Source organism: Thioalkalivibrio sp. ALE22 (assembly GCF_000381445.1).
In the GTDB taxonomy this organism is placed as follows: Bacteria; Pseudomonadota; Gammaproteobacteria; order Ectothiorhodospirales; family Ectothiorhodospiraceae; genus Thioalkalivibrio.
Genome location: NZ_KB906501.1, coordinates 1 through 56828, shown reverse-complemented (window position 1 = coordinate 56828; position 56828 = coordinate 1). Strand labels below are relative to the sequence as shown.

Here is a 56828-nt window from a genome sequence, read left to right as displayed (position 1 = left end):
CATTTCCTGCAGAGGGCGAATGTGCTGCCCCAGCAGGCATGGCTGGTTTCAGGCAACCCCTTCGACGTGATCGGTGCGCAGGCTGCGGCCATGCGTACGGTCTGGCTCGACCGGGCGCGGCAGCGGCTGTTCGACCCCTGGGGTGGGGAGCCCACGGCCACCATCGGCAGCCTGGACGAACTGGCCAGGGCACTGCGTTAGCCGGGGTCTTGCCGTCGGCAAATATTCCTGCTGGAGCGGGCTATTGGCGCCCGGTGGTTGCGCTACGATGGAGATCGGTCCGCCGCCGGGAGAGGAGCGTGAGCCAGCAGGTCAAGCAACGGGTCGCGCCCGCCGCAGAATCGCCCTTGATCCGTCCGGCCACGGTGGAGGATCTGGAGGCGCTAGTCGCGCTGGAAGATGCGGCGTTCGAGATCGATCGCATCTCGCGGCGGCAATTTCGCTACCTGCTCACGCGTGGGCATGCGGTCACGCTGGTGGCGGAGGATGCCGGCGGGGAGGGCTTGCTCGGCTACGTGATGCTGCTGTTCAGCCGCGGTACGTCGCTGGCGCGGCTGTACTCGATTGCGGTCAGCGCGCGGGCGCGCGGCCAGGGGCTGGGACGGCGTCTGGTGGAGGCGGCGGAAGACGCGGCGCGCCAGCACGGGCGGACCGATCTGCGCTTGGAGGTGCGGCGCGACAATGCGGCCAGCCTGGCCCTGTTCCGCGGGCTCGGCTATCGCGACTTCGGCACCATCGACGACTACTACGAGGACCACATGGATGCGCTGCGGCTGCAGAAGTCGCTGGCGATCGGCCCCGATCCGGCGCTGGTACGCGCGCCCTACTATGCGCAGACGCTGGAGTTCACCTGCGGCCCGGCCGCGCTGATGATGGCGATGCGCACGGTGGACCCGGCGCTGAAGCTGGACCGGCGCTTGGAGCTGCGCCTGTGGCGCGACGCCACCACGATTTTTATGACCTCGGGCCACGGCGGCTGCGGGCCGTACGGGCTCGCGCTGGCCGCGGCCCATCGCGGGTTCGAGGTGGAACTGCTGGTGCGCGATCGCGGCGTGGCGTTCGCGGATTCCGTGCGCAGCGCGGAGAAGAAGGAGGTGATGCAGCTGGTGCAGGAGGACATGGTCGAGGAGCTGGAACAGCTGGGGGTGCCGGTGGTGCACGGTCCGGTGAACGTATCCCAGCTGGAGGCGCGCTTTGCCGAGGGCGGGGTGCCGGTGGTGCTGATCAGCAGCGTGCGGCTGTATGCCGAGCGCTTCCCGCACTGGGTCACGGTGACGGGCTTCGACGAGCGCTTTGTCTACGTGCATGACCCGTTCGTGGACGTGGAGCAAGGGGGGCGCGCGGTGGACTCGGTGAACATGCCGATCGCGCGTGCGGACTTCGAGCGCATGGCGCGCTACGGCCGCGCGGGGCTGCAGGCGGCGGTGATCGTCGGCCCGCGCCGTACGGCGGAGGGCGCGCATGCCTGAGCACCGCATCCTGGTCGAGCGCCGGGCGGACTGGAAGTCGCACTTCCCCGACCTTCCGGTCATGGCTATTGACGACTACCTGCGTGGCCCCGCTGCCGACGACCCGGCCAACCTGCGTGTGATCAACCTGTGCCGCAGCCAGCGTTACCTGTCCGCCGGGTACTACGGCTCGCTGCTGGCGGAGGCGCGCGGGCACCGGGTGATCCCCAGCGTACGCACCCTGCAGGACCTGTCGCGCAAGTCCATCTACAGCCTGGATACCGAGGAACTGGACGAGCGCGTGGCACGCGTTCTGGGCCGCAGCCGCCAGGGCGCGCAGCCCGAGCGCCTGGAGCTGACCGTGCTGTTCGGCCAGTGCGACGAGCCGGCGCTGCAGGAGATCGCCGGCCAGCTGTTCGCCCTGTTCCCCGCGCCGATGTTCCGGGTGGAGTTCCGGCTGCAGGGACGCTGGCAGATCCACGCCCTTCGCTCGTTCGCGCTGAACGCGCTGGAACCCGAGCAGGAGCCGGCCTTCTTCGCCGCGCTGGAGCGCTACCTCTCCAAACCCTGGCGCCGCCGCCGCGGGGCACGCAGCGCGCGCTACGAGCTGGCCATCCTGCACAACCCGGACGAGGCGATGGCCCCGTCCACGCCGGCCACGCTCAAGCGCTTCGCCCGCGCCGGGCAGGAACAGGGGATGGATGTCGAGCTGATCCAGGCGCGCGATCTGCCACGACTGGCGGAGTTCGACGCCCTGTTCATCCGCGAGACCACCGCCATCGACCACTACACCTATCGCTTCGCGCGCAAGGCCGAGGCCGAGGGCATGGTGGTAATCGACGATGCCGACTCCATCCTGCGCTGCACCAACAAGGTCTATCTGGCTGAGCGCCTGGCCGCCCATCGCGTGCCGACGCCAAAGACCGTGATCCTCACCCGCGAGACCATCCTGCGCGCGGAGGAACAGATCGGCTATCCCGTGGTGCTCAAGATCCCGGACGGCAGCTTCTCGCGCGGGGTGTTCAAGGCGAACGACCGCGCCGAGCTGGAATCCATCGCCCGACGCCTCTTGAAGGAGAGCGATCTGATCCTCGCCCAGGAGTTTGTCTACACCGAGTTCGACTGGCGCATCGGCGTGCTCAACCGCCAGCCGCTGTATGCCTCGCAGTACCTGATGTCGCGCAAGCACTGGCAGATCGTCAATCACGACGCCAAGGGTGGCCCGCGCGAGGGCGGCTTCCGCACCCTGGCACTGGCGGACGTGCCCGCCGCCGTGGTCAAGACGGCCGTGAAGGCCGCCAACCTGATCGGCGACGGCCTCTACGGCGTCGATCTCAAGCAGACCCCGCGCGGCGTGATGGTCATCGAGGTCAACGACAACCCCAACCTCGACGCCGGCATCGAGGACAAGGTCCTCGGCGAGACCCTCTACACCACCCTGATGCAGGACTTCGTCCGCCGCCTCGACGCCGCCCGCCGCCACCGCGCAGCACCCTGATTGGAACGGGGTCTGCCCGTCGCCACGTCGCAGGATGCGATGAGCGAAGCGAATCGCATCGGGGGATGCACCGAGCGGGGAGTGGTGCGTTTCGCTGCGCTCAACGGCACCCTACGGTTGCAGGATGTTGCCTACCTGTGTCGGGCGGCGGTCAGGCTACGGCCTCGGGTGGTTCCTGCAGCGGGTCGTGGAGTTCGAGGTCGACCATCAACTCGTTGGCCAGGGCCTCCAGGTCGTCCTGCAGCGTGTGCAGGTCCAGGCCTTCCGGCACGCCCAGGCGGGCCTTTGCGCGGAACATCGGCTCGCCGGTCATCGAGCCCGGCTCGCAGGCCGTCTCCAGCGTCTCGACACTCACGCCGTGGCGCGAGAGCACGGCGGTAATGTCCTGCACGATTCCCGGCCGGTCGTGTCCGATCAGGTCCAGCACCACGGGATGCCGCGCCGCTGGCGGCAGCTCGCTGCCCCGCTGGACATGTAATTGCAGCCCGTCACCCTCCAGTTCGCGCAGCGCCGCCTCCAGCGCGTCCGCATTCTCGGTATCCACCTCCAGCAGTACCACCCCGGCAAACTGCCCGGCCAGTTGCGACATCCGGCTTTCCAGCCAGTTGCCGCCCGACGTTCGCGCCCGTGCTGCCACCGCGCTCACCAGCCCCGGCCGGTCCGGCCCGATCACCGTCAGAATCACCGAAGTCTTCATACGCACTTCCTCACACGAATCGCTATCGGACCAACCATCCTGCGCGCCCTTGCAGGCCATGACAATGCGCTGAATGTTGCTCACGGCGCCACCGCTCGACGATCGGCAGCATCGCTGCTCTCAGGCGTCGGCGGTTTCGGGGAGGTTGTAGAAGGCGCGGGCGGTGGCGGTGGTGTGGGTGGCGAGGTCTTCCGGGGTCTCGTCGCGCAGCTGGGCCACGTATTCGCCGATGTGGGGCAGGAAGGCGGGTTCGTTGCGCCGGCCGTTGCCGATCTTCTTGCCGGAGCCCTTGGGCAGGCTGCGCGGCAGGAGGTAGGGGGCGTCGGTCTCGATCATCAGGCGGCCGCGCGGGATGCGCGGGACCAGCGGGTGCAGGTGGGTGCCGCGGCGTTCGTCGCAGACCCAGCCGGTGATGCCGATGTGGCAGTCGAGGTCGAGGTATTCGGCCAGGGCGTCGGCCTCGCCGGTAAAGCAGTGCACCACAGCGGCCGGCAGCTTGTCGCGCCAGCGGCGCAGGATCTGAGCGAAGTCGTCGTGGGCGTCGCGCTCGTGCAGGAACACCGGCAGGCCGAGATCGGCGGCCAGCTCCAGCTGGGCCTCGAAGGCGATGCGCTGCTGCGGGCGCGGCGAGTGGTCGCGGTTGTAGTCCAGCCCCATCTCGCCCATGGCGACGACGTTGGCGTCCGCGCGGGCGAGGTCACTGAACCGCGCGGCGATCGCGTCGGTCCACTGTCTGGCCAGGTGCGGGTGTACGCCCAGGGTGGCGCGGCAGCAGTCCGGGTACTGGTCGGCGATCTCCAGGCACTTCTCGCTCTGGTGGGCGTCGGCGCCGGTGATCAGCATCCAGGAGACGCCGGCCTCGCGGGCGCGCTCGAGGACCTCGTCGCGTTCCTTGTTGAAGGATTCGTGGGTGAGGTTGAAGCAGATATCGATCCATTCCATGCGCGGTATGCTAACGGATTGGACGCGCAGCGCCAGATCCCCGGCGCCGTCATTGCGATGGGGCGAATCCCAAGAACGCGCAGTGCGCTGCGCGGCCGTGGGTTGTCACGGCGTGCGAGCCCATCGCTCTGCCAGCTTTGGGAGATTGCCGCGGCGCCTTCGGCGCCTCGCAATGACGGGAAACCAGTAGCGTCATCGCGAGGAGCATAGCGACGTGGCACAAAAGCGCGAAGCGCGTTGAACGGCCGCAGGCCGGCCCGGAGGGCGAGCGCAGCGAGTAATCTCTGTGAGGAACCCCGGCGTTGCAATAGCGGGGCTGTGGTCCGGGTTTGGGGCTGTGGCGGCGTGAGCGTGTTAAACCTTTCGTAGAGCTTTTGATCTGGAGTTTGGAATGCGTGATGCGAGTCCCCAGGCGGTTTATCTGAGTGATTACCAGCCGCCGGCGTTTGTGGTGGAGAACCTGGAGCTGGACTTTGATCTGGCGGCGGCGACCACCGAGGTGACAACGCGCATGGCGGTGCGCCGCAATCCGCAGGCGGTGGAGCCGGATGCGCCGCTCCGCCTGTATGGCGATGGCGTGGAGCTGGTGTCGCTGTCGGTGGATGGCGTCGCGCCCGCGGAAGGTCTGGTGGAGCACGACGCCGATGGGCTTCTGCTGCACGGACTGAAGGAGGCCGCGCGGCTGGAGATCGTCAGCCACTGCCACCCGGAGCAGAACACTGCGCTGGAAGGCCTGTACGCCTCCAGCGGGAACCTCTGCACCCAGTGCGAACCGGAGGGCTTTCGCCGTATCACATTCTTCCCCGATCGCCCGGATGTACTGACGACCTACCGCGTGCGGCTGGAGGCGGACCGGGCGCAGTACCCGGTGCTGCTGGCCAACGGCAACCGCGTGGAGGCCGGCGAACTGGACGGCGGGCGCCATTACGCGGTGTGGGAGGACCCCTTCCCCAAGCCGTCGTACCTGTTCGCACTGGTCGCGGGCGATCTGGCCTGCCAGCGCGACACCTTCGCCACCACGTCCGGGCGCGAGGTCGCGCTGGAGCTGTTTGTGGAGGCGCACAACGCCGATCGCTGCGACCACGCACTGGCCTCGCTGAAGCGCGCGATGCGCTATGACGAGGAGGCCTTCGGCCGCGAATACGATCTGGACGTGTACATGATCGTCGCGGTGGACGACTTCAACATGGGGGCGATGGAGAACAAGGGGCTGAACCTGTTCAACGCCAAGTACGTGCTGGCCAGCCCCGACACCGCCACCGACAGCGACTTTGTCGCCATCGAGTCGGTGATCGCCCACGAGTATTTCCACAACTGGTCCGGCAACCGCGTGACCTGCCGCGACTGGTTCCAGCTGTCGCTGAAAGAAGGGCTCACGGTCTTCCGCGACCAGGAGTTCACCACCGACTGCACCCTGTTCGGCGTCAAGCGCATCGACGATGTCGCCATGCTGCGCGCCTTCCAGTTCCCGGAGGACGCGGGCCCGCTGGCGCACCCGGTGCGCCCGGACCACTACGCCGAGATCAACAACTTCTACACCCTGACCGTCTACGAGAAGGGCGCGGAGCTGATCCGCATGCTGCGCACCCTGATCGGGCGCGAGACCTTCCGCCGCGGGTTGGATCTCTACTTCGAGCGCTTCGATGGGCAGGCAGTAACCACCGACGACTTCGTCGCGGTGATGGCCGAGGCCAGCGGGCGCGACCTCTCCCGCTTCAAGCGCTGGTACACCCAGGCCGGCACCCCGCACGTGACCGCAGGCACCGCGTTCGACGGTCCCGGTGGCCCGGCCCGTATCACGCTCGCGCAGGAGACCCCGACGACCCCGGGACAGCCGCACAAGGAGCCGTTGGTGGTCCCGATGGGCATGGCCTTTCTCGATGCGGACGGCCAGCGCATCCGCGCGCGCCGGGAAGGCGACGACGCCGCGCGCGACGAATGGGTGCTGGAGCTGGACGCCGCCGAGCACACCTTCTGTTTCGAGGACCTGTCCGCCGAGGTGGCCGCGATCTCCTGGCTGCGCGGCTTCTCCGCCCCGGTGATCCTGAACGCCAACCAGGGCGTGGACGAGCTGGCCCACCTGCTGGCGCATGACGACGATGCCTTCTCCCGCTGGGAGGCGGCGCAGACCCTGTTCCGTCGCGCGATCCGTGCGCGCATCGAGCACGACGCCGCCGACTCCGCGCTGGAGGCCGCCATCGAGCACGCCCTGCACGCCCTGATCGAGGACCCGGCGATCGAGCCGGTGCTGCTGGCGACCATCCTGCAGCTGCCGCCCACGCGCGAGCTGGCCGAGCTGTTCGAGCGTGTCGATCCGGTGCGCCTGCGCATGGAGCGCGACGACCTGGAGAAGCGGCTCTACGCCCCGTTGGCCGGTGCGATGCAGCAGATCCAGCCGAAGCTGGACGACGTCGACAACGGCGCCTTTACCGCCGAGGCGATGGGCCTCCGCCAGCTGCGCAACCGCCTGCTGGCGCTGCGCGTGGCGGCCCGCGACCAGGCCGCAGTGCCCGAGGCCCTGGCGCAATACCAGAAGGCGCGCAGCATGACCATGCGCATGGGTGCGCTGAATGCGGTCAACGAGCTGGATCACGAGGCCCGCGAGGTGCTCCTGACGGACTTCGAGCAGCGCTACCGCGACGACCCGCTGGTGCTGGACAAGTACTTCGGCCTGCAGGCCGGCAGCCAGGTCCCGGGCGGCTTCGAGCGCCTGGAGGCGCTGCTGGAGCATCCCGGGTTTCGCTGGACCAACCCGAACCGGGTGCGCGCGGTGCTGGGGCCGTTCATGGCGCGCAACGAGCGCCATTTCCACCAGGAAGACGGCGAGGGCTACCGCCGCATGGGCGGCTTCGTCGAGAAGCTGGACGCGATGAACCCGCAGACCGCCGCGCGCCTGGCCCAGCCGCTGACGCGCTGGCAGAAGGTGGACAGCGTTCGCGGCGGACAGATGCGTGCGGAACTCGAACGCCTCGCCGCGCTCGGATTGTCGCGCGATTTGCGCGATGTGATCGAGCGCGCGCTGGCGGAGTAGGCGGTGATTCTCTCGCCGCGGCGGTGACGGGAATGTGTGTGTGGGAGCGGGCTTGCCCGCGAAGCCCCCGCCAAAGCCGGATGCGGGCAGGGGCATTCGCGGGCAAGCCCGCTCCCACAGGGGTGCGCTGAGGTGTGCGGGCTGTGGTAGCGTATCGGCGGGTTATCGGGGTGATGCCTCTTGAGATGAGGGTTTGGCTGACGTGAAACGGGTCTTCCATCGACTGCTGTGCTGGATGCTGGTGCTGGCGATTGCCGGCCTGCCGGCGCTTGCGGCCGTCGCGAGCGAGGACGACGGTCACGCCGGGCATGCGATGCACGGGGCCCAGTCGCAGGGCGACAAGGCGGCGGATCACGCGGACCATGATCATTCGCATGATCACGCGCACGGCGACGACCATGATCACCATGCGCATGACGATCATGCCGATACCCGGCATGGCGGTGACCACGCCCATGAAACATCCGATTCCTCTGACGCCAGCGGAGTGATCGTGCACGCGGATTGCGTGGACGCGGCCTGCCTGGCGAGTTGCTCGGCCTGCAGCCACTGCCAGGGCATGCCGTCCATCACCGGTATGCATCTGCTGACCCCGGTCACGCAGGCCATGAGCCTGTATTCCTTCCAGAGTGGCCCGCCTGCGGCCGCGTTGTACCGACCCCCGATCCTCTCCTGATCTGACTACCGGCCCGAGCGCCGGGGCTGTCCGTATGCCCGGATTCCACCCGGGGTTGGCGGATGGCAAGGCCGTGTCGCGCGTTCGCGCGGGATGCGGAGTCGAAGTCCGATCAAGGAGATTTTCACGATGCGAGCAACCCGATTGCTGCTCCCCGTCGTTTCGGTGCTGTTCCTCGCCGGTTGCGCAGTCACCGCGCCCGAGCTGGACCGCTCCGAACTGGCGGAGGACATCTCGGTGCAGGGGATCGACCTGCCCGAGTCGGAGATGCCCCGGCCCTCTGGCGAGCTGACGCTCGAGGAGGTCATTCATCAGGCCCTGTGGCGCAACCCGCGCATGCAGCAGGCCTACACCAAGCTGGATCTGACGGCCGCCGACGTGGTCGAGGCCGCCCAGTTCTCCAACCCCTCCCTGTCGCTGTCGGTGATGCGCCCCGAGGGCGGTGGCGGCAACGAGGTCGGGGTTGGTCTGGCCTGGGGTATTTCCCGCCTGCTGATGCGCAGTGCGCGTCAGGACATTGCCGAATCCCACTGGGAGTCCACCCGCCTGCAGCTGGCCGAAGGCATGGTGGCCCTGGCCTCGGACACCGAGCGTGCCTGGTATGACGCGGTGGCTGCGCGCCAGCGGGTCCAGGTACAGGCGCTGGAGACCCGTGCCGCGGATCTCGGCTCGCTGCTGGGCGAGCGCTTCTATGACGCCGGCAATATCCCCGACCTGAAGCGGGCACAGCTGCGCATCCGCGCGGCCGAGGCCCGGCTGAAGCTTGAGGATGCACGTAAGCGCGAGCGCGAGACCCGTCTGCGCCTGGCCCACCTGATGGGGCTGCCCGGCCAGGTGGATGGCTGGGAGGTCCCCGGCAAGCTGCCGCTGCCGCTGGCCGGTGTGGAGGATCGCGATGCCCTGGTCGAGCAGGCGCTGGAGCAGCGTCTGGACCTGCGGGCCCTGGACCATGCCCTGGAGGGGCTCACCGAGGGGGTGGCCTTGGTGCGGCGCTATCGCTGGCTGGGTGACATCGAGCCCGGTATCGAGTTCGAGCGCGAGACGGACGGCACCCGCCTGTGGGGCGGTGGCATCTCCTTCACCCTGCCGATCTTCAACCAGAACCAGGCCGGCATCGCCCGCGCCGAGGCGCGGTTGGAGGACGGCGAGGCCCGACGGGCCCAGCTGGAGCAGGCGGTGACCGCCGATGTGCATCAGCACTTCGTCCGCCTGGCCCATCACCGCGACAAGTTCAGCACCAAGCGCTACGAACTGCTTCCGGCTCGCGAGATCGAGCTGGAGCGTATGCAGGAGCGCGTGAACTTCATGTTCGACGATGTGTTCGACCTGCTGGTGACCAAGCAGGAAGAACTGGCTGACTGGCAGCGAGCCGTGGCCGCGCTGGGTGACTACTGGCGGGCCTGGGTGGATCTGGCCTTTACGGTGGCCGGCGAGCTGCCGGGCGGGGCGCCGGGTGACGAGGGTTATCTCGAAACCGACGCGCTCGAACATGACCCGTCCGAGATGGATCACGGTGACCATGGCGGTCACGGCGGTCACGGCGGTCACGGCGGTCACGGGGATCACGGGGATCACGGGGATCACGGGGATCACGGAGATCACGGAGATCACGGAGATCACGGAGATCACGAGGATCACGAGGATCACGAGGATCATGACCATGGCGATCACGGTGACCACGGCGACGACGGTCACGGAGGGCATCACTGATGAAACGGCGTAACTTCCTGCTGGCCGCCGGCGCGGCAATGCTGCCGGCAACCACCCTGACCCGGGTAATGGCCGAAACGGGCCACGAGCACCACAACGAGGGTGACGCCACGCCCGGTGAACGCACCGAACAGGGCTACATGCCGGTGCACACGCCGAACGGCTGGACCCTGCCGTACGAGATGAACAACGGTGTGAAGGAGTTCCACCTGGTCGCCGAGGAGATCGAGCACGAGTTCGCGCCCGGTTCGGTGGCCAAGTGCTGGGGCTACAACGGCACTACGCCCGGCCCGACCATCGAAGCCGTCGAAGGGGACAAGGTCCGTATCTACGTGACCAACCGCCTGCCGGAATACACCTCGGTGCACTGGCACGGCATCCATCTGCCCTCGGGCATGGACGGGGTGAAGGGCGTGACCCAGCCGCCGATCCACCCGGGGGAGACCTTCGTCTACGAGTTCGAACTGAACCAGCACGGCACGCATATGTACCACCCGCATGCCGACGAGATGGTGCAGATGGCGATGGGGATGATGGGGATGTTCATCATCCATCCGAAGGACGGCGAGATCGAGCCGGTGGACCGCGACTACGCGATCCTGCTGCACAACTGGGGCCTGCACCCGGGCACGCGTACGCCGGACCCGTCGATCATGGTCGACTTCGACCTGTGGTCGATGAATTCGAAGGTGTTCCCGGCCATCGACTCGCTGGTGGCGAAGACCGGCGAGCGGGTGCGCATCCGCATGGGCAACCTGTCGATGTGGAACCACCCGATGCATGTGCACGGGGTGTCATTCGAGGTGACGGGCTCCGATGGCGGGCGCTGGCCGCGCAGCCAGTGGCGCAAGGAGACCACCGAGATCGTTGCGGTCGGCCAGACCCGCGATATCGAGTTCGTCGCCCCGCCGGGTGACTGGGCGTTCCACTGCCACATGACCCACCACACCATGAACCCGATGGGGCACGGCATCGCCAACACCCTGGGCGTGGACCAGTCCGGTCTGGAGGAGGAGATCCGCAGCCTGCTGCCGGGCTACATGGCGATGGGCGAGCACGGCATGGCGGATCACCAGGACCACACCGATGGCGGGCATATGCGCGGGCCGGAGAACACCCTGGCGATGGGCATGGGCCAGGGGCCGTTCGGCAACATCGGCATGGGCGGCATGTTCACCCTGATCAAGGTGCGCGACGACCTGGAGCCCGGGGATTTCCGTGATCCGGGCTGGTACTGGCACCCGGACGGGGAGGTGGCCCGCCGCGTGAGCAGTGATCCCGATTTCGGCAGTCCGGTGCGCCGCGGCAAGGTCGCGGGTGCGGATTCCGACGGGCTCCCGACCCCCAGCCGCGATGCCCACGGTGGGCATGGAGGTCTTGGGGGGCATGGAGGACACAACGGCCACGGCGGCCACAACCACTGAGGATCCACCGGCGCGGGCGCCGGGACTGCTGCAAGGCGGCCCCGGTGGCCTGCGGCCGGCGGACTCCGAGACGACACGACTGCACTTGAACGAGAAGAGGAACCGAAAAATGAAGATTCGTACTCGCAACACCCTCCGTGCGGCCCTGGCGGCCCTGCTGCTGGCCTTCGCCAGCCCCCTGCTGGCCCACGAAGGCGAGATGGGGAACGTCCCGGAGGACGGCTCCACGGTGCAGGGCACCCCGGAGGAGATCGGGATTCACTTCGATGGCGCGATGCGCATTACCCAGTTCGACGTGATCGGCCCGCGAGGCCGGGTGTCCCTGGCAGACCAGCCCGGCAATGACCCGACCGAGGAGTACCACGTGCGTCCGGCCGGTGATCTGGAACCGGGCCGCTACGAGGTGCGCTGGCGCGGTCTGGCCCGTGACGGCCACATGATGTCCGGGACCTTCCGCTTCACGGTGGAGAACTAGGCCGTGGCCTGGTTGTCCGCGCTTGCCGGTGTGGATGCCTGGACGGTCGCCATGATCCTGGTGGCGACCGGATTCTATGCAGGTGCCCTGCTGGCGGCCGGGGCGGTGCTGTTTCGCCTGGCGTTTCCGGATCTGCCCGATCCGGATCGTCGGGCGGCCAGCCGCATGGGTGCGATCGCGGCCTGGGTCGCGATCGTGCTGGCCCTGGTCCAGTGGCCGCTGCAGGCCGGATACCTCGGGGGTGGTAATGGTGCGGCCGCCTTCGACCCGATGCTGCTCGGCATGGTGTTCGAGGGGGCGCAGGGAACCCGGCTAATCCTGGCCGTGACCGGTTTGTTGCTGGTGCAGGCGATCCTGCTGGATGCCCGGCGGCTGCCGGGGCTGGGCTACGGTCTCAGCCTTGCCGGCGTATTGCTGGTGATGCTCGCCTTCGTGCAGGTCGGGCACACGGTCGACGAGCCGCGTGTCCTGCTGGGTGGTCTGCTGGTGCTTCATCTGCTGGCCGCGGCCTTCTGGATCGGTTCGTTGTGGCCGCTGTATCGCCTGGCGGGGCACCCGCCGGCGGGTCGCGATGCCGCGCGCATCCTGGCGCGCTTCGGCCAGGTGGCGGTGTTCGGGGTCGGGCTGCTGGTGCTGGCCGGTGTGGTGCTGGCGGCCTTGCTGCTGGGCGGTGTCACGCCATTGCTCACCACGGGCTATGGGCAGTTCCTGATCGGCAAGGTCCTGATCGTCGGATTGCTCCTGCTGCTGGCCGCCGCGAACAAGTGGCGGCTGGTGCCGGCGTTCGAGCGCGGCGAACCCGGGGCCCCCGGGCGGCTGCGCCGCAGTATCGCGCTGGAGGGCGGTCTGGTCGGGTCGATCCTGCTGCTGACCGCGGTACTGACCACGGTCAGTTCGCCGGCCGGTGGATAGGCGACGCGGGCGCTAGCGGTTCGGCGTCAGATGGGTCGCTGGGCGACCGTGGCGGCGAGTTCGACGTCCTCGCCCTCGCGCTGGACACGGATGTCCAGGGTCGCGCCGGGCGAGGTGCGGGCGATCACGTTGAGCGCTTCTCGCGGGGTGTTCACGCTGCTGCCGTCCAGGTGGGTGATGATGTCCCCCGGTCGGATTCCAGCTTCTTCCGCAGGCCCCTCGCGCAGGATGCCGGCGACCAGCACGCCGCGCGGCGTGTCCAGGCCGAAGGATTCGGCCAGTTCGCGGTTCATTGCCTGGACCTCGATCCCCAGCCAGCCGCGGGCGACATAGCCCTGTTCGATGATCTCGGTCATCACGCTGCGCGCCAGATCCACCGGGATCGCGAAGCCGATGCCGTGGGAGCCGCCGGAGCGCGAGAAGATCGCGGTGTTGATGCCGACGACCTCGCCGCGCGCATTGATCAGCGCGCCGCCGGAATTGCCCGGATTGATCGCCGCGTCGGTCTGGATGAAGTCCTCGAAGGTGTTGATCCCGAGCTGGTTGCGCCCGGTGGCGGAGACGATCCCCTGGGTCACCGTCTGGCCGACGCCGAAGGGGTTGCCGATGGCGAGCACGACGTCGCCCACCCGCAGGTCGCTGGAGTGCCCCACCGTGGCCACACCGAGCCCCGGCGCGCGCACGCGCAGCACGGCAAGGTCGGTATCCGGATCGATGCCGATGATCTCGGCGGGGTGGGCCTCGCCGCCGGGGAGCATGATGGCAATGGCATCAGCCTCCTCGATCACGTGGTGATTGGTGAGGATGTGCCCCTGTTCGGTCATGATGACCCCGGAACCGAGGCTGGACTGCTCCTGTTCACCCGGCGGAAGGGGCTGGCCGAAGAATTCATGCAGGCCGAGGCCGGAGGGCCGGTCGATGGTGCGCGAGGTCATGATGTTGACGACCGCGGGTGCGGCGCGGCGTACGCCGTCGGCGTAGCTGGCCGGCGCACCCGTGGCGCCCGGGGCCGGCACGGGTTCGGCGACCTGCAGATCGGCGCCGGATTCGTCGCGGCCGAGGATCTCGGGGAAGAACACCGCGATCACCACGGCCAGGGCAATGCCGGTCAGCGCGGCTTGCAGCAGAAAGCGAGAGAAATTCACCATATGTCGAATATACCGAATCAGCGTTCAACAGGGGATCCCGCCGTGGTCAATCGCGATGAACTGATGCAGGCACTGAATGCGGAGCTCGAGCCGGAGCGTTTCCGCGATTACTGCCCGAATGGTCTGCAGGTGGAGGGGCGCCGCGAGATCCGTCGGATCGTCAGCGGGGTGACCGCCTCCCTGGCGCTGGTGGAGGCGGCGGTGGAGGCCGGGGCCGACCTGATCCTGGTGCACCACGGGTACTTCTGGAAGGGCGAACCGCAGGAGGTGACCGGCATGAAGCGCGAGCGCATGCGCCTGCTGCTGGCGCATGACATCAACCTGGTCGCCTACCACCTGCCGCTGGATGCCCACCCTGTGCTTGGCAACAACACCCAGTTGGCCGGGCGCCTGGGATTCGCGATCGACGGTGTGCTGCGCGAGGACGGCGTCGGCCAGGTGGGGAGCCCGGCGCGGGTGATGTCGGCGCCCGACATGCAGGCGCATATCAGCAACGTGCTGGGGCGCGAGGCGCTGTGCGTGGAGGCCGGTGACCATCCCATCCGCCGCATCGCCTGGTGTACCGGCGGGGCCCAGTCCCTGCTTACCGAGGCCGCGGCACAGGGAGTGGATGCCTACATCAGTGGCGAGATCTCCGAGCAGACCACCCACGAGGCGCGCGAGCTGGGGGTGCACTACTTCGCTGCCGGACATCATGCGACCGAGCGCTACGGGGCCCCGGCCCTGGGCCAGTGGTGCGCGGAGCGCTTCGGTCTCGAACACCAGTTTATCGAGATCGACAATCCCGCCTGAGCGGGGGTGATCCCGCCCGCACGCGACTGCGTGCGAGATTGCAGTGCAGCCTGTTCGCTTTGGGGGCGTGCCGGACACCCCGTCCGCGCCCGTCTGTAATCAGTTGGTTATGTAGGTTTTCGACGCGCGTGACCAAGCGCAATGCTCGGTCTTAAGGCAGTAATCTACTTGACCTTATTAGCGTGTTCGGGAATTCTATCGGATTTTACAGCCCGCCCAGATGGGTATTCGCGCGTGCGGCCAAGGCCCCTCGCGTTCAGGCTGCGCCTTGGTTGCGTGGCTGCGGGAATACGATTTCAACACGTTGTTTGGAGAGACAAACATGGCAAACCAAGGCGTAAACCGAGGCCGGCGCCGGTTCCTCGTCGCCGCGACATCTGTCGTAGGCGGAGCCGGGGTCGCCGCTGTCGCGGCCCCGTTCCTGGCGTCCTTGCAGCCCAGCGCGCGCGCTCAGGCGGCCGGGGCCCCTGTCGAGTTCGACGTGTCCGCTGTCGAGCCGGGCCAGCGTGTCAGCGTCGAATGGCGCGGCCAGCCCATCTGGGTCGTGCGACGCACCGAAGAGATGATCGCCGGTTTGTCCGAGGTGACCGACCGCCTGCGCGATCCGGAATCCGAGGTCGAGAGCCAGCAGCCGGAATACGCGCAGAACGAGCACCGATCGCGCAATCCCGAGATCCTGGTCGTGATCGGCATCTGCACCCATCTGGGCTGCTCGCCCACCTACCGCCCGGAGATCGGTGACCCCGAGATGGGTTCCGACTGGCAGGGTGGCTGGCTGTGCGGCTGCCACGGCTCCCGCTTCGACCTGGCCGGCCGCGTGTATCGCAACATGCCGGCGGCGACCAACCTGGTGATCCCGCGCCACATGTACCGGACGGACACCTTGCTTGTCATTGGTGAAGACGAAGACGGGGAGGCGATCTAAATGGCCAGCAATCCTGATACCAAGATCCAGGGCGGTCTGCTGGGCTGGGTCGATGCCCGCTTCCCGCTCTCCCAGATGTGGAACGAGCATCTGGCGCAGTACTACGCGCCGAAGAACTTCAACTTCTGGTATTTCTTCGGCTCCCTCGCCCTGCTGGTGCTGGTCATCCAGATCGTCTCCGGCATCTTCCTGACCATGTTCTACAAGCCCGATGCGGAACTCGCGTTCGCGTCGGTCGAGTACATCATGCGCGACGTGGAGTGGGGCTGGCTGATCCGCTACATGCATTCCACCGGCGCCTCGATGTTCTTCGTGGTCGTCTATCTGCACATGTTCCGGGCGCTGCTGTACGGCTCCTACAAGAAGCCGCGCGAGCTGATCTGGATCTTCGGTGTGCTGATCTACCTGGTGCTGATGGCCGAGGCCTTCGCCGGCTACCTGCTGCCGTGGGGCCAGATGTCCTACTGGGGCGCGCAGGTGATCGTGAACCTGTTCCAGACCATCCCGTATATCGGGCCGGATCTGGTGACCTGGATTCGCGGTGACTTCCTGCTCTCCGATGCCACGCTGAACCGCTTCTTTGCGCTGCACGTGATTGCCCTGCCGCTGGTGCTGATCATGCTGGTGGCCGCGCACATCATTGCGCTGCACGAAGTGGGCTCCAACAACCCGGACGGCATCAACATCAAGGAGAACAAGGACGAGAACGGCATCCCGAAGGATGGCATCCCGTTCCACCCGTACTACTCCGTGAAGGATCTGGTCGGTGTCGGCGTGTTCCTGATGGTCTTTGCCGTGATCATGTTCTTCTTCCCGACCGGTGGCGGCCTGTTCCTGAAGCCGGACAACATGATCCCGGCCGACCCGCTGGTCACCCCGGATCTCATCCCGCCGGTGTGGTACTTCACCTCGATGTATTCGGTGCTGCGTTCCGTGCCGGATCCGTTCCTCGGCGTGGTCGCGATGGGCCTTGCGGTGGTGATGCTGTTCTTCATCCCGTGGCTGGATCGCAATCCGGTACTGTCGATGCGCTACCGCTCGTTCGCGGCCAAGTTCAACCTGGCGGTGTTCGTGGTGGCCTTCGTGATCCTCGGCTGGCTGGGTCTGCAGCAGGCCACCACGGAAGTGAGCGAGATGAGCCTGCGCTTCTCCACGGTCTACTTCGCGTTCTTCTTCCTGCTGTGGTTCCTCAGCAAGGAACGCTCCGCGGTCTTCAGCCTGATCGCATTCGCCGTGGTGGTGGGCATCTACACGATCTACGACATCCTGCGTTTCGATCCGAGTGACGCGAGTCTGATCATGTGGTCCTGGCTGATTCCGACTGTGTATCTGTTCGTGACCATGGTGGCCCCCGCCTTCGCGCGTGGCCTGGGCCGTGACCGTGCCGTTCCGGAAAGGGTGACTTCGTAATGAAAACGCTGATTGCAACTACGTTCCTGGCCGCTGCGGTCCTGTTCACCGTCCCGGCCGCCTCGGCGGCCGGGTACGACGGTGACCTGGAGAAGGCCAATATTGACGTGACCAATGAGGCCTCGCTGCAGCGCGGTGCCAACCTGTTCATGAACTACTGCATGGGTTGCCACTCCACGGAGTACATGCGCTACAACCGCGTCGCGCGGGATATCGGGCTGACCGAGCAGCACATGGAAGAGAACTTCATCTTCATTACCGACGAAGCCGGTGATCCGGTCGGCGTGGGTTCGCTGATGAAGAACGCCATGAGCGACGACTACGGCGAAGAGGCCTTCGGCGTGGTTCCGCCCGACCTGACCATGACCACCCGCATCCATGGCGAGGACTGGGTCTACACCTTCCTGAAGAGCTTCTATGTGGATGAGTCGCGTCCGCTGGGCGCGAACAATACCGTGTTCAGCAACGTCGGCATGCCGCACGTGCTGTGGGAGCTCCAGGGCTGGCAGGAGAAGGTTGTCGACGAGGACGGCAACGAGCGTCTCGAGTTGGTGCGCTCCGGTAGCATGACGCCCAGCGAATACGACCGCGCCGTGCGCGACATCGTCACCTACCTCTCCTACATGGGCGAGCCGATGCAGCTGGACCGCCAGCGGATCGGCCTGTACGTCCTGATTTTCCTCGGGATCTTCACGATCCTGGCCTACTTCTTGAAAAAGGAGTACTGGAAAGACGTACACTAGGCGGCCTGAACCGTCGCCGGCGCACTGATCAAGGATGATCGCGCGCCGGTGTTATTGACCGTCTGCCCGGCGTGGCCTCGTGCCTGGCCGGGCTAGGGAGAAAGCCATGGCGCTGGTCGCCAACCGTCGTTCCGTTATGACCCTGTTTTCTGCTCACGACTGTGTGCGCTGCCACCGGGTGCGCATCATCCTTGCGGAGAAGGACATCGCCGTGGATGTCGTGAATCTCGGGCCGGACGAGCTGCCCGAGGATCTCTCCGATCTGAATCCGTACAACGAGGTCCCGACCCTGGTGGATCGCGATCTGGCCCTGTACGGGACGCATGTCATCACCGAATACCTGGACGAGCGTTTTCCGCATCCGCCGTTGATGCCGGTGGATCCGGTTTCGCGGGCGGCCGCGCGGCTGGCGCTTTATCGCGTGGAACGCGACTGGTACGAGGGGCTGGACGCGGTCTACAAGGCCTCCGGCTCGGGGTTGACCAAGGCACGCAAGATCCTGCGCGAGAGCCTGGTGAGCTCGGCGGAGATCTTCGAACTCAAGCCGTACTTCCTGAGTGACGAGTTCTCCATCGTCGACTGTGCCATTGCCCCCGTAATGTGGCGGCTTCCGGCGGTCGGTATCGACCTGACCTCGCTGCCGCAGGCGATCCAGGAATACGCCGACCGTGTGTGCAAGCGCGAGTCTTTCCAGGTGAGTCTGACCGAGGCCGAGCGCGAGCTGCGCCTGTGACTTCGTCGCGCCCCTATCTGCTCCGTGCGCTGTGGGAGTGGGTCACGGATAACGGCTTCACGCCGCATATCCTGGTCGACGCCACGGTCGAGGGTGTGGTCGTGCCCGAGGCCTTTGTGGATCAGGGCAAGATCACCTTGAACGTTGGTCCCTCCGCGGTACAGGCGCTGAATATCGGGGACGACGCCGTGGCCTTCTCGGCCCGCTTCGCTGGCAACCCGATGGATGTGTTCGTGCCGATGCCGGCGGTTCTGGCGGTCTACGCCCGCGAGAACGGGCAGGGCATGATGTTCGGCAGCGAGCCGGGGCCCGGCCCCGAGGACGATGGTCCAGGCGCGCCGCCGGATGGGTCCGGTGATGGCGGGGGCGGAGAGGATGCCCCGGCGCCCAGGCGCAAGGGGCCGTCGCTCAAGGTCGTCAAGTAGTGCGCAGGGCCCCGTATGGGGCCCGTTTCTTTTCCGGGGATGTGTGCCGGACGAAGGGGGCGTAGCCTCAGGCCGGGCCGGGTGCCTTGCCGGGGTTGAGGATGTTGTCGGGATCGAACTCGCGCTTGATGCCCGCCATCAGCCCCAGAGCCACCGGGTCCAACTCGCGCGCCACATAGGGCCGCTTGACCAGACCGATGCCGTGTTCCCCGGACAGGGTGCCGCCGAGCGCGAGGACCAGCGTAAAGACCCCGTCCAGGCAGCGTTCGGCCGCCGCCAGTTCCTGAGGGTCGTCCGGGTTGACCAGCAGGTTCACGTGGATGTTGCCGTTGCCGGCATGGCCGAAATTCACGATCTTGATCGCGTGCTCCGTGGCCAGGCGGTCCAGGCCCGCGATGAGGTCGGGGATGCGCGAGACCGGCACGACCACATCCTCGTTGATCTTCTTGGGCGCCACCGTCCGCAGCGCCGGGGACAGGGCCTTGCGTACGGCCCACAGGGCCTGTGCCGCCTCGGGGGTGTCGGCGCTGTGGGTCTCGAGGCAACCGGGGCCCTCGGCCGCGGCGCGCACGCCGGCGGTGGTGGCGTCGATACCGGCCTCGGTGCCATCCGTTTCGATCATCAGGATGGCGCCGGCGCCCGCGGGCAGGGGGCAGTCCGGATCATAGTCGCGAATCATGGCAATGGCGGAGTGGTCCATGAATTCCAGCGCCGAGGGGACTTCCGCTCGGGCCATCAGGCGCGAGACGGCGCGGGCAGCGTCGCCGACATTGCGATATACCGCCTGGATCAGGCGGGTCGCCTCCGGCCTGGGGGTGAGGCGCAGCGTGGCCTCCGTGATCACGGCCAGCGTGCCCTCGGAGCCGATCAGCAGCCGGGTGAGGTCGTAACCCACGACACCCTTGGTGGTGTGGACCCCGGTGCGAAAGGCCTCTCCGGTGCCGGCCACGCCGGCGAGGCCCAGGGTGTTGTCCCGCGGGGTGCCGTACTTCACCGCATGCGGCCCCGCGGAGTTGTACGCCAGGTTGCCGCCCAGGGTGCAGTAGGCGCTGCTGGTCGGATCCGGTGGCCAGAAAAAGCCGTGGCGTCCCGCGGCCTGCTGGATCTCGCCGTTGGTGACGCCGGGTTCCGCGATCAGCCAGCGATTGTCCGGGTCCACCTCGAGGATGCGGTTCATGTGCTCGAAGGACACCACCAGCCCCCCGTGGTCCGGCACCGCGGCGCCCGTGGTGCCCGTCCCGCGCCCCCGGCAGGTGAGTGCAACGCCCAGCCGCCGGCACAGTCGCACCAGCTCGCGCACGGTATCCGCGTCGCGCGGGAAGGCCACCGCGTCCGGGACCGCGTGGAGCTTCGAGTTGTCCGCGCCATACGTCCAGCAGTCCGCCGGATCGAGCAACCGGTCGCCGGGTGCCAGCAGTTGTTCCAGTTCGCGGGCCAGTGGAGTCATGGGGTGGGCTTTGGATTCAAGGGAGCCGGTTTAATCGGTGGGTGCCTGGATGGCGTCCTGCAGCCACTCGATCCGGTCGCGGCCATCCAGGGTCATGACATCGAAACGCACCGGCCCGTTCCAGGCATGCTCCTGCAAATAGGCCTCGGCGACCCGTAGCAGGCGCGCCTGCTTGCGCCGGTCGATGCTCTCCGCGCCGCCCCCGAACCCGGGGTGGCTGCGTTTGCGTACCTCCACCAGCACGAGCGTGTCACCCTCCTGGGCGACGAGGTCGAGCTCGCCATACGGGCGGCGGACGTTGCGCGCCCGGATCTCCAGGCCGCGGGTCTCGAGGTAGGCGGCGGCCCGGTCCTCGGCGGCCTGTCCCGAGACGCCCGGGCGAAACACTCAGGAGCCTCCGGCGGGGAGGTCGATGCGCCGGGGTTCGCCGCGCTCGAAGCGCGCCCAGGCCGGCTCCCGCACCCATTCATGATTGAACGGGTTCAGGCCCCAGGTCCCGGTGGCGCCGACCAGCTGGTGATGCGGGGCGCTGCGCACCGCTTCCTGGCGCAGGCTCAGGCGCAGCGCGTCCATCCCCAGGGCGACAAAGCGAGGCAGTGCCTCGTCGCCGGCGTCTGCCTCTTCGTCAAGCGGGTGGACTCGGTCGAACAGGCGCGGCGCGTCGGGAAACACGATTCCGTTCAAGTCGGCATCGCGATTGGCATCCGGACGGCCCGAATAGACATGGGCGGTCGCCATCATCGGCAGGTGGCTCGCGCGGTGAAAGTGCACGTGCGGCACGATACGCCGCACCTGCGGGGCCGACCCGGCGATGAACAGATGGTCCACATCGGCACGTACTTGCGGGTCCGCCTCCAGTTCCAGTCCGGTCCGGCGCGCCACCTCGCGAATGCGGGATTCGCTTTGCGGGATCCCCAGGGCATTGCCAATGGTGGCGTTCAGTTCGCCCGCAGTGGGCTGGACCCGGATCACGTCGCGCGGGCGTCGATCGTCCTCGGCGAGCGTCGCCTGGTAGGCGCTCGCCACGCGATCGCCGAAGGCCCCCTCCGGCAGGATCACCAGCGGGTGCAGCCAGCCGGCGCGCGCGGCGCGATCGGCCACGGCCCGGGCGTCCTCTTCCGGGTTCAGAGCCAGCGTGGTCATCGCTTCGTGGGCAATGGTGCCGGCCCGGTTCAGCAGCACGGATGGAACGGCCTGATCGCTGGTTGCGACCTGCTGAACCGATTCGCGCCGCAGTGGGCCGATGATGCGCGCGACGCCCGATTCCACGCCGCGCCGGTAGAGCGCGGCCGCGGCATCCGGCTCCCCGCGAGTGTCGCGAACGATCAGGCGCCCGTTGCTGGCCCCCTCTGCGTAGTAGGCGCGGGTGATGCCGTCCAGGACCGCATTGCCGAGTTCGCCGAGATCGCCCGACAGGGGCAGGAGCACCAGAGTGTCGCCCGGTGCGTCCGGCGTCAGGGGATGGGACGCCAGCAGCTCCGGCAGCAGGCTGTTGGCCGGGTGCGAGGGATGGCGTTCCCGCCACTGGCCAGCGGCCTGGCGTGCTGCGTCCTGCGTGTCGGCGCCGCGCAGCAACCGGAACAGGCTGACCCAGGCATCGCCATCCGGCGGGTGGTTGCCGATCACTCGTTCGCGCTGGGCCGGGCGCAGGGCCGCGAGCAGACCCCACAGGCGCTGCTGGTTCTCGCTGTGCAGATCCGGCTCCATGATCAGGAGCCCGTCCAGGCGCAGGCGGGCGTCCAGGGCCTGATACCATTGGCCTTCGTGTTCCAGCAGCCGGGCGTGGAGCGACAGGCCTTCACGATAGACCTCCGGTGAACGCGTCGGATCGTCCGGGTCGTCCGCCCCGAGACGCTCGCGGGCCAGGTCCCAGTCACGCTGGGCCGCCGCCAGGCGCGCGCCCAGCAGGCGGCCGGCCTGGGAGTCCCGTTCGGCGTCGGGCAGCTCGGCCCAGAGGGTGTCGGCCCGCTCCAGCTGATCCGGCGTCGCCGGGTCCAGTGCCAGGACGGCTTCGATCGCACCCCGGACCGTCTCGGGTTCCGGGCGCGAACGCGCTTCGCTCAGCAGCAGGCTGGCGCGGACCTCCGGCGGGAGTTCAGCCAGGTCCGCGCGGGGTTCGGGTTCCGGGGCCGGCTCCGGGTCCGGGCGCGGCGTGGCGCACCCGACCACAATGGCCGAGGCCAGTAGCAACAGAGCAAGGCGGGACAGGGGCCGGGCGTGTCCGGCGCGATGAAGGGGTCGGGGCACGATGGTGGTCACGAGGTTTCCCTGGCGAATGAGGAGTCAGTATTGAAAGCGCATCAGGCCGTGTCAACGAACTGGGGCACGTTGTGGGTAGTGGCCACGCCGATTGGTAATCTCGGCGACATGAGCCCGCGTGCGGGCGAGATCCTGGCCCGGGTGCAGCGCATTGCCGCGGAGGATACGCGACACAGCGCCGGACTGCTGGCCCACCTGGGTGTGCATACGCCGCTGGTCAGCCTGCACGAGCACAACGAGGCCGAGCGGATCCCGGCGCTGCTCGAGGCATTGCAGGCGGGGGAGTCGGTGGCCCTGGTCTCGGATGCGGGCACGCCGCTGGTGTCCGATCCCGGCTTCCGTCTGGTGCGCGCGGCGCGGGAGGTGGGCGCGCCGGTGCGGGCCGTTCCGGGCCCCAGCGCCCCGCTGGCGGCGCTGGCCGTGGCGGGCTTGCCGTCCGACCGCTTCTGTTTCGAGGGCTTTCTGCCGCATGCGGCCGGGGCCCGTCGGCGGCAGCTGGAGGCGCTGCTGGCCCAGCCGGTTACCACGATCGTATTCGAGTCGTCTCATCGTATCCGGGCTGCGGCCGGGGACCTTGCCGGACTGGCGCCCGAGCGCGAGGTATTCCTGGCGCGCGAGCTGACCAAGCAGTTCGAGGAGCACTACCGGGGCGTCGCTGCGGACCTCCCGGCCTGGCTGGATGCGGATGCCAACCGCACCCGCGGCGAGTTTGTCCTGATCCTGGGGGCGGCGCCGGCCCCGGAAACCGGCGGCGAGGCCGACGAGCCGCTGGCGGCCGAACACGAGCGCCTGCTCACCGCGCTGCTGCAGGAGCTCCCCCTCAAGCGTGCCGCGCGCCTGCTCTCCGATGCGACCGACCTGCCACGCAACCGCGTCTACGCCCGCGCCCTGGCCCTAAAGGACGCCCAAAGCTAAGGCCTGTTTTTCACCACGAAGCACACGAAGGCACGAAGAAGGGCAAGGTCAAGGGCGCTTCACAGGAAGTCGCGAAGGTTTGAAGGAATGAATGCGGGTTGAACCCACTGGGCTCGGACGGTGTAGCAATGAGTGTCCGGCCAATCCTGCCAGCAGTAACGCCCTTCTATCCTTCCAGCCTTCCTGTCATTGCTTTTGACCTTGCCCTTCTTCGTGCCTTCGTGTGCTTCGTGGTGAACAAAAGGGGGGCGTCGGCGGCCAGGCCCCTGAAAAGCCTTGCGTTCCGTGGCGGGGCGGCGTACAAGGAGCGCGGGAGTCGGCCGGGCAGTCGCTGCATCCTCGGATGTGGAGGAAAGTCCGGGCTCCGCAGGGCAGGACGCCAGGTAACACCTGGGCGGCGCGAGCCGACGGAAAGTGCCGCAGAAAATACACCGCCGATGGCCTTCGGGCACAGGTAAGGGTGAAATGGTGCGGTAAGAGCGCACCGCGCGACTGGTAACAGTTCGTGGCAGGGTAAACCCCGTCCGGAGCAAGGCCAAATAGGGGTGCATGGTGTGGCCCGCATCGCACCCGGGTAGGCTGCACGAGGCGTCCGGTGACGGACGTCCCAGATGAATGACTGTCCACGACAGAACCCGGCTTATGGCCGGCTCCCACTTTTTCCCACCTGCGAGTCTCCCGCCGCCGTGCCGGTTCGGGCCGGTCCCGCTGTGTCCGCGGCAAACTTGTAAAGTGATGCATGAAGTTTGGGCCTCAACGCAAGGCTTTTAATACCCTTCTTCCAGCTCTTTCGGCGCCCTCGCGTCGGTCGCGCTAAGTCTCTGTGATTCAACGCTTATTTTTTGTTTTTCGGGGTCGATTTTCTTGACTCTGGAGGATGCCCGTACCTATAGTGTCGAAAAGTGGGTCAAAGTGGGGAAAGGTGGGTAACCACCGCTACCAGCCATGTTTCGAGGCGTCAGCCAGCTCAATCTGGATGCGAAGGGCCGCCTGGCCATGCCGGCGCGGTATCGCGACGACCTCGCTGCGAGCTGCAACAGCCAGCTGGTGATTACCGTTGATCCCTCCCGTTGCCTCCTCCTCTACCCGTTTCCGGAATGGGAGCGCATCGAGCAGAACCTGATGTCCCGCCCCAACATGAATCCCAAGGTGCGCAATTTGCAGCGCCTGCTGGTGGGTCATGCCACCGAATGCGAGCTGGATGGCAGCGGCCGGTTGCTGCTGCCCACGCCCCTGCGTCAGTACGCCGGCCTGGAAAAGCGGGTCGTGCTGCTGGGGCAGGGCAAGAAGTTCGAGATCTGGGACGAGGCCACCTGGGAGGAGACCTGCGCCCAGGTGCTGGGGGGTGACGTGGATGACGAAGCGCTCGAGTCCATCGCGTTGTGACGGGCATGGAATCCGTCTCCCATATTCCGGTGCTGCGCGACGCGGTGCTGGAGGGCCTGGCCGTGCGAGCTGACGGCTTCTATGTCGATGGCACCTTCGGCCGCGGTGGCCATAGCCGGGCCATCCTGGAGCGGCTGGGGCCGGAGGGCCGGCTTCTGGCCATGGACCGCGATCCGGAAGCCGCGGCGTCCGCCGAGGCGCTGGCCGACGACCCCCGCTTCGCCTTCGAGGCCGGGCCGTTCTCGACCATGGCGGACACGTTGCGCCGGCGCTTCCCCGAGCGCGGCCCGGACGGGGTGTTCCTGGATCTGGGCGTGTCCTCGCCGCAGCTCGATACGCCCGAGCGCGGCTTCAGCTTTCAGCATGATGGTCCGCTGGATATGCGCATGGACCCCGCCAGCGGCGAGAGCGCCGCGGACTGGCTGGCACGCGCCGACGAGGGCGAGATCGCCGATGTGATCTACCACTATGGCGAGGAGCGCCACTCGCGGCGTATCGCCCGCGCCATCGCGGCCGCGCGCGCCGAGGCGCCGATTACCCGTACCGCCGCGCTGGCCGAGATCGTGCGCCGGGCCGTGCCGAAGCGCGAGCCGGGCAAGCACCCGGCGACCCGCACCTTCCAGGCCCTGCGCATCTTTGTGAACCGGGAGCTCGCCGAACTGGAGCAGTGGCTGGCCACGATCCCGGACGTCCTGCCGCCCGGCGCGCGGCTGGTGGTCATCAGCTTTCATTCGCTGGAAGACCGCATGGTGAAACAGGCCCTGCGCAAGCCGGTGTCCGACGTGCGGCTGCCGAAGGGCCTGCCGGTGATGCCGGAGGAGCCGGAGCGCAAGCTGCGGCCGGTCGGCAAGCCGGTCCACGCCGATCGCGAGGAACAGCGCATCAATCCGCGCTCGCGCTCGGCCGTGCTGCGTGTCGGGGAGCGACTCTGATGGTCGCGCGCGGACTTCTGGCAGTGGCGCTGGCGACCGGCGTGTTTGCCTCGGCGATCGGGGTCGTCGCGGCGAAGCACGAGGCCCGCCAGGCCTTCGTCGACCAGCAGCAGGCGCTCGCCCAGCGCGATGTCCTGAATCTGGAATGGACGCAGTTGCAGATCGAGCAGTCGACCTGGGCGACCCAGGGCCGGGTCGAGGAACAGGCGCGCCGGCAGCTGGACATGATCCAGCCGGATTCCGACCGCATCGTGGTGATCGGGGGTGATGTGTGGGCGCGCTGAAGCGGCAGATCAGCGGCGGTCGCCTGAAGGTCGTGATCGGCGTGTTCGCGCTGGCGGGCATCGCGCTGCTGTTGCGCGCCGTCGACCTGCAGGTGCTGGAGCGCGACTTCCTGACCTCGCAGGGCGAACAGCGCCAGGTGCGCACCCTGACCGAGTCCGCCCATCGCGGCATGATCACCGACCGCCATGGCGAACCGCTGGCGATCTCGGCCCCGGTGCAGACCGCCTGGGCCAATCCGCAGGACCTGATGGAACAGCGCGATCGCTGGTCGGATCTGGCGGCGGCGCTGGAGGTGGAGCCTGCGTGGCTGGCGGAGCGGATCGAGAGCCGGTCCTCGCGCGAGTTCGTCTATCTGCGCCGCCACATGCTGCCGGAACAGGCCGAACGCGTGGCCGCGCTGCGCATGCAGGGGGTGGGGCTGACCCGCGAGTTCCGTCGCTACTATCCGCACGGCGAGGCGACGTCGCACGTACTCGGCTACACCAACATCGACGATCAGGGCCAGGAGGGGGTCGAGCTGGCCTTCGATCAGTGGCTCTCGGGCCAGCCGGGAGCCAAGCGCGTGCTGCGCGATCGCCACGGCCGCACCATCCGCGACGTCGCCAGCATTCGCCCCGCGCGGGACGGCAATACGCTGGCGCTGACCCTGGATCAGCGCCTGCAGTACCTGGCCTACCGCGAGCTGAAGGCCGCGGTCGCCGAACACAACGCGCGGGGCGGCTCCGCGGTGATGCTGGACGCCCGCAGCGGCGAGGTGCTCGCGCTGGTCAACCAGCCCGGCTTCAATCCGAATAACCGTGGTGCCATCCGTTCCGACCGCGCTCGCAACCGCGCCATCACCGATACCATGGAGCCGGGCTCGGTGATGAAGCCCTTCACCGTCGCGGCGGCCCTGGATGCCGGGGTGGTGGATGCCAACGCCACGCTGGAGACAGGCCCCGGTACCATGCGTGTCGGGCGCCTGACCGTTCGTGACCTGCGCGATTACGGGACCATCGACCTGACCACCCTGATTGCCCGTTCCAGCAACGTCGGGGCCACGCAGCTGGCGCTGGAAACCCCGGCGGATCGCTTCTGGCAGACCCTCCACCAGGCCGGGTTCGGGCAGGCGCCGGGCACCCATTTCCCCGGCGAGGCCCGCGGGCGCCTGCGGGACTTCACCACCTGGCGCGAGGTCGAGCAGGCCACGCTCGGCTATGGCTACGGCCTGTCGCTGTCGCCGCTGCAGATGGCGGCCGCTTACACCGCCTTCGCCAACGACGGCGAGCGCGTGCCGGTCCGGCTGGTGCGCACCGCCGACGATCTGCGCGAACCGGCGCGGGTGATGTCCCCGCGCACCGCCCGCCAGGTACTGGCGATGATGGAGCACGTGATCGGCACCGAGGGCACGGCCCGCCAGGCGGCGATCGATGGCTACCGGGTGGCCGGCAAGACCGGCACCAGCCGCAAGAGCGGGCCGGGTGGCTATACCGAGGACCGCTATTTCTCCAGCTTTGTCGGCCTGGCCCCGGCCTCTGATCCGCGCTTCGTGATGGCCGTGGTGATCGACGAACCCGATGCCGGGGTCTACTACGGCGGGGCCGTCGCGGCCCCCGTGTTCCGGCAGGTCGTTGGCTCGGCCCTGCGCATGTTCAATGTGCGCCCGGACGCGATGCCGGAAATCCCGATGCGCCTGGCGGCGGAACACGAGGGGGCCACATGATGGCCGCCCGCGATACCCGAGGCGAGGCTGCACCCGTGCTGGGCGATCTGCTGCCCGCCGGGTCCCTGCGTCCCGAACAGGCGGCCCTCCCGGTCGCCGACCTGGTCCAGGACAGCCGCCGGGTCGGCCCCGGCGCGGCCTTTGTGGCCCTGGCCGGCACCCACGGGCACGGCCTGGCGCATGCCGCCGATGCGGCCGCCCGTGGCGCCCGGGTCATCCTCTGGGACGAGGGGGAGCCCCCGGAATCCGCCGTGGAGGTCCCGCTGATCCATGTGCCGGGTCTGCGCGACCGGCTACCGCAGATGGCGCGCGCCCTGTTCGGGGCGTGGCCGGAGGCGGCCCCCCTGGTGGCGGTGACCGGCACCGATGGCAAGACCACGGTGACCCACCTGATCGCGCTGGCCCTGGAGGCCCTGGGCCGGCCCACCGGCCTGATCGGCACCCTCGGCGTCGGGCGTCCCGGGCAGCTGGAGGCGACCGGGCACACCACGCCCGGAGTGCTCGATTTGCATCGTCATCTGGCGGATCTGGCGGGGTCCGGTTGCCAGGCCGTGGCGCTGGAGGCCTCCTCGCATGGCCTGGCGCAGGGGCGCCTTGCCGGGGCCCCGATCACGGTCGGCGTGCTGACCTGCCTGAGTTCCGACCACCTCGATTTCCACGGCAGTCAGGAGGCGTATGCCGAGGCCAAGGCCCGCCTGTTTGCCTGGCCCGGCCTGCAGACGGCGGTGCTGAACATCGACGACGCCTTCGGGCGCCGCATCGCCGGGGGGCTGCCGCCGGGTGTTCGCGCCCTGACCTACAGCGCGACCGGGGCGCCGGCCGACCTGCGCGCCCGCGACGTGGTGGCCACGCCCGACGGGCTGCGCTTCACGCTCGAGGCCGAGGGCCAGACCCGCACGGTCCAGTCCACGCTGTTCGGCCTGTTCCAGGTGGGCAACCTGCTGGCGACCCTTGCCACGCTGCAGGCGCTGGGCCTGGAGTGTGAACAGGCCATCGCCGTCCTCGCGCGGCTGCCCGGCGTGCCCGGGCGCATGGAGCGCTTCCCGCTGCCCAACGGGGCCCTGGCGGTGGTCGACTATGCCCACACCGCCGAGGCGCTGGACGCCGCCTTGCGCGCCCTCCGGCCTCACACCGAGGGACGCCTGAGCGTGGTCTTCGGGTGCGGTGGCGAGCGCGACCGCAGCAAGCGTCCGGCGATGGGACGGGTGGCCTGCGAGCGTGCGGACGTGGTCTTCGTGACCGACGACAACCCGCGCGGCGAGGACCCGGCCGAGATCCGAGCCGAGATTCTTGCCGGCTGTGCCACGGCCGCCGAATGCCACGAGATCGGTGATCGCGCCACTGCGATCGCCAGCGCCCTGGCGGAGGCCGGCGCGGGCGATGTAGTGCTGGTGGCCGGCAAGGGCCACGAGACCACTCAGGAGATTCGCGGGCAACGGTATCCGTTCAGCGACCGCGAGCAGGTGCGGGCCGTGGGGCGGCGGCATCCGCAGGACACGCGCGACCCGCAGCGCGCGACCGGGGAGGAGGGAGAATGATTCGCATGACCAGCCAGGAACTGGCCGAGGCCGTGAAGGGACGCCTGCAGGGGGCGGGCGACGTGGCCTTCGAGGGTGTGTTCACCGACACCCGCGAACCTCGCCCCGGGGCGCTGTTTATCGCGCTGAAGGGGCCCAACTTCGATGCCCACACGCAGGTGGGCGCCGATCTGCCGGCGCCGGTGCTGCTGGTCGAGCGGGCCCTGGATGTCCCGCAGCCGCAGGTCATTGTCTCCGATACGCGCGAGGCGCTGGGTCGGCTCGGCCGCGACTGGCGCCGCCAGAGCCGGGCGCGGGTGATCGCCCTGACCGGTTCGAACGGCAAGACCACCACCAAGGAGATGCTGCGCTGCATCCTCGAGGGCGCAGGCTCCGTGCATGCCACCGCGGGCAATCTGAACAACGAGATCGGCGCGCCGCTGACGCTGCTGGCCATGCCGCAGGACGTGGACTACGCGGTGATCGAACTGGGCGCCAACCACGCCGGCGAGATCGGCCGCATGGTGCGCTGGGTCGAGCCACAGGTGGCCATGATCACCAATGCCGGGCGCGCCCATCTGGAGGGCTTCGGGAGCCTCGAGGGCGTGGCGCATGCCAAGGCCGAGATCTACTCCGGTCTGCCGGCCCAGGGCGGTACCGCCGTGATCAACCTGGACGACCCGTTTGCCGACTACTGGCTGTCCCTGAACGAGCACCACCACAGCCAGCGCTTCTCGCTGGAGGGCGGCGGCGAGGTCGAGGGGATGTGGCAGGCCCCGGACCGGCTGCGGCTGGCGATCCTCGGCGCGGGGCGCGACCTGCGCCTGGCCGGCCCCGGGCGCCATCTCGCGGCAAACGCCGTCGCTGCGGCCGCCGCGGCCAATGCGGTGGGCCTCGGGATCGACCGCATCGTCGAGGGCCTGGCGCGCTGGAAGCCCGTCCGCGGGCGCCTGCAGGAACTGTGGCACGTCACTGGCGCACGCCTGTGGGACGACAGCTACAACGCCAACCCGGACTCGCTGAGGGCCGGGCTGGAGGTGCTGGCGGCCATGCCCGGCCGGCGCATCCTGGTGCTGGGCGCGATGGGCGAGCTGGGCTCGGAGACCCGCGAACTGCATCGCGAAACGGGCCGGCTGGCCCGGGCCATGGGCATCGACCACTGCCTCGCCCTGGGCGACGCCGCGCGCGACAGTGCCGAGGCGTTCGGTGATGGTGGCGAATGGTTTGCCGATCACGGCGCATTGCAGGCGCGCCTGGAGGCGCTCCTGGCCGAGGGTACGACGGTGCTGGTGAAGGGCTCGCGCAGCCAGCACATGGAACGGATCATCGAGGGGCTGGATCTGGCCTCGGCAGCGCCGGAGGTGGCGGATGCTCTACGCGCTGACTGAGTACCTGAGCCAGTTCTATTCCGGCTTCACGGTCTTTCAGTACCTGACCGTTCGCGCCATCCTCGGGGTGGTCACGGCGCTGGCGATCGCGCTGCTGATCGGCCCGGCGATGATTCGCCGCCTCACCGTCGGCAAGGTCGGCCAGCAGATCCGTGACGACGGCCCCGAGTCGCACCTGACCAAGGCCGGCACCCCGACCATGGGCGGCGCGCTGATTCTGGTCGCGGTGGCCATCGCCACCCTGCTCTGGAGCGACCTGACCAACCGCTTCGTCTGGCTCGTGCTGCTGACGACCCTCGCGTTCGGTGCGGTCGGCGGCTGGGATGACTACCTGAAGCTGCGCTATGGCAACAGCAAGGGGCTGTCGGCGCGCGCCAAGATCCTGTGGCAGACCCTGTTCGCCCTGATCGCGGCCGGCGTGATCATGTACACCGCGCAGGGCCCGGTGGAGACCACGTTCTACCTGCCGGTGTTCAAGGACATCCAGTTCAGCCTGGGCTGGTTGTTCATCCCGCTGGTCTGGCTGGTCGTGGTCGGTTCCTCGAACGCGGTGAACCTCACCGACGGGCTGGACGGCTTGGCGATCATGCCTGCGGTGCTGGTGGCCGGCGCCCTGGGCGTGTTTGCCTACGCGGCGGGTCATGCGGTGTTCGCCGACTACCTCGGCATCCCGGCGGTGCCCGGGGTGGGCGAGGTCGTGATCTTCACCGCCGCGCTGGTCGGCGCCGGGCTCGGGTTCCTGTGGTTCAACACCTACCCGGCCCAGGTCTTCATGGGCGATGTCGGGGCCCTCGCGCTGGGCGCGGCCCTGGGCATGCTGGCGATCCTGACCCGGCAGGAGATCGTCCTGCTGATCATGGGCGGCATCTTCGTGCTGGAGACGCTGTCGGTGATGCTGCAGGTCGCCTCGTTCAAGCTCACCGGGCGGCGCATCTTCCGCATGGCGCCGCTGCATCACCACTTCGAACTCAAGGGCTGGCCGGAGCCGCGCGTGATCGTGCGTTTCTGGATCCTGACCGTGGTGTTCGTGCTGATCGGTCTCGCGACCCTGAAGGTGCGCTGATCCCATGATGCGAGCCAGCGGCGACAACCTGATCGTGGGCCTGGGGGCGACCGGACTGTCGGTGGCCCGCTTCCTGCGCGCGCAGGGCCAGTCGTTTGCGCTCACCGATACCCGGGCGGCCCCCGCGGCGCTGGCTACGGGCGCGGACTGGGTGAACGCCGCCTGGGTGGGGCCGCTGGACGATCTGGATGCCACGGGCTTCGCCCGAATTGTGGTCTCGCCCGGTGTCGCCCTGGAACAAACCGTCCTGCAGCAGGCGCAGGCGGCCGGTGCCCGCCTGATCGGGGACATCGATCTGTTCGCCGAGCAGGCGACCGCCCCGGTGATCGCGATCACCGGCTCCAACGGCAAGAGCACCGTGACCGCCCTGGTGGGCGAGCTGCTCCAGGCCGCTGGCTACCGTGTCGCGGTCGGCGGCAACTTCGGGACCCCGGCGCTGGACCTGCTGGAATCGGCGCCCGATCTGTACGTGCTGGAGCTGTCCAGCTTCCAGCTGGAGCGCAGCCACACATTGGCGCCGGCCGCCGCCGCCATCCTGAATATCTCCCCCGACCACCTGGACCGCTACGCCGATCTGGACGCCTATGTACGCGCCAAGGCCCGGATCCTGGATCGCGCCCAGCGCGGCGTGCTGAATCGCGAGGACACCTGGCTGCGCGAGATTGCGCTGCCGCAGGACCTGCAGGTGATCTCCTTCGGTCTCGACGCCCCGCCGCGTGCGGTCGACTTCGGCGTGCGTCCGGCCCCCGAGGATGGCCCCGAGCTGGTGCATGGCGACGAGGGCCTTCTCGCCACGGGTCGCCTGCGCCTGCGGGGGCAGCACAACTGGGCCAACGCCCTGGCCGCGCTGGCCCTGGCCTGGCCGTGGCTGGAGCCAGGCGCGCCCCGGGCCCGCGCACTGGCGGCGCTGGCCGAGTTCCCCGGGCTGCCGCACCGCTCGCAGTGGATTGCCGAGGTCGACGGGGTCGCATACATCAACGACTCCAAGGGTACCAACGTGGGCGCCACCCTGGCCGCGCTGCGCGGTACGCCGGGGCCGCTGGTGTTGATTGCCGGGGGGCAGGGCAAGGGCCAGGACTTCGCCCCGCTGGCGGATTACATCCCGGGCAAGGTCCGCGGGGTGGTCCTGCTGGGCGAAGACGCGCCGGCCATCGCCCGCGCCCTGGCATCAGTGGTGCCGGTGCAGCGCGTCGACGACATGGCCGCCGCGGTCGCCCAGGCCGCCGCCTGGGCGGAGCCCGGGGATACCGTGCTGCTGTCGCCGGGCTGTGCCAGCCTGGACATGTACGAGAATTACCAGGCGCGCGGCGACGACTTCGCCCGCGCGGTGCGGGGGCTCGCGGCATGAGTGTCTCGAGTAGCCGCCTCGGACTGCCGGATCGCGGCCTGGTGGCCGGCCTGCGCGATCACGTGGACCTGCCTCTACTGGCGGTCGCGGCGACCCTGCTGGGGATCGGGCTGGTGATGGTCGCCTCGGCCTCCATGGGGTTGGGCGAGCGCTATTTCGGCAATACCTGGCACTTCTTCCAGCGCCAGGTGATCTTCGCCGCTATCGGTCTGGCGGTGGCGACCTTCCTGTGGTCGGTTCCGCTGGCGCGCTGGGAGCGCGCGGGGCCTTGGTTGCTGATCCTGGTGATGGTGCTGCTGATCGCCGTGCTGATCCCCGGGGTGGGCCGCACGGTGAACGGGGCGACCCGCTGGATCCCGCTGGGCATGTTCAACCTGCAGGTGGCGGAGCTGGTGAAATTGCTGGTGGTGATGTACCTCGCCGGCTACATCGTGCGCCACTACTCGACGCTGCGCCTGCATTTCCTCGGCTTCATCCGTCCGCTGATCGTGCTCGGGGTGGGCACCATCCTGATGCTGCTGCAGCCCGACTTCGGGGGGGCGGCGATCATGCTGGCGATCGGCATGGGCATGCTGTTCCTCGCCGGTGCCAAGCTGTGGCAGTTCGCCGCGCTGGGGGTCACGATCGGCGCCGGTATGGCGGTGGTGGCGGTCGCGGCACCCTACCGCGTGGCGCGCCTGACGGCCTTCCTCGACCCCTGGCAAGACCCGTTCGCCACCGGCTTTCAGCTGACCCAGTCGCTGATCGCGATCGGCTCCGGCGGCTGGTTCGGGGCCGGGCTGGGCAACAGCGTGCAGAAGCTGTTCTACCTGCCGGAGGCGCACAACGATTTCCTGTTTGCGGTCTTTGCCGAGGAGTTCGGCTTCGTCGGCGTTATCGCCCTGATCGCGCTGTTCGGGGTGCTGGTCTGGCGCTGCATCCGTATCGGCCTGTATGCCGAGCGCGCCGGCCATGCCTTCGCCTCCCATCTGGCGTTCGGTGTGGCGATCTGGATGGGCCTGCAGGCCTTCCTGAACCTCGCCGTGAACATGGGGCTGCTCCCGACCAAGGGGCTGACCCTGCCGTTTCTCAGTTACGGCGGCAGTTCGCTGATTGTCTCGCTGGCGGCCATCGGCCTGGTGATGCGCGTCTACCGCGAGGCCCAGGTGCCCGCTCCCCGGGCGGCGCAGCCGTCCCGTCGCCGGCGGGGAGGTGCGGCATGAACGCCCCGCGCATCCTGATCATGGCTGGCGGCACAGGAGGCCACGTGTTCCCCGGGCTGGCGGTGGCCGAGGAGCTGCGTGCCCGCGGCGCCGAGGTGCGCTGGCTGGGTACCACCCGCGGCGTGGAGGCGCGGCTGGTACCGGAGTCCGGCATCGAACTGACAACCCTCCCCATCGCCGGGATTCGCGGCAAGGGCGTGATCGGACTGGCGCTGGCGCCGTGGCGGCTGGGTCTGTCGCTGTGGGCGGCGCTGGGCCTGATGACGCGCCTGCGCCCGGACGCCGTGATCGGTTTCGGCGGCTTCGCGGCCGGGCCCGGCGGCCTGATGGCGGCCGCGCTGGGGCGCCCCCTGGCGATCCACGAACAGAACGCGGTGGCCGGCCTGACCAACCGCTGGCTGGCGAAGGTCGCCGACCGGGTGTACTCCGGCTTCGAGCACAGTTTTCCCGAACGGGTGGCGGTCACGGTCGTGGGCAACCCGGTGCGCGCGCAGATCGCCGGCCTGCCCGTCCCGGAGGTCCGCTTCGACGAGCGCGAAGGCCCGCTGAACATCCTGGTCCTGGGGGGCAGCCTGGGTGCCCGCTCCCTTAATCGGACCCTGCCCGCGGGCCTGGCGATGGTGGCGGCGCAACAGCCCCTGAACATCCGCCACCAGGCCGGCGAACGCACCCTGGAGGAGGCCCGGTCCGCCTACGCCGAAGCCGGGCTGGCGGCCGAGATCTCCGCCTTTATCGAGGACATGGCCGCCGCTTACGCCTGGGCGGACCTGGTGATCTGTCGCGCCGGGGCCCTGACCGTGGCCGAGGTGGCCGCCGCCGGGGTGCCGGCGATCTTCGTCCCCTATCCACATGCGGTGGATGACCACCAGACCGCGAACGCCGAGGCCCTGGTGCGCGCGGGCGCGGCCTGGATGATCGCGGATGCCGAACTGACGGCCCAGGCCATCTTTGACCGGGTCGGGCCGCTGGATCGCGAGGCCCTGCGGGCCCGCGCGGTCCTGGCGCGCGAGCAGGCCTGCCCGGACACGGTGCAGCGCCTGGCCGACGCCTGCATGGAGATGGCGGGTGCCCGCCCGGAGGGATCGTCATGAACGCCACGCGCCTGCCGCGTCACGCAATGCGCCGCATTCGCCGTATCCACTGCGTCGGGATCGGGGGTTCCGGCATGAGCGGGATCGCCGAGGTCCTGCACCAGCTGGGTTACCGGGTCTCCGGTTCCGACCTGGGGCAGTCGGCGATGGTCGAGCGCCTGAAGGCGATGGACATCCCGGTGGTGGCGGCCCATACCGAGGCGAATGTGGCGGACGCGGACGTGCTGGTGGTTTCCAGCGCGATCAACCCGTCCAACCCAGAGGTCCAGGAGGCCCGTCGTCGGGGTATCCCGATTGTGCGCCGCGCCGAAATGCTCGCCGAACTGATGCGTTTTCGCTACGGCATCGCGGTGGCCGGCACCCACGGCAAGACGACCACCACCAGCCTGGTCGCCAGTGTCCTGGCGGAGGCGGGCATGGATCCGACCTTTGTGATCGGCGGGCGCCTGAACAGCACGGCCAGTCACTCCAACCTCGGGGCCGGTGACTACCTCGTGGCCGAGGCCGACGAGAGCGATGCCTCGTTCCTCCATCTGCAGCCAATGATCAGCATCGTGACCAACATCGATGCCGATCACCTGGGGACCTATGGCAACGACTTCGGCAAGCTGCGCGCCACCTTCCTCGAGTTCCTGCATCACCTGCCGTTCTACGGCATCGCCGTGCTGTGCGCGGACGACCCGCAGGTGCGCGACCTGTATCCGGAACTGGAGCGCCCGCGCCTGACCTACGGCATCGAGCAGCCGGCCGACGTGCGCGCCCTGAATGTGCGCCAGGAAGGCGTGCGCATGTACTTCGATCTGGCCCTGCCGGGGCAGGCCGCATTCCCCGTGACCCTCAACCTGCCCGGCCGCCACAACGTGCTGAACGCCCTGGCCGCGGCGGCGGTCGCGCACGAGCTGGAGGTGGCGCCGACCGCGATCCAGGCCGCGCTGGAGCGTTTCCAGGGCATCGGCCGGCGCTTCCAGGTCCAGTCCTGGCAGGCCCCCAGCGGCCCGGTGACCCTGGTCGACGACTACGGCCATCACCCGCGGGAGATCGCCGCGACCCAGGCCGCCGCGCGCGATGCCTGGCCGGATCGGCGGCGCATCACGATCTTCCAGCCGCATCGCTATACCCGCACGCGCGACCTGTTCGAGGACTTTGTCGAGGCGCTGTCGGAGACCGATGTGCTGATCCTGCTGGAGGTGTATGCCGCCGGCGAGGAGCCGATCCCCAGTGCCGACGGCCGCAGCCTGGCGCGGGCCATCCGCCTGCGCGGTCAGGTCGAACCGGTGTTTGTCGAGCGGGCCGACGACGTCGTCGACGTCCTCGGGCGCATGCTGCGCGCGGATGACGTGGTCATTGCCCAGGGCGCCGGCGACATAGGCCGGCTGGCCGGTCTGCTGCCCGAACAGCTGAGCGCGTCCGGCAAGGGGGGCACATGATGGCGGCGCGCGAGATCGAGCCGATGGCGACGCCGTTCGCCGGGGAGCCGCGCGGGCGGCTGCAGGCCCGGGTGCCGCTGGCCGGGCTCACGTCGTGGCGGGTCGGCGGGCCGGCCGACTGGCTGTTCCAGCCGGTCGACCTCGACGATCTGGTGGCCGCGTTGCGCGACCACGCGACCCACGCCCCGCAGATGCCGGTGACCTTCCTCGGGCTTGGCAGCAACGTGCTGATCCGCGACGGGGGTGTCGAGGGGCTGGTGGTGCACCTGTCGGGTGTCCTCAACGAGCGCCGGCGTCTGGACGGTGATCGTCTCCTGCTGGGCGCCGGGCTGGCCTGTGCCCAGGCCGCGCGCTTCGGGGCCCGCGAGGGGCTGGTCGGGGCCGAGTTCCTGGCCGGCATCCCGGGCACGGTGGGGGGCGCGCTGTACATGAATGCGGGCGCCTGGGGCGGCGAGATCTGGCCGCTGGTGGAATCGGTGGCCACGGTGGATGTGCGCGGTGAACTGCATACCCGCACGCCAGCGGATTACTCCATCGGCTACCGCAGTGTCCGGGGCCCGGAAGACGAATGGTTCACCGGCTGCGTGCTGCGGCTGGCCCCGGGCGACCCCGAAGCCGGAACCCGACGCATCCGCGAACTCCTGCGCGAGCGCTCGGCGAAGCAGCCGCTGGGTCTGCCGTCCTGCGGTTCGGTCTTCCGTAATCCGGAGGGGGATCACGCGGCGCGTCTGGTGGAGGCGGCCGGGTTGAAGGGCCTGCGCCGCGGCGCGGCGGAGATCTCGCCCAAGCACGCCAATTTCATCACCCACGACGGGACGGCCCGCGCCGCCGATATCGAATGGCTGTTGCGCCATGCCCAGGACGAAGTGGAGCGGCGCTTCGGGGTGCACCTGGAGCCGGAGGTCCGGGTGCTGGGACGCGCCGCGGGTGCGAACGAGACAAGCGAGGGAACGGCATGAGCAAGCGAAGCGCACAAGACTACGGCCGGGTCGCGGTCCTGATGGGTGGCTGGTCCGGCGAGCGCGACATCTCGCTCCAGAGTGGCCAGGCCGTGCTGGCGGCCCTGCAGCGCCAGGGCGTGGATGCCCACCCGCTGGACCTGACCCGCGAGAGTGCCCGCTGCCTGGCGCTGGAGGGCTTCAACCGGGTGTTTATCGTGCTCCACGGCGAATGTGGCGAGGACGGCACGTTGCAGGGCTGCCTCGACATGGCGGGTGTGCCATACACCGGGACCGGCGTGCTTGGCTCCGCGCTGGGCATGGACAAGCTGGCCTGCAAGCGGCTGTGGGCGGGCAGCAATCTGCCCAGCGCGCCCTACCGCCTGCTGACACCCGGTTTCGATCCGGAGGCGGTCGCCGAGGCCCTGGGCCTGCCGCTGATCGTGAAGCCGGCCCGCGGGGGCTCCAGCCTCGGCATCACGCGGGTCGATCGCGTCGCGGATCTGCCGGCGGCGTTCGAGGCGGCCCGGCTGCAGCCGGGCCAGGTGTTCGCCGAGCAGTGGATCCGCGGGCGCGAGTACACCGTCGCGATCCTCGGCAATGAGCCGCTGCCCGTGGTGGAGATCCGTACCCCGGGTGGGTTCTACGACTACCACGCCAAGTACGAGGCCGATGATACCGGCTACGTCTGCCCGCCCCCGCTGGATTCGAGCGCGCTTCTGGAGCTGCAGTCCCTGGCGATCGCGGCCTTCGCGACGCTGGAGGGCTGCGGCTGGGGCCGGGTGGACATCCTGCAGGACGAGCACGGCGAGAACTTCCTGATCGAGGTGAACACCATCCCGGGCATGACCGATCACTCGCTGGTGCCCAAGGCGGCCGCGCAGGCCGGGATCGACTTCGACGAGCTGTGCCTGCGCATCCTCGATTCCAGTTTCGAGTGTGGAGGGCTGCGTTGAACGCACGGCGTACAACCCGACCCGCGCGCCGGCCGCAGTCGCAGGGGCCGTCGCCCTTGCGCCGCCTGGCCGGCCCGGGGCTGCGCCTGATGGCCGGCATGGGCCTTGCCGGGATGCTGGTGCTGGGCGCGCTGGCCTGGCTGCAGTTCGACCCGGATGCCTGGCTGCCGATCGAGCGCATCGAGGTGACCGGCAACCCGCAGCACGCGGATGTCGCGGCCGTGCAGGAGCTGGCCCGCGCCCATGCATCGGGCTTTGTCGGGGTCGAGCTGGAGCGCCTGCGCACGGCGCTGGAGGCCCAGCCCTGGGTGGACACGGTGCGCCTGCGCCGCCAGTGGCCGGACACGCTGGTGGTCGAGATCCGCGAGCCGGTGCCGGTGGCGCAATGGGGCGACGACCACCTGGTCGACCGCCACGGCCGGCTGTTCGGGCCGGTGGCGCTGGATGACTGGGAGGGGCTGCCGGCCCTCGCAGGGACGGATGGGCGGCAGGTGGTGCTGATGCATCGCTACCTGGAGGTCTCCGCGCGCCTGGCCGATGCCGGGCTGGAGGTCACCGGGCTGCAGGAAGGGGCGCGCCATGACTGGAGCATCCACCTGGCGGACGGCGTGCGCGTGCTGATGGGGCGGGATGCCGATCTGAGCCGCCTGGGTCAGCTGGTCCGCGCGGTGCCGGCGATTCGCGACTATCGCGATGCCCCGGTGGAACGGATCGACCTGCGCTATCCGCACGGGCTCGCGGTGGCCTGGGCGGATGCGGCGGATGACGGTGCGGGAGACGCCCGATGACACGAACGACAGGACGCAGAAAGATGATGGCAAAGAAGTCGGAACCCGGTCTGATCGTCGGCCTGGACGTCGGGACCTCGAAGATCGAGGCGGTGGTCGGGGAGCTGACCGAGGAAGGCGAGATCGAGATCATCGGGATCGGGTCCTCCCCTTCGCGCGGGCTGAAGAAGGGTGTGGTGGTGAACATCGAGTCCACCGTCCAGTCGATCCAGCGCGCGGTCGAGGAGGCCGAGCTGATGGCCGGCTGCGAGATCCACTCGGTCTACACCGGGATCGCCGGCTCCCACATCAAGAGCTACAACTCCACCGGCGTGGTGGCGATCAAGGACGGCGAGGTGGTCGCCGGCGACGTCGACCGGGTGATCGACGCCGCGCGCGCGATCGCGATCCCGGCCGACCAGCGCATCCTCCACGTGCTGCCGCAGGAATACATCATCGACGAGCAAGAGGGCATCCGCGAGCCGATCGGGATGTCCGGCGTGCGGCTGGAGGCCAAGGTGCACCTGGTCACCGGCGCGGTGTCCGCGGCGCAGAACATCGTCAAGTGCGTGGAGCGCTGCGGGCTGCGGGTGGACGACATCATCCTGGAACAGCTTGCCTCCAGCTATTCGGTGCTCAGCGAGGACGAGAAGGACCTGGGTGTCTGCCTGGTGGACATCGGCGGTGGCACCACCGACATCGCGGTGTTTGCCCATGGCGCGATCATGCACACCGCGGTGATCCCGATTGCCGGGGATCAGGTGACCAACGACATCGCGGTCGCCCTGCGCACGCCGACCCAGTACGCCGACGAACTCAAGATCAAGTACGCCTGCGCGCTGCGCTCGCTGGCCGACCCGGGCGAGAGCATCGAGGTGCCCGGGGTGGGCGATCGGGCCGCGCGCCGGCTGTCGCGCCAGACGCTCGCCTCCGTGGTCGAGCCGCGCTACGAGGAACTGCTGCAGCTGGTGCAGGCGGAGCTGCGCCGCAGCGGCACCGAGGAAATGATCGCCGCCGGGGTCGTGCTGACCGGCGGATCGTCTCGAATGGAAGGTGTGGTGGATCTCGCCGAAGAGGTCTTCCACATGCCCGTACGCCTGGGGGTGCCGCAACGCGTCACCGGGCTCCTGGATGTGGTGAAGAATCCGATCCACGCGACGGGAGTGGGGCTGCTGCTCTACGCCCGCGAGTCGCGTGCGGAGCAGGAGGCCCGGCCCGTGAGCAGCGGGTTCCAGGGCGTATGGGCGCGCATGAAGCGCTGGTTTTCCGGGCAGTTCTGATGATCGGGACACCGGAATCTTTGGGGGTCGGACCGCTCTCCGGCCATGACGCAGGCCAACAGAAGTACCTGTACACACGCAACGAGAGGACGCAATCATGACGTTCGAACTGATGGATACCTATAGCCAGAACGCGACGATTAAGGTCGTCGGCGTCGGGGGCGGCGGCGGCAACGCCGTGCAGCACATGGTCAACTCGCAACTGGAGGGCGTGGACTTCATCTGCGCCAATACCGATGCCCAGGCCCTGAAAAGCCTGGATTCCAAGACGCTGCTGCAACTGGGTGGCGACATCACCAAGGGCCTGGGGGCCGGGGCGGATCCCTCCGTGGGCCGCGAGGCTGCGCTGGAGGATCGCGAGCGCATCCAGGACCTGCTGCAGGGCGCGGACATGGTCTTCATTACCGCCGGCATGGGCGGTGGTACGGGTACCGGGGCCGCGCCGGTGGTGGCGCAGATCGCCAAGGAGATGAACATCCTGACCGTGGCGGTGGTCACCAAGCCGTTCCCGTTCGAGGGCAAGCGCCGCATGCAGGTGGCCATGTCCGGGATCAAGGCCCTGACCGAGCAGGTCGACTCGCTGATCACCATCCCCAACGAGAAGCTGCTGACGGTGCTGGGCAAGAACACCACGCTGCTGGACGCCTTCAAGGCCGCCAATGACGTGCTGTTCGGCGCGGTGCAGGGCATTGCCGAGCTGATCACCCGCCCGGGCCTGATCAACGTCGACTTCGCCGACGTGCGCAACGTGATGCGCGAGATGGGTATGGCGATGATGGGGACCGGCTCCGGTTCCGGCGAGGACCGTGCCCGCGAGGCGGCCGAAGCCGCGATCGCCAGCCCGTTGCTGGAGGACATCGATATCTCCGGCGCGCGCGGCATCCTGGTGAACGTGACCGGCGGCATGGATGTCGGTATCGGCGAGTTCGAGGAAGTCGGGGAGGCGGTGAAGGCCCTGGCCTCGGAAGACGCCAACGTCGTCGTCGGGACGGTGATCGACCCCGAGATGACCGACGAGCTGCGGGTCACCCTGGTGGCGACCGGCCTGGGGGCCCCGGCTTCGCAGTCCGAACGTCCGCAGGTGCGGGTGGTTGATGCCCAGCCGAAGAAGGCCGTCGGTTCCGACGTCGAAGTCGACCTCGATCAGCCGACCGTCAAGCGCCGTGGTGGCGACAACCTGGCGGTGGACTACAACCAGCAGCAAGGCATTGATGTGCTGGATATTCCGGCCTTTCTGCGCAAGCAGGCGGACTGAGAGCGCCGGCACATGCAGGACGAGCGGAATCCTGCAATAATGCGGCAATCGTTGTGTGCATGAGGAGCCCGGGAGGGCCCGGGCTCCCCTTATGCGCTCTCCTGAAAGAGAGAGGCTCAATTCGTTGATCAGGCAAAGAACGCTCAAGAACAGCATTCGGGCGACCGGGGTAGGACTGCATACCGGAGAAAAGGTGGTGCTGACCCTGCGGCCGGCCCCGGTGAACACCGGGATTGTGTTCCATCGCTGCGATCTTGATCCGTCCGTGGAGATTCGCGCCTGTGCCGACAATGTCGGCGACACGCGGCTTTCGACCACGCTGGTCAATGGCGATGTCCGGGTCTCGACCGTAGAGCATCTGCTCTCGGCCATAGCCGGACTGGGCATCGACAACCTGCACGTCGACGTGAGCGCCGCCGAGGTGCCCATCATGGACGGCAGTGCCGGTCCCTTCGTGTTTCTGCTGCAGTCCGCCGGGCTGAAAGAGCAGGACGCACCCAAGGAATTCATTCGGGTCAAGCGCAGCGTGGAAGTCCGCGAGGGCGACAAATGGGTGCGCTTCGATCCCTACGAGGGGTTCAAGGTCGGTTTCTGCATCGACTTCGAACACCCGATGTTCACCGACGGGAGCCAGCGCGCCGAGCTGGATTTCTCGTCCACCTCCTTCGTGAAGGAGGTCTCGCGTGCCCGAACCTTCGGGTTCATGCGCGACATCGAGGCCCTGCGGGCCAACCAGCTGGCGCTGGGCGGCAGCTTGGACAATGCCGTGGTGCTCGATGACTACAAGATCCTGAACGAGAACGGTCTGCGCTACGACAACGAGCTGGTCAAGCACAAGATCCTCGACGTGGTCGGGGACCTGTACCTGCTCGGCCACAGCCTGATCGGCGCCTTCACCGGGCACAAGTCCGGGCATGCACTGAATAATCAGCTGATCCGCCAACTCGCGGCCGACGAGACGGCCTGGGAAAAGGTCACCTTCGAGGACCCGAACGAGCGCCTGCCGATCTCCTTCGGCCAGCTGGCACCGACGCCGGCGGGCTGAATACCGCGGCGCCGATTCAGTCCGGCTTCGGCGCGGACGGGCGCGCCGCGCGGGCGAGCCGTTCCAGCGCACCGGCCAGTTCGGGATCCTCAATGCGGGAGGCGGTGTCGGCGAGGATCTGCCGGGCCGCTTCCGGGATCTCGCGCCGTTCCAGCCGCGCGGCCGGTTCGGCAGGGCGGGGCACCCGGGACAGCCGGATGCGCATCTGCTCGATGCCCTCGAAGCCCGCGGCACGCAGGGTCTTGAGCAGTTCGCGTTGCTGGAAGCGCAGCTCGGTCGCCAGGCCGCGGTCCGCGCAGATCGCGACCAGGGTGTCCTCGCGCAGGGTGAACGCCAGTCGCCGCGCCTTCAGCGCATTGCCGGCGAGGCCCTCGAGGGCGCGCTCCACGCCGCGGTCGCGGCCGGAGTGCGCGGACCAGTCGCGGGCGATGAAGCGGGTGATCCGCTGCGGTGTCATCCCGGCAACCCGGTCGCGCGAGGCGGAGAGAACAAGAGGATTCGCATGCAGTTGATCGTACTACGTCCGGACGGCCTTTGTGCACGCCTGCCCCTGTGGGCGATGGCCGTGTCGGGGGGCGTGCTGGTGCTGCTGATGGCGGCCGCGGTGGTGGCGGCCTATCTGGTCGGCCAGAGCCAGCGCGAGGTGGTCCGGATTCCGGTGACCAATACCCTGGATCCCGTGGCCGTCGAGACGGTGGAGCGCGAAGCCGCTCGCGAGGGCCTGAATCATCTGGTCGAACGGGTCGTGGCGCTGGAACGCCAGTTGTCGCGTGTGGATCTGCGCATCCGGTCGGTGGGCGACTCCCTGGGACTGGACGTGGCCGATCTGGCGCCGGAGACCGGGGGCCAGGGCGGACCCCTGCTGGAAGGACCGGATTCACCGCTGGAGGTGCACGACCGCCTGCTGGCGCTGGAGCACCTGCTGGGTCGGCACAGCGCCGCGGTGGACCTCGTGGGCTCCGAGCTGCGCCTGGATGCCTCGCGCGAGGCCCTGTCGCCGCGGCTTCGTCCGGTCGAGGATGATGCCTGGATCAGCTCGGCGTTTGGCTACCGCGAGGATCCGTTCACCGGCAATCGGCGGTTCCACTCAGGGATGGACTTTGCCGGTCGGCCCGGCTCCGAGATCCGCGCGGCCGGTGGCGGTCTGGTGGTGTTCGCGGGGCGGCGCAGCAGCTTCGGTAACCTGGTCGAGATCGCCCACGGCGGCGGCCTGAACACGCGCTACGCCCACAATGCGGAGATCCTGGTCGAGGCTGGCGAGCGCGTGGAGGCCGGCCAGGTGATCGCGACCATGGGCCGCACCGGCCGCGCGACCGACACCCACCTGCACTACGAGGTGGTGGATGCCGGCAAGGCCCTCAACCCCTACAACTTCCTTCCCGATCGGGACTGACACCTAGGGAGACGCTGATCGAATCGCACGTCCGCGCTCGAGTCGCTTTTGCGTGCGAACAAAGCGCGGTGACTGCCGTGCAGTCACTCTGCACAAGGGAACCGCAACGCCGTGCGCGCGCCCGTTTTTGATCAGCAACGGGCGCCCGAGCCCCTGCATTCAATCGCTTGCGGGGTTGGTGCCCCCCATTCCCCGACCCTGCGTTGCGCCCCTTGCGGGTAGAACCACTACCCGCTGCACGACGCGCCTTGTCTCGGAAAACAGGGGGCACCAACGCGGACGTGCGATTCAATCAGCGTCTCCCTAGTGGCTGCGCGGCGCGGGATTCGGCGTCGGTGGCCTCCCGGAAAGCCGTTTTCCCGGCACAGCGTTTCCCCGGCGGATCGTTTATCCTAGGCGGGTTTCAGCCAACCCTTACGGATCCCCATGGTCAAGCAGCTCGTTCAGAAGATCTTCGGTAGTCGCAACGATCGCATCCTCAAGCGCTATACCCGCGCGGTGGAACGCATCAATGCCCTGGCCGACTCCACCGAGGCGCTGTCGCGGGACGAGCTGCGCCACAAGACCCGGGAATTCCAGCGCCGCCTGGGCGAGGGCGAGGACCTGGAGAAGCTCCTGCCGGAAGCCTTTGCCGTGTGCCGCGCGATGAGCGCGCAGGTGATGGGCCTGCGCCATTTCGACGTGCAGTTGATCGGCGGCATGGTCCTGAACGACGGCCGCATTGCCGAGATGCGTACCGGCGAGGGGAAGACCCTGGTCGCGACCCTGCCGGCCTATCTCAACGCACTGACCGGCGACGGGGTGCACGTGGTCACGGTGAACGACTACCTGGCCCGGCGCGATGCCGCCTGGATGGGGCGGCTCTATCACGCGCTGGGGCTCTCGGTGGGCGTGGTCAACAGCTCCGGCGGCCTGGGCGTGGACTCCGCCTCCTATCTCTTCGATCCGGATTATCACGCCGAGGAGGGCGGGTTCGAGCACCTGCGCCCGGTCACCCGTCGGGAGGCCTACGCGGCGGACATCACCTACGGGACCAACAACGAGTTCGGCTTCGATTACCTGCGCGACAACATGGCCTTCTCGGCCGACCAGCGGGTGCAGCGGGCACTCAACTTCGCGGTGGTGGACGAGGTCGACTCGATCCTGATCGACGAGGCGCGCACCCCGTTGATCATCTCCGGCCCCAGCGGCGACAGCTCGGAGCTCTACGAGCGGCTGAACACCATCCCGCCGCAGCTCACTCGTCAGGAAGACGAGGAGAGCGAGGGCGACTACTTTGTCGACGAGAAGGCCAAACAGGTCTTCCTCAGCGAAGAGGGTCACGAGAAGGCCGAGGAACTGCTGCGCCAGGCGGGTCTGCTGGAAGAACACCAGACCCTGTACGACTCCGCGAGCATCGCGGTCCTGCATCACCTGAACGCGGCCCTGCGCGCGCACGCCCTGTTCCATCGCGACGTCGACTATCTGGTGCGCGACGACAAGGTCCAGATCATCGACGAGTTCACCGGACGCATCATGGCCGGGCGGCGCTGGTCCGAGGGGCTGCACCAGGCCATCGAGGCGAAGGAAGGCGTGCCGATCCAGCGCGAGAATCAGACGCTCGCCTCGATCACCTTCCAGAACTACTTCCGGCTGTACGACAAACTCGCCGGCATGACCGGTACCGCGGATACCGAGGCCTACGAGTTCAAGACCATCTATGACCTGGAAGTGGTCGTGATCCCCGGCAACAAACCGCTGGTGCGCGACGACATGCAGGACCTGGTGTTCCTGACCCAGGAAGAGAAATACACCGCCATCATCAAGGAGATCCAGTGGTGCGTGGATCGCGGCCAGCCGGTGCTGGTCGGGACCGCCTCCGTCGAGAGCTCCGAACGCCTGGCCCAGGCCCTCAAAAAGACCGGCATCGCCTTCGAGGTCCTGAACGCCAAGCAGCACGAGCGCGAGGCCTCGATCATTGCCCAGGCCGGCCGTCCCAAAGCCGTGACCCTGGCGACCAACATGGCCGGGCGCGGCACCGACATCGTCCTGGGCGGCTCGCTGGATGCCGAACTGGCCGAGGTGGATCCGGAGGACACGGCCCGGCAGGAGGCCATCCGGGCCGACTGGCAGCAGCGCCATGATGCCGTGCTCGAGTCCGGCGGTCTGCACATCATCGGCTCCGAGCGCCACGAGTCGCGGCGCATCGACAACCAGCTGCGCGGGCGCTCCGGGCGTCAGGGTGACCCGGGCTCCAGCCGTTTCTTCCTGTCGCTGGAAGACAACCTGATGCGGGTGTTCGCCTCCGAGCGCGTGCGCGGGCTGATGCAGCGCCTGGGCATGAAGGAGGGCGAGGCGATCGAGAACGCCTGGGTCTCCCGCGCCATCGAGAACGCCCAGCGCAAGGTCGAGGCCCACAACTTCGATATCCGCAAGCAGCTGCTGGAATACGACGACGTGGCCAACGACCAGCGCCGGGTGATCTATGACCAGCGCGCCGAACTACTGACCACCGAAGACATCAGCGACACCATCGACACCCTGGTCGAGGACGTGGTCAACGCCCAGATCAGCCAGTACATCCCGCCGGGCTCGATCGAGGACGAGTGGGAAGTCGAGGGTCTGCAGCAGGCCCTCAACGGCGAGTTCGGGCTGGACCTGCCGGTGCAGCAGTGGCTGGACGACGAGGACGACCTCCACGAGGAGCCGCTGCGCGAACGCATCGTGGGGCATGCCCGCGAGATGCTGGCCGGCAAGCGCGAGCAGCTGGGCGACGAGACCATGAACCGGCTGCAGCGTGACGTGATGCTGCAGGTCCTGGACAGCCAGTGGAAGGAACACCTGGCCGCGATGGACTACCTGCGCCAGGGCATCGGGCTGCGCGGCTACGCTCAGCGCAACCCGAAGCAGGAGTACAAGAAGGAAGCCTTTGCCATGTTCCAGTCCCTTCTGGAACGCATCAAGCACGATGTCGTGAAGTTCCTGCTGCGCATGCAGCTGCGGTCGCCGGAGGAGGTCGAGGCGCTACAGCCGAAGAAGGCCGCGCCGGCCGAGGACGACCTGCAGTTCCAGCACCAGAACCCCGACAGCGCCCTGAAGCCCGATGCCGAAGGCGAGGCGGAGGGCCGCGAGCCGGTCGCCAGTGGCGAGGCCCCCTATCGTCGCGAGGAGCCCAAGCTGGGACGCAACGAGCCTTGCTGGTGCGGTTCGGGCAAGAAGTTCAAGCACTGCCACGGCAAGCTTTAGGGGGCGTACGCAATGGCCGTTGGATTGATCGCCCCGGAGGTCCTTCATCCCGTGCCGGGCATCCGCCTGGCCGCGACCGCAGCCGGCATCCGTTACGCCGGGCGTGACGATCTGGTCCTGATCGACGCCGGCCCGGAAGCGACCATCGCCGCGCTCTACACCACCAATGCCTTCCGCGCGGCGCCCGTGGTGGTGGCCGCCGAGCACCAGGCGCGGGGGCACGCTCGCTGGCTGCTGATCAATGCCGGCAACGCCAATGCCGGTACGGGCGAGCCCGGGCTGGCCGCCGCGCGCGCCTCCTGCGAGGCGGTGGCCGGCCTTACCGGGACCGTCGAGGATGCGGTCCTGCCGTTTTCCACCGGCGTGATCGGGGAGCCGCTGCCGGTCGAGCGGATCGTCGCGGCCCTGCCGGTCCTGTACGCCGGGTTGGCGCCCAATACCTGGATGCAGGCCGGGCGCGCGATCATGACCACCGATACCGTGCTCAAGGGCTGCAGCCGCCGCGTCTCCCTGTCGCAGGGCGAAGTGACCCTGACGGGCATCGCCAAGGGTTCCGGCATGATCCACCCGGACATGGCGACCATGCTGGCCTTCATCGGGACCGATCTCGCCATCGACGCCGCCGAGCTCGAGGGCCTGCTGCGCGTGGCCAACCGCGACAGCTTCAATGCGATCACGGTGGACGGCGATACCTCGACCAACGATGCGGTCGTGGCGATGGCCAGTGGCGCCAGCGGCGCCGGGCTCGCCACGCCGGCGGATCGGGAGGCGTTTCTCGCCGCGCTGGCGGCGGTCTGTCTGGAGTTGGCCCAGGCGATCGTGCGCGATGGCGAGGGCGCGACCAAGTTCGTCACCGTGGAGGTGACCGGGGCGCGGGAGCGCGAAGAAGCGGCGCAGGTGGCCGAGACGGTCGCGCTGTCCCCGCTGGTGAAGACCGCGTTGTTCGCCTCGGACCCCAACTGGGGCCGGATCCTGGCGGCGGTGGGGCGCGCCGGTGTGCCGGACCTGGCGATCGACCGGGTCGCGATCCACGTGAATGACGTGGAGATCGTTCGCGACGGTGGCCGGGCCCCGGCCTATGCAGAGGCCGATGGCCAGCGGGCCTTCGGCGCGGACGAGATTCATGTGCGCATCGACCTCGGCCGGGGCCGCGCGGGCGCGCGCAAGTACACCTGCGACTTCTCCCACGAGTACGTGCGCATCAATGCCGAATACCGGTCCTGAGCCGGTTGTCTCCCGGCCGGTCGAGGTCGCGATCGGGCTGATCCTGGATGCCCGGGGCCGCGTACTCGTAACCCGCCGTACTCGCGGGCAGCATCTGGCCGGGTTTCGGGAATTCCCCGGGGGCAAGGTGGCCGCGGGGGAATCGCCGGCCACGGCCCTGGCCCGCGAGCTGGATGAGGAACTGGGCGTCCGGGTCGGCGCTGCGGTTCAGTGCCTGACCATTGATCACCGCTATTCGGAGCGCGCCGTGCGCCTGCACGTGTTTCGCGTGAGCACGTGGTCCGGCGAACCCGCGCCGCGCGAGGGCCAGACCATGGCGTGGCTGCGCCCGGACACCCTCGACCCGGCGGATTTCCCGGCGGCCAACCGCGCGATGCTCAACGCGCTGCGGCTCCCCGAGCGCTATCTGATCACCCCGTCCCCGGACGATGCGGGCCAGGCCGACGCGATCGCGGAGCGCGTGGTCCGGGCCCTGCGCGCGGGCCGGGCCGGCATGGTCCAGGTTCGGGCGCCGGCGCTGGACGCGTCGGCCTATCGCGACTTCCTCGCGGCCATCGCCGGGCCCGCCGGCGCGCTGGGTATCCCGGTGCTGGCCAACGCCCCGGCGGACTGGCTGACCGGGTTCCCGGAGGTGGGGCTGCATCTGCCGGAGCGGCGCTGGCGCGAACTGGAGACGCGTCCGGACCGGGGTGGCTGGATCGGCGCGTCGGTGCATGACCGGGCCGGGCTCGCGCGGGTCGCCGCGCTGGGGCTGGATTTCGTGGTCCTCGGGCCGGTGGAGGTGACCGCCACCCACCCCGGGGCCGAGGTGCTGGGCTGGGAGCGCTTCACTGCCTGGACGGCCGGTGCGGGCGTACCGGTTTATGCGCTGGGAGGCATGACCCCGGGGCACCTGGCCCAGGCGCGCCGGGCGGGAGCGCAGGGGATTGCCGGCATTCGCGGGCTGCTGGACGGTTGATCCCGTCGCCGGGCAACGAGCCCGGTCACGGTGTCAGATCGCGCAGCAGCAGAGCTGGAAGGGGACGTCGCGACTGGCCGGAACCGGGCGCTCGCGGAAGTCGCCCGGGGCGAAGAAGCGCACGGTAAAGCGCTGGCGTCCGCCGCTGATCTCCGGATAGACCCCGAGGGTGGGGTCGACGGTCACCCGGATCAGCTGCCAGGCATGGCTGGTGTCCAGGCTGCGCTCGAAGTAGCCCTCCTCCGCTGTGACCGGCTCCGCGTGGCCCGAGCGGCGCATGTAGCGCAGCACCTGGGCGGTCGCCTCGGCGACGGTATTGAGCGGCTCGAACCACTCCAGCAGGAGTTCGCTGCGCGCCTGGCTTGGCTGTGCGAGCCAGTAGTGGTAGATCGGCAGGTCGAAGTCGAAGGCGCCGCCCGGCAGGGCCATGCGCTGGCGTACGCTGGAGAAGAACTCGCTGCCGCGCACGCGGTGATCGAGGGCGCCGGCCTGTTCCTCCAGCGCATCATGGAGCCGCTTCTGCGTGTCCATGGTTTCGCGGAAGCGCTCGGCATCCACGCCCGGCTGGTTGGCCAGGCGGTTCAGGTTGACCGTCTGGCGTTCGATCTCGCCCATCAGCTCGCGTTTGATGTCGACGCGGGTCACCAGCGCGTAGATATCGACCAGGGAGACCAGGGCCTCGTGGTGGTCGAACGGCCGCCCCGACTCCAGTGCGTCGGCGAAGCGCGCGTTCAGGGCCTCCAGTCGCAGCAGGAGGCGCACGCGTTCATGCAGCGGTTGTTCGAAGGTCAGGGTCTGGCTCACGGCGTGCCTGTTCGGCAGGAGGGCTGAAGGTGCATGGCCCGGGAATCCCGGCAGTATCAGGTATTCGGGGGGCGGATTTCCACCCGGGAGGCGGTCGTGGCGGACAGCTCGCGCAGGGCGGCGTCGCGTTCTGCTACCTGGTTCGCCAAGTCGGCCTCCGTTGTGGCTTCGCGATTGCGGATTTCGCTGTCCCCGCGCAGGCGGCGCTCCTCGGGATTCATCTGGGCCGCCAGGATGGCCTCCACCTCGGCGCTGCTGCGGCCGTCACGCTGGGTGACGCGGGCGATCTGCTCGTGGGGCTCGCAGTGGACCACGATCACATGGTCGAAGCGGTTCTCCCAGCCGGCCTCGAACAGCAGTGGAACCACGATCAGGGCGTAGGGCGTGTCGGATGGCAGCGCGGCGAGGTCTTCCTCGATGCGGGCCTCCACCGCGGGGTGGACCAGGGCCTCCAGCGCCTGGCGCTCCCCCGGGTCGGCAAAGATCCGGCTGCGCAGGGCGCCGCGGTCCAGGTGCCCGCGGGCATCCAGGACGCCGGGCCCGAAGCGGTTCACGATGGCAGCGTAGAGGTCGTGTCCCGGTGTCTGCAGCTCGCGGTTGATGGCGTCGGCATCCAGCACCGGCACGCCGAGGCTGGCGAACAACCCCGCGACCCGGCTCTTGCCGCAGCCGATCCCCCCGGTGAGTCCGACCCGCAGCATGCCCGTCGCCTAGAATCCCTGGGGGAAGTAGAGGGCCAGCAGCTCGTCTCCCCAGATCAGCGCGAGCCAGCCGGCGGCGGCGAGATAGGGGCCGAACGGGATCGGGATATTGCGATCCCGGCCGCGCAGCAGGATCAACGCAATCCCGACTACGGCGCCGACCAGCGAGGCCAGCAGCAGGATGACCGGCAGGGCCTGCCAGCCCAGCCAGGCGCCCAGCGCGGCCAGCAGCTTGAAGTCCCCGAAGCCCATGCCCTCCTTGCCGGTCAGCAGGCGGAAGCCATGGAAGATCAGCCACAGCACCAGGTAGCCGGCGACGGCGCCAATGACCGCCGACTGCAGGTCGGTGAAGGTCCCCGGGATGTTGACCAGCAGGCCCAGCCACAGCAGGGGCAGGGTCAGCTGGTCCGGGAGCAGGGTGGTGCGGGCGTCGATGCCGGCCGCCGCAATCAGCACGCCGGTGAACACCAGGGCCAGGAGGCCTGTGGCGTTCGGCCCCAGGTGCCAGATCGTCACGATGAACAGCAGCGCGGTGAGGGCCTCGACCGCGGGATACTGCCAGCTGATGCGGGTGCCGCAGCCAGGGCAGCGCCCGCGCAGAAGCAGATAGCTGAGGAGGGGCACGTTCTCCAGCGCCCGGATGGGGCGTTGGCATTGCGGGCAGCGCGAGCGCGGGCGCACGAGGTCGAAGCGCTCCTCTGCGCCCGGCGGTTCGTGCTCGAGGATGGCGCGGGCCTCGCGTTCCCAGTCGCGTTCCAGCATCACCGGCAGGCGCGCGATGACCACGTTCAGGAAACTGCCGATCAGCAGCCCGAAGACCCCGGCGATCGGCAGGGCCCACGCGCCCAGTTGCGCACCGGTCTCGGCCAGCATCCCCTAGATCACCTGACCCATCTGGAAGATGGGCAGGTACATGGCGATGACCAGACCGCCGACCAGCACGCCCAGAACCACCATGATCAGCGGTTCCAGCAGGCTGGACAGGCTGTCGACGGCGTTGTCGACCTCGTCCTCGTAGAAGTCCGCGACCTTGGCCAGCATGGAGTCCAGTGAGCCGGATTCCTCGCCGATCGCGACCATCTGCACCACCATGTTGGGGAACACGCCGGTATTGCGCATCGACCATTGCAACTGCCCGCCTGCCTCGGTCTCGTCGCGCATGCGCAGGGTCGCCTCGCGGTAGACCGCGTTGCCGGTGGCGCCGGAGACCGAGGTCAGGGCATCCACCAGCGGGACCCCTGCGGAGAACATGGTCGACAGCGTGCGGGCGAAGCGCGCGATCGCGGCCTTGCGCAGGATCGGCCCGAAGGCCGGGGCCTTGAGGATGATGATGTCGAGGAAGCGGGCGAAACGTGGCGAGCGCCGCTTGGCCTGCACGAAGACGAAGCCGATCGCCACCATGACCCCGAGGATCGCCCACCACCAGCTCTGGGTGAACTCCGAGAGGTCCACCACCATCCGTGTGAACACCGGCAGGTCGGCACCGAAGCCCTGGAACAGGGCCTCGAACTGCGGGACCACGTAGATCAGCAGGATCGCGGTGACCACGATGGCCACCACGACGACCGCGGCGGGGTAGAACAGGGCCTTCTTGATCTTGGCCTTCAGGGCCTCGGTCTTTTCCTTGTAGGTGGCGATCTTGTCCAGCAGGGTCTCGAGCGTCCCCGCCTGCTCGCCCGCCTCGACGAGGTTGGTGACCAGGTCGTCGAAGTGACGCGGGTGCTTGGACAGGGCCTTGGCAAAGGTCTCGCCGCCTTCCACGTCCGCTTTCAGTTTCAGAACGAGGTCGCGCATCGCGGGTTTCTCGTTCCCGCGGCCGACGATCTCGAACGCCTGCACAAGAGGTACACCGGACTGCAGCATCGTGGTCATCTGCCGCAGGAAGTAAGCGATATCCGCCGGCACGATCTTCTTGTTGCCGCCGGAGAACAGCGACTTCGGCTTCTTGCGGATCTTGACGACGTTAATGCCGTTCTTGCGCAGTTCGGCGCGCGCGGTGGCCTCATTGTCGGCCGGGGTCTCGCCCTTGACCCGGTCGCCGTTCTTGTTCAGTCCTTCCCAGGTGTAGATCGTCCCGGAGTCGGCCATCCCCCTGTCCCCCTGTAGCTGGTGACCCGTGCCCCTTGCGGCACTAGTCCTTGGTCACGCGATTGACTTCCTCGAGGCTGGTCAGCCCCGCCATTACCTTCATCAGACCGGCGCGGCGCAGGTCCTCGATGCCTTCCTTTTCTGCCTGTTCCGCCAGCTGCATGGAGTTGTAGCCCTCCAGGATGCCGCGCTGCATCTCCTCGCTGATGGGCATGACCTGGTAGATCCCGAGGCGGCCCTTGTAGCCGTTGGTGCACTGGTCACATCCCACCGCGCGATAGGCAGTCACCCCGGCCTGGATATCGGCGTCGGTGAAGCCCTCCTTGCGCAGGACCTCTTCCGGCAGCTGTTCCGGTTCCTTGCAGTTCGGACACAGGCGCCGCGCGAGGCGCTGGGCGATGATCAGCAGGATCGACGACGCGATGTTGTACGGTGGCACGCCCATGTTGGCGAGGCGAGTCAGCGTCTGTGGCGCGTCGTTGGTATGCAGGGTGGAGAGCACCAAGTGGCCGGTCTGCGCGGCCTTGATCGCGATCTCCGCGGTCTCGAGGTCACGGATCTCCCCGACCATGATCACGTCCGGATCCTGGCGCAGGAAGGCGCGCAGGGCGCTGGCGAAGGTCAGGCCGACCTTCGGGTTCACGTTGACCTGGTTGACCCCGGGCATGTTGATTTCCGACGGGTCTTCGGCGGTGGAGATGTTGCGGTCCGCGGTGTTCAGGATGCCGAGGCCGGTATAGAGGGATACGGTCTTGCCCGACCCGGTGGGGCCGGTCACCAGGATCATCCCGTAGGGCCGGCTGAGCGCCTGCAGATAGGCTTCCTTCTGATGTTCCTCGTAGCCCAGTTGGTCGATCCCCATCGACGCGCTGCTGGGGTCGAGGATACGCATCACGATCTTCTCGCCGTACAGCGTCGGCAGGGTGCTGACACGAAAGTCGATCGCCCGCGTCCGTGACAGCTTCAGCTTGATCCGTCCATCCTGGGGTACGCGGCGTTCGGCGATGTCCATGCGCGACATCACCTTGACCCGCGCGGTGATTCGCGGTGCCAGGGAGTTCGGCGGGTGGGCCACTTCGTGCAGCACGCCGTCGATGCGAAAGCGCACGCGGAAGTCCTTCTCGAAGGGCTCGAGATGGATGTCGGAGGCCTTGCGGTTGATGGCGTCCATCAACAGCTTGTTGACGAAGCGCACTACCGGGGCATCGTCCGCCCCTTCGGCGGTGTCCGAGCTGTCCTTGTCGTCGTCGCCCGATTCGATTGCCAGGCTGTCGAGGCCGTCGTCCCCCAGGTCGTCCATCAGCGACGAGGCGGCGCTCAGGGCGCTGTCGATCAAGCGGTCGAGCTTGTGCGACTCGACCAGCACGGCCTCCACCGGCATGCCCGTGGCGAACTTGAACTCGTCGGTGGCGCCAAGATTGGTCGGGTCGGAGACGGCGATGTAGAGCCGGTTGCCGCGCACCATCAGCGGGAGGGCGTGATGCTTCTGGATCAGCTTCTCGTTCAGATGATCCTTGGGCAGCAGTTCCGGCTCGAAGGTCGCGAGGTCGAATACCGGCAGCCCGAATTCCTCGGCGGCGGCCTCCGCGAGCCGGGCCTCCGCCACCTGGCCCTTGCTGGCCAGCAGGGTCATCAGGGGGGTCTGCTGGGACTGGGCCTCCTCGACCAGCTGGGAGGCGATGTCCTCCGCGATCAGGCCGGCCTCGACCAGGCGTTTGGCCAGCCCGGGGAGCCGCGGTGCCGTAGTGGTGTTCGCCATGGGCCTCTGCGTATACAAACCAGTGATGGGCCACACAATACGTGCGTCCGCGGCGGAAGGGAAACGCCCTGGCGGACCACTGGCGCCCCCCGCTGTGCCCCCGATCATAGGAATCAACCCCGCAGAAGACAAGGCTGTTGCGCCGCGGCCGGAAGCGAATGCTCGAGGCGCTTGACGCTGCGCTTCGCGCTGGTTCAGAATACGCGGCTTGATCGAGGAGGGATACCCAAGCGGTCAACGGGGGCAGACTGTAAATCTGCTGGCTCAGCCTTCGGAGGTTCGAATCCTCCTCCCTCCACCATCGAGTTTTTGAAGCCAGCGGCCATAGTGGGCGGTGGTCAGGCAAGCCAGGGTTCTGCGGGTGTAGTTCAATGGTAGAACCTCAGCCTTCCAAGCTGATGATGTGGGTTCGATTCCCATCACCCGCTCCACGTTTGGCCTGTTGTGGTGCGTCCTTGCGGGCGGCCCGGCCGAGGCCCTGGCAGCCAGAGCAATAGAGTTATCCGGCTCATGTAGCTCAGTCGGTAGAGCACTTCCTTGGTAAGGAAGAGGTCACCGGTTCGAATCCGGTCATGAGCTCCATATTAATGTCAGCGTACAACCTGCGTCGCTGTTGAGTTTTAGCGTCACGATCCGGGGAAGCGAGAAATGTCCAAGGAAAAGTTCGAGCGTAAGAAGCCGCATGTGAATGTGGGGACGATTGGTCATGTGGACCATGGGAAAACGACGCTGACGGCGGCGATGACGGCGGTGCTGGGTAAGAAGTACGGGAGCGAAGCCCGTGCGTTTGACCAGATCGACAATGCGCCGGAAGAGAAGGCGCGCGGGATCACGATTGCGACCGCGCACGTCGAATACGAAAGCGACATTCGCCACTATGCGCACGTCGACTGCCCCGGGCACGCGGACTATGTGAAGAACATGATCACGGGTGCGGCGCAGATGGACGGCGCGATCCTGGTGGTGTCGGCGGCCGATGGCCCGATGCCGCAGACGCGCGAGCACATTCTGCTGGCGCGTCAGGTGGGTGTGCCGTACATCGTGGTGTTCCTGAACAAGGCCGACATGGTCGACGATCCGGAGCTGCTGGAGCTGGTCGAGATGGAAGTTCGCGACCTGCTGTCCTCCTACGATTTCCCGGGTGACGACACCCCGGTGATCACCGGTTCCGCGCTGAAGGCGCTGGAAGGTGACGAGAGCGAAGTGGGCGCCCCGGCGATCTACAAGCTGGTGGAGGCGATGGACAGCTGGATTCCGGAGCCCGAGCGTGCCGTGGACGGCGCGTTCCTGATGCCGGTGGAAGATGTCTTCTCGATCTCCGGTCGTGGCACCGTGGTGACCGGTCGCGTCGAGCGCGGCGTGGTGAAGGTCGGCGAAGAAATCGAGATCGTCGGTATTCGCGACACCCAGAAGACCACCGTCACCGGTGTCGAGATGTTCCGCAAGCTGCTGGACCAGGGCGAGGCGGGCGACAACGTCGGTAT

50 protein-coding genes, 3 tRNA genes and 1 other RNA gene (1 of these 54 running past the window's edge) are annotated in these 56828 nt (G+C 68.3%); 42 read left to right on the top strand and 12 right to left on the bottom strand.

Annotation, left to right across the window (positions count from 1 at the left end):
* From F793_RS0103565 to F793_RS0103555, 3 genes are all read left to right on the top strand, one after another.
* On the top strand, positions 1-201 hold the 3' end of the coding sequence (locus tag F793_RS0103565) for a haloacid dehalogenase type II (RefSeq protein ID WP_018882428.1). The gene continues 468 nt to the left of window position 1, outside the view; the window shows 201 of its 669 coding nt (coding positions 469-669); its start codon lies beyond the left edge, outside the window; the stop codon is at positions 199-201.
* 98 nt (positions 202-299) lie between these two features.
* Positions 300-1469, top strand: coding sequence for a GNAT family N-acetyltransferase/peptidase C39 family protein (locus F793_RS0103560; protein WP_018881403.1), 1170 nt, complete (start codon positions 300-302; stop codon positions 1467-1469).
* The gene (locus tag F793_RS0103555) at positions 1462-2946 is read left to right on the top strand and encodes a RimK family protein (protein WP_018881402.1); all 1485 of its coding nucleotides are present in this window, start codon (positions 1462-1464) and stop codon (positions 2944-2946) included. Before F793_RS0103560 ends, F793_RS0103555 begins: the two co-directional genes overlap by 8 nt.
* A 151-nt stretch (positions 2947-3097) precedes the next feature.
* On the opposite strand, the gene F793_RS0103550 is transcribed toward F793_RS0103555, so the two are convergent.
* Together F793_RS0103550 and F793_RS0103545 are read right to left on the bottom strand one after the other, a co-directional pair.
* A complete protein-coding gene (locus F793_RS0103550) occupies positions 3098-3643 on the bottom strand; it encodes a glycine cleavage system protein R (RefSeq protein WP_018878149.1) in 546 nt (181 codons plus the stop codon).
* A 120-nt stretch (positions 3644-3763) separates the two neighbouring features.
* Positions 3764-4585: a TatD family hydrolase gene (locus F793_RS0103545; RefSeq protein WP_018882427.1), complete on the bottom strand. Its 822-nt coding sequence runs from the start codon at positions 4583-4585 to the stop codon at positions 3764-3766.
* Between the two features lie 391 nt (positions 4586-4976).
* On the opposite strand from F793_RS0103545, the gene pepN reads away from it, so the two are divergent.
* The 6 genes from pepN to F793_RS0103515 all read left to right on the top strand — a co-directional run bounded on the left by pepN (position 4977) and on the right by F793_RS0103515 (position 12813).
* The gene (pepN, locus tag F793_RS0103540; protein WP_018882426.1) at positions 4977-7616 is read left to right on the top strand and encodes an aminopeptidase N; all 2640 of its coding nucleotides are present in this window, start codon (positions 4977-4979) and stop codon (positions 7614-7616) included.
* 235 nt (positions 7617-7851) lie between these two features.
* Positions 7852-8292, top strand: coding sequence for a hypothetical protein (locus F793_RS0103535; protein ID WP_018882425.1), 441 nt, complete (start codon positions 7852-7854; stop codon positions 8290-8292).
* 144 nt (positions 8293-8436) lie between these two features.
* On the top strand, positions 8437-10002 hold the full coding sequence (locus F793_RS0103530; protein WP_026333046.1) for a TolC family protein: 1566 nt from the start codon (positions 8437-8439) through the stop codon (positions 10000-10002).
* On the top strand, positions 10002-11426 hold the full coding sequence (locus tag F793_RS0103525; protein ID WP_018882424.1) for a multicopper oxidase family protein: 1425 nt from the start codon (positions 10002-10004) through the stop codon (positions 11424-11426). The genes F793_RS0103530 and F793_RS0103525 overlap by 1 nt, the downstream gene beginning before the upstream one ends.
* A gap of 109 nt (positions 11427-11535) precedes the next feature.
* Complete coding sequence (locus F793_RS0103520) at positions 11536-11901, top strand: copper resistance CopC family protein (RefSeq protein WP_018882423.1); 366 nt, start codon at positions 11536-11538, stop codon at positions 11899-11901.
* A 3-nt stretch (positions 11902-11904) separates the two neighbouring features.
* Complete coding sequence (locus F793_RS0103515) at positions 11905-12813, top strand: copper resistance D family protein (RefSeq protein WP_018882422.1); 909 nt, start codon at positions 11905-11907, stop codon at positions 12811-12813.
* Between the two features lie 26 nt (positions 12814-12839).
* On the opposite strand, the gene F793_RS0103510 is transcribed toward F793_RS0103515, so the two are convergent.
* On the bottom strand, positions 12840-13961 hold the full coding sequence (locus F793_RS0103510; RefSeq protein ID WP_018865634.1) for a S1C family serine protease: 1122 nt from the start codon (positions 13959-13961) through the stop codon (positions 12840-12842).
* Positions 13962-14003: 42 nt separating this feature from the next.
* On the opposite strand from F793_RS0103510, the gene F793_RS0103505 reads away from it, so the two are divergent.
* The 6 genes from F793_RS0103505 (at position 14004) to F793_RS0103480 (ending at position 18989) form a co-directional block, all read left to right on the top strand.
* Positions 14004-14753 (top strand): Nif3-like dinuclear metal center hexameric protein, encoded by a 750-nt coding sequence (locus F793_RS0103505; RefSeq protein WP_018881394.1) that lies wholly within the window; start codon positions 14004-14006, stop codon positions 14751-14753.
* Positions 14754-15075: 322 nt separating this feature from the next.
* A complete protein-coding gene (petA, locus tag F793_RS0103500) occupies positions 15076-15678 on the top strand; it encodes a ubiquinol-cytochrome c reductase iron-sulfur subunit (protein WP_026280877.1) in 603 nt (200 codons plus the stop codon).
* Positions 15679-17088 (top strand): cytochrome b N-terminal domain-containing protein, encoded by a 1410-nt coding sequence (locus tag F793_RS0103495; RefSeq protein ID WP_018865637.1) that lies wholly within the window; start codon positions 15679-15681, stop codon positions 17086-17088.
* Positions 17088-17831, top strand: a complete 744-nt coding sequence (locus F793_RS0103490; protein WP_018882420.1) for a cytochrome c1 — start codon at positions 17088-17090, stop codon at positions 17829-17831. Before F793_RS0103495 ends, F793_RS0103490 begins: the two co-directional genes overlap by 1 nt.
* A 106-nt stretch (positions 17832-17937) precedes the next feature.
* A complete protein-coding gene (locus tag F793_RS0103485; protein ID WP_018876487.1) occupies positions 17938-18564 on the top strand; it encodes a glutathione S-transferase N-terminal domain-containing protein in 627 nt (208 codons plus the stop codon).
* Positions 18561-18989, top strand: coding sequence for a ClpXP protease specificity-enhancing factor (locus F793_RS0103480; protein WP_018878159.1), 429 nt, complete (start codon positions 18561-18563; stop codon positions 18987-18989). Before F793_RS0103485 ends, F793_RS0103480 begins: the two co-directional genes overlap by 4 nt.
* A gap of 67 nt (positions 18990-19056) precedes the next feature.
* Here the strand turns inward: F793_RS0103480 and F793_RS0103475 are convergent, their stop codons facing one another.
* The 3 genes from F793_RS0103475 to F793_RS0103465 are packed head-to-tail and all read right to left on the bottom strand — an operon-like array spanning position 19057 to position 22695.
* A complete protein-coding gene (locus tag F793_RS0103475) occupies positions 19057-20436 on the bottom strand; it encodes an FAD-binding oxidoreductase (RefSeq protein ID WP_018882419.1) in 1380 nt (459 codons plus the stop codon).
* Between the two features lie 30 nt (positions 20437-20466).
* On the bottom strand, positions 20467-20823 hold the full coding sequence (locus F793_RS0103470; protein ID WP_018878160.1) for a YraN family protein: 357 nt from the start codon (positions 20821-20823) through the stop codon (positions 20467-20469).
* Positions 20824-22695 carry a penicillin-binding protein activator gene (locus F793_RS0103465; RefSeq protein WP_038037099.1) on the bottom strand — a complete coding sequence of 624 codons (1872 nt, stop codon included), beginning with the start codon at positions 22693-22695 and terminating at the stop codon, positions 20824-20826.
* A 78-nt stretch (positions 22696-22773) separates the two neighbouring features.
* Here F793_RS0103465 and rsmI point away from each other — a divergent pair, with 78 nt between their 5' ends.
* The 19 genes from rsmI to lpxC all read left to right on the top strand — a co-directional run bounded on the left by rsmI (position 22774) and on the right by lpxC (position 43192).
* Positions 22774-23610, top strand: coding sequence for a 16S rRNA (cytidine(1402)-2'-O)-methyltransferase (gene rsmI, locus F793_RS0103460; protein ID WP_018882417.1), 837 nt, complete (start codon positions 22774-22776; stop codon positions 23608-23610).
* 312 nt (positions 23611-23922) lie between these two features.
* Positions 23923-24268: RNase P RNA component class A (gene rnpB, locus F793_RS13430), an RNA gene on the top strand.
* 287 nt (positions 24269-24555) lie between these two features.
* The gene (mraZ, locus tag F793_RS0103455) at positions 24556-24996 is read left to right on the top strand and encodes a division/cell wall cluster transcriptional repressor MraZ (protein WP_017942776.1); all 441 of its coding nucleotides are present in this window, start codon (positions 24556-24558) and stop codon (positions 24994-24996) included.
* A 5-nt stretch (positions 24997-25001) separates the two neighbouring features.
* On the top strand, positions 25002-25928 hold the full coding sequence (rsmH, locus tag F793_RS0103450; protein ID WP_018878162.1) for a 16S rRNA (cytosine(1402)-N(4))-methyltransferase RsmH: 927 nt from the start codon (positions 25002-25004) through the stop codon (positions 25926-25928).
* A complete protein-coding gene (ftsL, locus tag F793_RS0103445) occupies positions 25928-26212 on the top strand; it encodes a cell division protein FtsL (RefSeq protein WP_018865645.1) in 285 nt (94 codons plus the stop codon). Before rsmH ends, ftsL begins: the two co-directional genes overlap by 1 nt.
* A complete protein-coding gene (locus F793_RS0103440; RefSeq protein WP_018865646.1) occupies positions 26200-27915 on the top strand; it encodes a penicillin-binding protein 2 in 1716 nt (571 codons plus the stop codon). The genes ftsL and F793_RS0103440 overlap by 13 nt, the downstream gene beginning before the upstream one ends.
* Positions 27912-29453, top strand: a complete 1542-nt coding sequence (locus tag F793_RS0103435; protein WP_018882416.1) for a UDP-N-acetylmuramoyl-L-alanyl-D-glutamate--2,6-diaminopimelate ligase — start codon at positions 27912-27914, stop codon at positions 29451-29453. The genes F793_RS0103440 and F793_RS0103435 overlap by 4 nt, the downstream gene beginning before the upstream one ends.
* Positions 29450-30820: a UDP-N-acetylmuramoyl-tripeptide--D-alanyl-D-alanine ligase gene (gene murF / locus F793_RS0103430; RefSeq protein WP_018882415.1), complete on the top strand. Its 1371-nt coding sequence runs from the start codon at positions 29450-29452 to the stop codon at positions 30818-30820. Before F793_RS0103435 ends, murF begins: the two co-directional genes overlap by 4 nt.
* Entirely contained in the window at positions 30801-31883 is a 1083-nt protein-coding gene (gene mraY, locus F793_RS0103425) for a phospho-N-acetylmuramoyl-pentapeptide-transferase (RefSeq protein ID WP_018876478.1), read from the top strand. Before murF ends, mraY begins: the two co-directional genes overlap by 20 nt.
* A 4-nt stretch (positions 31884-31887) precedes the next feature.
* On the top strand, positions 31888-33231 hold the full coding sequence (gene murD / locus F793_RS0103420) for a UDP-N-acetylmuramoyl-L-alanine--D-glutamate ligase (RefSeq protein WP_018882414.1): 1344 nt from the start codon (positions 31888-31890) through the stop codon (positions 33229-33231).
* Positions 33228-34433 carry a putative lipid II flippase FtsW gene (gene ftsW / locus F793_RS0103415; protein ID WP_019583714.1) on the top strand — a complete coding sequence of 402 codons (1206 nt, stop codon included), beginning with the start codon at positions 33228-33230 and terminating at the stop codon, positions 34431-34433. Before murD ends, ftsW begins: the two co-directional genes overlap by 4 nt.
* Entirely contained in the window at positions 34430-35524 is a 1095-nt protein-coding gene (gene murG / locus F793_RS0103410) for an undecaprenyldiphospho-muramoylpentapeptide beta-N-acetylglucosaminyltransferase (protein ID WP_018879983.1), read from the top strand. The genes ftsW and murG overlap by 4 nt, the downstream gene beginning before the upstream one ends.
* A complete protein-coding gene (gene murC / locus F793_RS0103405) occupies positions 35521-36951 on the top strand; it encodes a UDP-N-acetylmuramate--L-alanine ligase (protein ID WP_018878169.1) in 1431 nt (476 codons plus the stop codon). The genes murG and murC overlap by 4 nt, the downstream gene beginning before the upstream one ends.
* Positions 36948-37910 carry a UDP-N-acetylmuramate dehydrogenase gene (gene murB / locus F793_RS0103400; protein WP_018882413.1) on the top strand — a complete coding sequence of 321 codons (963 nt, stop codon included), beginning with the start codon at positions 36948-36950 and terminating at the stop codon, positions 37908-37910. The genes murC and murB overlap by 4 nt, the downstream gene beginning before the upstream one ends.
* Positions 37907-38845 (top strand): D-alanine--D-alanine ligase, encoded by a 939-nt coding sequence (locus tag F793_RS0103395; RefSeq protein ID WP_018878171.1) that lies wholly within the window; start codon positions 37907-37909, stop codon positions 38843-38845. The genes murB and F793_RS0103395 overlap by 4 nt, the downstream gene beginning before the upstream one ends.
* A 65-nt stretch (positions 38846-38910) precedes the next feature.
* Positions 38911-39633: a cell division protein FtsQ/DivIB gene (locus tag F793_RS0103390; protein ID WP_026280317.1), complete on the top strand. Its 723-nt coding sequence runs from the start codon at positions 38911-38913 to the stop codon at positions 39631-39633.
* 23 nt (positions 39634-39656) lie between these two features.
* The gene (gene ftsA / locus F793_RS0103385; RefSeq protein WP_018865657.1) at positions 39657-40892 is read left to right on the top strand and encodes a cell division protein FtsA; all 1236 of its coding nucleotides are present in this window, start codon (positions 39657-39659) and stop codon (positions 40890-40892) included.
* Positions 40893-40989: 97 nt separating this feature from the next.
* The gene (ftsZ, locus tag F793_RS0103380; protein WP_017942791.1) at positions 40990-42147 is read left to right on the top strand and encodes a cell division protein FtsZ; all 1158 of its coding nucleotides are present in this window, start codon (positions 40990-40992) and stop codon (positions 42145-42147) included.
* Between the two features lie 124 nt (positions 42148-42271).
* A complete protein-coding gene (gene lpxC, locus F793_RS0103375; protein WP_231366535.1) occupies positions 42272-43192 on the top strand; it encodes a UDP-3-O-acyl-N-acetylglucosamine deacetylase in 921 nt (306 codons plus the stop codon).
* Between the two features lie 16 nt (positions 43193-43208).
* Here the strand turns inward: lpxC and F793_RS0103370 are convergent, their stop codons facing one another.
* Positions 43209-43649, bottom strand: a complete 441-nt coding sequence (locus tag F793_RS0103370; protein WP_018865659.1) for a DciA family protein — start codon at positions 43647-43649, stop codon at positions 43209-43211.
* A gap of 45 nt (positions 43650-43694) precedes the next feature.
* Here F793_RS0103370 and F793_RS0103365 point away from each other — a divergent pair, with 45 nt between their 5' ends.
* The 4 genes from F793_RS0103365 to F793_RS0103350 all read left to right on the top strand — a co-directional run bounded on the left by F793_RS0103365 (position 43695) and on the right by F793_RS0103350 (position 49992).
* Positions 43695-44585 (top strand): M23 family metallopeptidase, encoded by an 891-nt coding sequence (locus tag F793_RS0103365; protein WP_026279153.1) that lies wholly within the window; start codon positions 43695-43697, stop codon positions 44583-44585.
* A 426-nt stretch (positions 44586-45011) separates the two neighbouring features.
* The gene (gene secA / locus F793_RS0103360) at positions 45012-47810 is read left to right on the top strand and encodes a preprotein translocase subunit SecA (protein WP_018882412.1); all 2799 of its coding nucleotides are present in this window, start codon (positions 45012-45014) and stop codon (positions 47808-47810) included.
* A gap of 12 nt (positions 47811-47822) precedes the next feature.
* Positions 47823-49034 carry a bifunctional glutamate N-acetyltransferase/amino-acid acetyltransferase ArgJ gene (gene argJ / locus F793_RS0103355; RefSeq protein ID WP_026280876.1) on the top strand — a complete coding sequence of 404 codons (1212 nt, stop codon included), beginning with the start codon at positions 47823-47825 and terminating at the stop codon, positions 49032-49034.
* The gene (locus F793_RS0103350) at positions 49015-49992 is read left to right on the top strand and encodes a Nudix family hydrolase (protein WP_018882410.1); all 978 of its coding nucleotides are present in this window, start codon (positions 49015-49017) and stop codon (positions 49990-49992) included. The genes argJ and F793_RS0103350 overlap by 20 nt, the downstream gene beginning before the upstream one ends.
* A 33-nt stretch (positions 49993-50025) precedes the next feature.
* Here the strand turns inward: F793_RS0103350 and zapD are convergent, their stop codons facing one another.
* From zapD to pilB, 5 genes are read right to left on the bottom strand one after another with little or no spacing between them, the layout of a single operon-like run.
* Positions 50026-50796 carry a cell division protein ZapD gene (gene zapD, locus F793_RS0103345; protein WP_018865664.1) on the bottom strand — a complete coding sequence of 257 codons (771 nt, stop codon included), beginning with the start codon at positions 50794-50796 and terminating at the stop codon, positions 50026-50028.
* Between the two features lie 56 nt (positions 50797-50852).
* Positions 50853-51497 carry a dephospho-CoA kinase gene (gene coaE, locus F793_RS0103340; protein ID WP_018865665.1) on the bottom strand — a complete coding sequence of 215 codons (645 nt, stop codon included), beginning with the start codon at positions 51495-51497 and terminating at the stop codon, positions 50853-50855.
* 9 nt (positions 51498-51506) lie between these two features.
* Positions 51507-52370, bottom strand: coding sequence for an A24 family peptidase (locus F793_RS0103335; protein ID WP_018865666.1), 864 nt, complete (start codon positions 52368-52370; stop codon positions 51507-51509).
* 3 nt (positions 52371-52373) lie between these two features.
* The gene (locus F793_RS0103330; protein ID WP_018865667.1) at positions 52374-53585 is read right to left on the bottom strand and encodes a type II secretion system F family protein; all 1212 of its coding nucleotides are present in this window, start codon (positions 53583-53585) and stop codon (positions 52374-52376) included.
* A 43-nt stretch (positions 53586-53628) separates the two neighbouring features.
* Positions 53629-55344 carry a type IV-A pilus assembly ATPase PilB gene (pilB, locus tag F793_RS0103325; protein WP_018865668.1) on the bottom strand — a complete coding sequence of 572 codons (1716 nt, stop codon included), beginning with the start codon at positions 55342-55344 and terminating at the stop codon, positions 53629-53631.
* Positions 55345-55560: 216 nt separating this feature from the next.
* Here pilB and F793_RS0103320 point away from each other — a divergent pair.
* The 4 genes from F793_RS0103320 to tuf form a co-directional block, all read left to right on the top strand.
* A tRNA-Tyr gene (locus F793_RS0103320) sits at positions 55561-55645 on the top strand.
* 56 nt (positions 55646-55701) lie between these two features.
* A tRNA-Gly gene (locus tag F793_RS0103315) sits at positions 55702-55775 on the top strand.
* 75 nt (positions 55776-55850) lie between these two features.
* Positions 55851-55926: transfer RNA gene (locus F793_RS0103310), tRNA-Thr, on the top strand.
* Positions 55927-55992: 66 nt separating this feature from the next.
* Positions 55993-56828: elongation factor Tu (gene tuf / locus F793_RS0103305; protein ID WP_019592773.1), on the top strand; the 836-nt coding region annotated here is incomplete at its 3' end.

What these genes read in the sequence shown, in the direction of transcription:
- petA (WP_026280877.1), top strand. Translation starts at nt 15,076, where the DNA reads ATGGCAAACCAAGGCGTAAACCGAGGCCGGCGCCGGTTCCTCGTCGCC.
- F793_RS0103435 (WP_018882416.1), top strand. Translation starts at nt 27,912, where the DNA reads ATGATGGCCGCCCGCGATACCCGAGGCGAGGCTGCACCCGTGCTGGGC.
- rsmH (WP_018878162.1), top strand. Translation starts at nt 25,002, where the DNA reads ATGGAATCCGTCTCCCATATTCCGGTGCTGCGCGACGCGGTGCTGGAG.
- argJ (WP_026280876.1), top strand. Translation starts at nt 47,823, where the DNA reads ATGGCCGTTGGATTGATCGCCCCGGAGGTCCTTCATCCCGTGCCGGGC.
- pilB (WP_018865668.1), bottom strand. Translation starts at nt 55,344, where the DNA reads ATGGCGAACACCACTACGGCACCGCGGCTCCCCGGGCTGGCCAAACGC.
- F793_RS0103545 (WP_018882427.1), bottom strand. Translation starts at nt 4,585, where the DNA reads ATGGAATGGATCGATATCTGCTTCAACCTCACCCACGAATCCTTCAAC.
- F793_RS0103525 (WP_018882424.1), top strand. Translation starts at nt 10,002, where the DNA reads ATGAAACGGCGTAACTTCCTGCTGGCCGCCGGCGCGGCAATGCTGCCG.
- F793_RS0103335 (WP_018865666.1), bottom strand. Translation starts at nt 52,370, where the DNA reads ATGCTGGCCGAGACCGGTGCGCAACTGGGCGCGTGGGCCCTGCCGATC.
- F793_RS0103495 (WP_018865637.1), top strand. Translation starts at nt 15,679, where the DNA reads ATGGCCAGCAATCCTGATACCAAGATCCAGGGCGGTCTGCTGGGCTGG.
- pepN (WP_018882426.1), top strand. Translation starts at nt 4,977, where the DNA reads ATGCGTGATGCGAGTCCCCAGGCGGTTTATCTGAGTGATTACCAGCCG.
- F793_RS0103395 (WP_018878171.1), top strand. Translation starts at nt 37,907, where the DNA reads ATGAGCAAGCGAAGCGCACAAGACTACGGCCGGGTCGCGGTCCTGATG.
- F793_RS0103535 (WP_018882425.1), top strand. Translation starts at nt 7,852, where the DNA reads ATGCTGGTGCTGGCGATTGCCGGCCTGCCGGCGCTTGCGGCCGTCGCG.
- F793_RS0103555 (WP_018881402.1), top strand. Translation starts at nt 1,462, where the DNA reads ATGCCTGAGCACCGCATCCTGGTCGAGCGCCGGGCGGACTGGAAGTCG.
- murB (WP_018882413.1), top strand. Translation starts at nt 36,948, where the DNA reads ATGATGGCGGCGCGCGAGATCGAGCCGATGGCGACGCCGTTCGCCGGG.
- F793_RS0103510 (WP_018865634.1), bottom strand. Translation starts at nt 13,961, where the DNA reads ATGGTGAATTTCTCTCGCTTTCTGCTGCAAGCCGCGCTGACCGGCATT.
- murG (WP_018879983.1), top strand. Translation starts at nt 34,430, where the DNA reads ATGAACGCCCCGCGCATCCTGATCATGGCTGGCGGCACAGGAGGCCAC.
- secA (WP_018882412.1), top strand. Translation starts at nt 45,012, where the DNA reads ATGGTCAAGCAGCTCGTTCAGAAGATCTTCGGTAGTCGCAACGATCGC.
- ftsA (WP_018865657.1), top strand. Translation starts at nt 39,657, where the DNA reads ATGATGGCAAAGAAGTCGGAACCCGGTCTGATCGTCGGCCTGGACGTC.
- F793_RS0103520 (WP_018882423.1), top strand. Translation starts at nt 11,536, where the DNA reads ATGAAGATTCGTACTCGCAACACCCTCCGTGCGGCCCTGGCGGCCCTG.
- murC (WP_018878169.1), top strand. Translation starts at nt 35,521, where the DNA reads ATGAACGCCACGCGCCTGCCGCGTCACGCAATGCGCCGCATTCGCCGT.
- F793_RS0103485 (WP_018876487.1), top strand. Translation starts at nt 17,938, where the DNA reads ATGGCGCTGGTCGCCAACCGTCGTTCCGTTATGACCCTGTTTTCTGCT.
- F793_RS0103350 (WP_018882410.1), top strand. Translation starts at nt 49,015, where the DNA reads ATGCCGAATACCGGTCCTGAGCCGGTTGTCTCCCGGCCGGTCGAGGTC.
- mraY (WP_018876478.1), top strand. Translation starts at nt 30,801, where the DNA reads ATGCTCTACGCGCTGACTGAGTACCTGAGCCAGTTCTATTCCGGCTTC.
- coaE (WP_018865665.1), bottom strand. Translation starts at nt 51,497, where the DNA reads ATGCTGCGGGTCGGACTCACCGGGGGGATCGGCTGCGGCAAGAGCCGG.
- ftsZ (WP_017942791.1), top strand. Translation starts at nt 40,990, where the DNA reads ATGACGTTCGAACTGATGGATACCTATAGCCAGAACGCGACGATTAAG.
- murD (WP_018882414.1), top strand. Translation starts at nt 31,888, where the DNA reads ATGATGCGAGCCAGCGGCGACAACCTGATCGTGGGCCTGGGGGCGACC.
- F793_RS0103330 (WP_018865667.1), bottom strand. Translation starts at nt 53,585, where the DNA reads ATGGCCGACTCCGGGACGATCTACACCTGGGAAGGACTGAACAAGAAC.
- murF (WP_018882415.1), top strand. Translation starts at nt 29,450, where the DNA reads ATGATTCGCATGACCAGCCAGGAACTGGCCGAGGCCGTGAAGGGACGC.
- F793_RS0103365 (WP_026279153.1), top strand. Translation starts at nt 43,695, where the DNA reads ATGCAGTTGATCGTACTACGTCCGGACGGCCTTTGTGCACGCCTGCCC.
- F793_RS0103550 (WP_018878149.1), bottom strand. Translation starts at nt 3,643, where the DNA reads ATGAAGACTTCGGTGATTCTGACGGTGATCGGGCCGGACCGGCCGGGG.
- F793_RS0103490 (WP_018882420.1), top strand. Translation starts at nt 17,088, where the DNA reads ATGAAAACGCTGATTGCAACTACGTTCCTGGCCGCTGCGGTCCTGTTC.
- F793_RS0103475 (WP_018882419.1), bottom strand. Translation starts at nt 20,436, where the DNA reads ATGACTCCACTGGCCCGCGAACTGGAACAACTGCTGGCACCCGGCGAC.
- mraZ (WP_017942776.1), top strand. Translation starts at nt 24,556, where the DNA reads ATGTTTCGAGGCGTCAGCCAGCTCAATCTGGATGCGAAGGGCCGCCTG.
- ftsL (WP_018865645.1), top strand. Translation starts at nt 25,928, where the DNA reads ATGGTCGCGCGCGGACTTCTGGCAGTGGCGCTGGCGACCGGCGTGTTT.
- F793_RS0103370 (WP_018865659.1), bottom strand. Translation starts at nt 43,649, where the DNA reads ATGACACCGCAGCGGATCACCCGCTTCATCGCCCGCGACTGGTCCGCG.
- ftsW (WP_019583714.1), top strand. Translation starts at nt 33,228, where the DNA reads ATGAGTGTCTCGAGTAGCCGCCTCGGACTGCCGGATCGCGGCCTGGTG.